Source organism: Mycobacterium sp. NGS18 (genome assembly GCF_059813185.1).
This window is the reverse complement of the sequence record NZ_JCALEC010000012.1, coordinates 55,934-105,680: the sequence shown is the minus strand read 5'-3', so window position 1 is coordinate 105,680 and position 49,747 is coordinate 55,934. Positions and strand designations below refer to the sequence as shown.

Below are 49,747 nucleotides of genomic sequence, written 5' to 3'. Positions count from 1 at the left end.
CACCGACACCCTGTCGACACCGTTCGGTGACTTCAACATTCCGACCGACTTCGACGCGGCCGCACTGCTCGATCCGGGTGACGCGTTCAGCGGCCTATCCACGCTGGGCGCCGATGCTGCCGGCGGCGCAGCCGACGCCGCCGGAACCGCAGCCGACGCGGCCGCCGGAAGCGCAGCCGACGCCGCAGGAACCGCCGCTGACGCCGCCTCCGGAGGCGCCGCGGACATCGCCGGCAGCATCGACCCTTCGGACTTCCTCGGCATTTGATGCTCTTCAGACCCCGGGCCGTCGTCGACGGCCCGGCCAAACATCCCAGGTCTCCCGGTTAGGAGGTCTGGGATGTTTGGCGTGCAACCAAACCGGGAAGCCCGGTCACCGCATCGACCACCACAAACTCCCCGGGGGACCATGAGGCAGGCGCAAGGATGAAGGCACAGCATAGTTTTGGGCTGAATCTGTCCTGGCTGCGGGTGACAACGGTATTTCTCATCGACATCGCGATCTTGCGGATTGCCGGCCATTGGCCCGATCAGCTCGGGTCGGCGGCCCGCGCCTGGTGGCCGGGCGTCGGAGTCGCCGCCGTGGTGACGATGGCCGCGTTGATCACCCACCGCCGGGTCCCGCTGACGGCAATCGTGCTGGCGCGGGTGTTGGATCGATTCGCCAATCCGGCACCGTTCCTCACCGAAGGCTGTACGCCCGGTTTCGATCACCAGCGCCGCTATGGTCCGGATGTCGTCGGCGTGCGCGAATACCGGGGCCAGTTGGTCACAGTGATCGCCGTCCAGCCGCCCGGGCCGGAGCCCGCCGCCCGCCGCGGGCGCGCCCCCCAGCCGCCGACCGCACTGCCGGCCGGCATCGTCGCCGCCGCGCTGCGGCAGTTCGACGTGCGACTCGACGGGATCGACATCGTCTCGGTGCGAACATCCGACGCTGCCGCCGACGGCGACGCCGCCGATGACGCGCACAGCCCGGTTGACTGTGGGCCTCGAGACACCTGGTTGATCCTTCGGATGGACCCGATGCACAACGCCGATGCGGTGGCCGTGCGCGATTCGGTGGCCGCAACACTGGCGGCAGCCACCGAGCGGCTCGCCCACGAGCTGCAGGAGCGGCACCTGGTCGCGCGCGTGCTCCCGGCCGAAGAGTTCGCCGACGTCGATGCCGCTGTGCTGGCCGGTCTCCAGCCGACCCGGATCCGGCGGCGGGGTCGCCGGCTCAAGCAGAAAGAGCGCAAGGGCCCCAAGCAGTTTGCGGCCACGTTCTGGATGTCGCCGCGCGACATCTGCACGGCGAACCTGGAACAGCTCTGGCTCCCTGCGGCCGACACCACGGCGGTCACCGTCCGGCTGACCGCACGCAACCACCACACCGACGTTTCGGTGTTGGTGCGCTACCACAGCGCGCAGCGACTGCGTAGGAACATCACGGCCGGCTTGAACCGCCTCAACGGACGGCAATTGACCGCGCTGCGCACCAGCCTGCCGACGCCGATGCGGCGCACCCTGGCGGTGCCCGCCCAGCAGTTGAACGAACTGGAGACCTTGCAGGTGCCGCTCGGCCCGCCCGCGCAGCAACCGCCGGCAGGGCCCGCGCAGCAACCGCCGGCGCGGGTCAGGCTGCCGGCGTAGCCGGCGTTACTTCGCCTTCTCGAGGATTTCCACCAGGCGCCAGCGCTTCGTCGCCGAGAGCGGACGGGTCTCCATCAGCGACACGCGGTCGCCGATACCGGCCGTGTTGTTCTCGTCGTGCGCCTTGACCTTCTTGGTGGTCCGGATGATCTTGCCGTAGAGCGGGTGCCTCGCCCGGTCCTCCAGCTCGACGACGATGGTCTTCTCCATCTTGTCGCTGACCACGTAGCCGATCTGGGTCTTGCGGCGGCCCCGCGGCTTCTCCGTGCGCGGAGTGCGCTTGGGCCCCTTGGTCTTTGCAGCCTCTGCCATTACGATGCCTCGCCTTCAGAACCATCGGGACCGGACGCCAGGCCCAGTTCCCGTTCGCGCAACACGGTGTAGATGCGCGCAATCTGGTGGCGCACCGTGCGGAGCCGACGGTTGTTGCTGAGCTGCCCGGTCGCCATCTGGAAACGCAGGTTGAACAGCTCCTCTTTGGACTCGCGCAGCCGCTCGACGAGCTCGTCGGCGTTCAGCTCGCGCAGTTCGCCAGCGGAAACTCCCACTGCCATCAGAACTGCTCCTCTCGGGTGACAATGCGCGCCTTGATCGGCAGCTTGTGGATCGCCCGGGTCAGTGCGGCGCGGGCGATGGCCTCGTTGGGGTAGCTGAGCTCGAACAGCACCCGGCCCGGCTTGACGTTCGCGACCCACCACTCCGGCGAACCCTTACCCGAACCCATCCGGGTCTCGGCGGGCTTCTTGGTCAGCGGACGGTCCGGGAAGATGTTGATCCACACCTTGCCGCCACGCTTGATGTGCCGGTTGATGGCGATACGCGCCGACTCGATCTGCCGGTTGGTGACGTAGGCGTGCTCCAGGGCCTGGATGCCGTAGTCACCGAACGTCACTGCGGTGCCGCCGCTGGCGAGGCCGCGTTGCTTCGGGTGGTGCTGCTTGCGGTGCTTGACCTTGCGGGGAATCAACATGATTTAGCTCTCCGTGCTCTGCGTCGCTTGTGCCTCCGGGGTCGCTGCACCCTCGGTAACCGGTTCCGCAGCAGCGGTGGTCTCGGTGCTCTCAGCGGCCCGACCGGCGTCGGTGCTGGTCGCGGTGGTACCCGAGGCGCCGCTGCGACGCGGGCGGGTGCCCGACGGCCGCTCCCGGCGGGGACGGTCGGCCGACGGTGCGGCGGCAGCCAGCTCGCGCTTGCCACCGACGATGTCGCCCTTGTAGATCCAGACCTTCACGCCGATCCGGCCGAAGGTGGTCTTGGCCTCGTACAGCCCGTAGTCGATGTCGGCGCGCAGCGTGTGCAGCGGCACTCGGCCCTCGCGGTAGAACTCCGAGCGGCTCATCTCGGCGCCACCGAGACGGCCCGAGCACTGCACCCGGATGCCCTTGACGTTGGGCTGACGCATCGCCGACTGGATCGCCTTGCGCATCGCGCGACGGAACGCCACACGGTTGCTCAGCTGCTCGGCGACGCCCTGGGCCACCAGCTGCGCCTGCGACTCGGGGTTCTTGACCTCGAGGATGTTCAGCTGCACCTGCTTGCCGGTCAGCTTCTCCAGGTCGGCACGGATCCGGTCGGCCTCGGTGCCGCGACGGCCGATGACGATGCCGGGCCGGGCGGTGTGGATGTCGACGCGAACCCGGTCACGGGTGCGCTCGATCTCGACGTCGGCGATGCCGGCGCGCTCCAGCCCGCTCGACAGCAGCCGGCGGATCGCCACGTCTTCCTTGACGTAGTCCGCGTACTGCTTGTCGGCGTACCACCGCGACTTCCAGTCGGTGGTGATCCCGAGCCGGAAGCCGTGCGGGTTGATCTTCTGGCCCATTACTCCGAGCCCTCCTTCGCGTCGGACGTCTCAGGCGCCTTCTTGGTTGCCGCCTTCTTGGCGGGCGCCTTCTTGGCCGCCGCTTTTTCGGTTGCCTTCTCGGTTGCCTTGGCCGCCGGCGCCTTCTTGGCCGGAGCCTTCTCGGTCGCCTTTGCACCCGCCTTCTCGGAGGCGGCCTTGCTGGCCTGCGCACGACGCGCCCGGGTGGCACCGGCAGACTGCGCCGAACCGCCGCCCTTCACCGGCCGGCTCTCCACCACCACGGTGATGTGGCTGGTGCGCCGGCGGATCCGGTAGGCGCGCCCCTGCGCGCGCGGCTTGATCCGCTTGGCGGTCGGGCCCTCGTCGGCGTAGACGGTGGCCACCACCAGGGTGGACGGGTCCAGGCCGTTGTTGTTCTCGGCGTTGGCCGCCGCGCTGGCGATGACCTTGGCCACCGGCAGGCTGGCCTGCTGCGGCGCCCAGCGCAGGATGTCCAGCGCTTCGGTCACGGACTTGCCGCGCACCAGGTCGATCACCCGGCGCGCCTTGCTGGCCGACACCCGCACGAAGCGGGCCTTGGCGACAGCAGACGGGAATTCAGTCGTTACGCTCACCGGCGCTTAGCCTTCCGGTCGTCCTTGATGTGTCCCTTGAAGGTGCGCGTCGGGGCGAATTCGCCGAGCTTGTGCCCGACCATCGACTCGGTGACGAATACCGGGACGTGCTTGCGGCCGTCGTGGACGGCGAACGTGTGCCCGATGAAGTCCGGGATGATCGTCGACCGACGCGACCAGGTCTTGATGACCTGCTTGGTGTTCTTCTCGTTCTGAACGTCGACCTTCTTGAGCAGATGGTCGTCGACGAACGGACCCTTCTTGAGGCTGCGTGGCATCGCTTTCTCTCCGCTTCCTAGCGCTTCTTGCCGGTGCGCCGGCGTCGGACGATGAGCTTGTCGCTGGGCTTGTTCGGCCGGCGGGTGCGACCCTCCGGCTTACCCCACGGGCTGACCGGGTGCCGGCCGCCGGAGGTCTTGCCCTCACCACCACCGTGCGGGTGGTCCACCGGGTTCATCACCACACCACGGACGGAGGGGCGCTTGCCCTTCCACCGCATCCGGCCGGCCTTACCCCAGTTGATGTTGGCCTGCTCGGCGTTGCCCACCTCGCCGACGGTGGCGCGGCAGCGCACGTCGACCCGGCGGATCTCACCGGAGGGCATCCGCAACGAGGCGTAGCTGCCTTCCTTACCCAGCAGCTGGATGCTGGAGCCGGCCGAGCGGGCCAGCTTGGCGCCGCCGCCCGGCCGCAGCTCGACGGCGTGCACCAGCGTGCCCGCCGGGATGTTGCGCAGCGGCAGGTTGTTACCGGGCTTGATGTCGGCGTTGGCGCCCGACTCCACCACGTCGCCCTGCGAAAGACCCTGCGGGGCGATGATGTAGCGCTTCTCGCCGTCCAGGTAGTGCAGCAGCGCGATGCGCGCGGTGCGGTTCGGGTCGTACTCGATGTGGGCGACCTTGGCGTTGACGCCGTCCTTGTCGTGGCGACGGAAGTCGATCACCCGGTAGGCGCGCTTGTGGCCACCGCCCTTGTGCCGGGTGGTGATCCGGCCGTGGGCGTTACGCCCGCCGCGGCCGTGCAGCGGCCGAACCAGCGACTTCTCCGGGTGAGAGCGGGTGAGCTCGGCGAAATCGGAGACGCTGGCACCGCGACGACCGGGGGTCGTCGGCTTGTACTTGCGGATTCCCATGTCAGTTAGGTCTCTCTCTCACTCCGGTCAGGCCGGTGCGGCGAACAGGTCGATCGGCTTGCTGCCGGGCGCCAGGGTCACGATGGCGCGCTTGGTGTCCTTGCGCTTGCCGTAGCCGGCCCGGGACCGCTTGCGCTTACCCGGCCGATTCGCGGTGTTCACCGATGCGACCTTGACGGCGAAGATCTTCTCGATCGCGATCTTGATCTGCGTCTTGTTCGAGTCGGGGTGCACCACGAACGTGTACACGTTGTCCTCGATCAGCCCGTAGGACTTCTCGGAGATGACCGGCGCGAGGATGATGTCGCGGGGGTCGGTGATGGTCGCCATCAGGCCGAAACCTCCTCGGTTTTGGCGGTGTGTGCCTCGATGTAGGCGTTCAGGGCCTCGACGCTGAACACCACGTCGTCGGCACGCAGCACATCGTGGGTGTTGAGCTGGTCCGGCGAGAGGATGTGCACCCCCGGCAGGTTGCGCACGCTCTTGGCACCCGTCTCGTCGGCCCGGCCGATGACCACCAGCACCTGCTTGCGGTCGGTGATCGAACCCAGGAACGCCTTGGCGCTCTTGGTCGACGGGGTCTGTCCGCTCACCAGCTCGGTGATCGCGTGGATCCGGCCGTTGCGCGCCCGGTCCGACAGCGCACCGCGCAGCGCGGCGGCGATCATCTTCTTCGGGGTGCGCTGGCTGTAGTCGCGCGGCTTCGGGCCGTGCACGACACCACCACCGGTGAACTGCGGCGCCCGGGTCGAACCCTGACGGGCGCGACCGGTTCCCTTCTGCCGGTAAGGCTTACGGCCACCGCCGCGGACCTCGCCGCGGGTCTTGGTGGAGTGCGTACCCTGCCGGGCCGCGGCCAACTGAGCGATGACCACCTGGTGCATCAGCGCAATGTTGGCGGGAGCGTCGAACAGCTCGGCGGGCAGCTCGACAGAGCCGCTCTTTTTGCCGTCCGGTGTCTTGACGTCAATTGTGATGCCGGCCATTACTTCTCACCCTTTTTGATCGCGCTGCGGACCAGAACCAGCCCGCCGTTGCGTCCCGGAATGGCGCCCTTGATCAACAGCACGCCGTTCTCGGCGTCCACCTTGTGCACCACCAAGTTCTGGGTGGTGACGCGGTCGTTGCCCATCCGCCCTGACATCCGGGTGCCCTTGAACACCCGGCCCGGGGTCGAGCAGCCGCCGATCGAACCCGGCCGGCGGTGCACTGCCTGCGCGCCGTGACCGGCGCCCTGGCCGCGGAAGCCGTGCCGCTTCATGGTGCCGGCGTAGCCCTTGCCCTTGGAGGTGCCGGTCACGTCGACGTAGGCGCCGTCGGCGAAGATCTCGGCGGTCAGCTCCTGGCCGACCTCGTATTCGGCGGCAGCAGCCTCGTCGTCAAGGCGCAGCTCGGTCAGGTGCCGGCGCGGGTTGACCCCGGCGGCCGCGTACTGACCGGTCAGCGGCTTGTTGACCTTGCGAGGGCTGATCTCGCCGTAAGCGAGCTGCACGGCGGAGTAGCCGTCGCGCTCGGGGGTGCGGATGCGGGTCACCACGTTGGGCCCGGCCTTGACGACCGTGACCGGCACGACCTTGTTGTTCTCGTCGAACACCTGCGTCATGCCCAGTTTGGTACCCAAAATACCTTTGCGTGCCATGGTTTTTCGGTGCTCCTACTGGATGTTGACGTCGACGCTGGCCGGCAGATCGATGCGCATCAGGGCGTCAACGGTCTTCGGCGTGGGATCGAGGATGTCGATCAGCCTTTTGTGGGTGCGCATCTCGAAGTGCTCCCGCGAGTCCTTGTACTTGTGCGGGGACCGGATGACGCAATACACGTTCTTCTCGGTCGGCAGCGGCACCGGGCCCACCACGCTGGCACCGGTGCGAGTGACCGTTTCGACGATTTTGCGCGCCGAGGCGTCAATGGCCTCATGGTCGTAGGCCTTGAGCCTGATGCGGATCTTTTGTCCCGCCACGCTTCTACTACCTCACTCCTGCAAAGGGGTTCGTCTTTCGAACCCGTGTGCCCCGCGCGTCTTTGTCAATGCCAGGCCCGCTTAGGGCCCGTATCGACATTGCGCTGGGCGCTGCCGCCGCTGTTTACCTGTCCTGGTCCACCGGTCCCCGCGGTCGGGCGTGTCGCCCGCACACGGCCTCGTTCACGGTGAAAAAACCCCGTACTGCGAGAGTGGGACCGGACGCGCCCGGGTGGACGCTGGTCGTATGCCCAGCCAGGGGCAACCCCGGCGCAGGCGAACCTGAACAGTATGCCCCAGATCGGGTCAGCGGCCAAATCCCCGGTCGTCTCACCGCCCACCCCCCGGGCCGGTCGCCGCGAAGCCGGTCTCCAGGTGATCTTACTTGCCGGTAAGATAGCTCGGCGTGACCGGAACTACCAGTACTTATCAGGCATGGCGGCGTCTGGCGGGGATCCCGGGCGGCACCCGGCTGTTCTCCGCCGCGACCATGGCGCGGGTCCCTTACTTCGCGTCGGTGCTGCCGCACGTGGTTCGGATGGAGCCCGGGCTGGCCGAGGTGCTGGTGCCCAAGTGGCCGTTCGTCTACAACCACCTGCACACGGTGCACGCGATCGCCTCCTGCAACGCTGCCGAGGTCGCGATGGGGATGTTGATGGAGGCCACCGTCCCGCGCAGCCACCGCTGGATCCCCAAGGCGATGAACGTGGCCTACCTGGCCAGGGCGACGACGTCGCTGCGGGCCACCGCCCGCCTGGATGCGCCGCCGGACTTCGCCGCGATCACCGAAGGTGCCGAGGTGGTCGTGCCGGTCAGCATCACCGATAAGACGGGCGCCGAGGTCGTGCACGCCGACATCACCACCTGGGTCACGCCGGCCTAAGCTCGCCCCACCGCCCCCCGTCGAGTCGCCCCACCACCCCCGTCGAACGTGCATCTACGGCGACTTCTGCAGCGATTTTTCGCACTGAGCGCACGCTCGGCGACGGAACTTAACGAATAGTCGCCCAGAACTCACACTGGTGCTCGGCGCCGTAGTCGGTGATCAACCGGCTGCCATCGGGCCGCAGCGACATCCACCGCCGGTCGGATCCGCTCGCGATCTCGGGCCAGTCGGGCTGGCCGACACCGATCGGTGCGCCGCTGACCACGAAACCGGTCCAGTACTCGATCATCTGGTCCGACAGTCGGCGCTGCGCGGGGTTCAAGGGCGGGGCGCCGCCGATGTCGAACAGGTAGCGCAGCTCCAGCGAGTGGGTGGCGCCGATTGCAAACGGCAGGTTGTCGAACAACTCGGGCGCCGGGGCGTGCGGGTCGTCGAACTCGTAGCCGTACACCGGCGCGCCGCCAGCCAGCCCGTGGGCCATCCGGTCGGCCAGGCAGGCGAAGATGTCGTCGGTCGCCGCCGCCGCATAGGCCAGGGAGATGCTGTCGCCGAAGCGTGCCGGCGGGTAGTGGTCGGCCACGGCGGCGCCTTCGCCGGAGCCGAAGGTGTCTTTCAGCTCGTCGAGGTACTCCGCGCCGGCGATCTCCCGGCCCACCCGCAGGTAGCGCAGCGCGACGAACATGGTGAACTCGTCGCGGTTGACGCCCAATAGCACCGGCACCCGGGCCGCCTGGCCATCGCGGAACACCCGCACCGGGTCCTCCGGCAGCAGCGGGGTTCCCACCGCCGGGCCGCTGAGCTGGTCCGTGCCGAATCGGGCGTACCACAGCGGTCTGGTCAGCCGGTCGGCCGGCAGACCGCGCAGACAGGAAGCGACCTGCTCGTCCGGCTTGCCCCGGTCGGCGCAGCCCAGGGCTTCGGTGTAGTCGCGGCTGACCCGCCGGGCTTCGGGGACCTCGACCTGCGCCTGGCACGGCCCGCTCTGGATGATCGCGGCCCGGAACAGACCGGCCGACTCCGGTGCGACCAGGTGATCGCAGACCGACATGCCCCCGGCCGATTCTCCGGCGATGGTCACCTTGGCCGGGTCGCCGCCGAACGCGCCGATGTTGTCGCGCACCCAGCGCAGCGCCGCCTGCTGATCGGCCAGCCCGTAGTTACCGGCCTCCCCCAGTGCCGGGTCGGCCAGGAAACCCAAGGCGCCCAGTCGGTAGTTGATGGTGACGACGACGATCCGGCCGCGTACCGACAGCCGCTGTGCGTGGTAGATGTCGCCGGCGCCGCGCATGAAACTGCCGCCGTGGATCCAGACCATGACCGGCAACGGCTCGGCGGCCGAACCGGTCGGCGTCCACACGTTGAGCGACAGGCAGTCCTCGCTGATCGGGTCCACCTCGGCCACGTCCGGCTGAATGCACCACGGGCCGCGTTTGACGGCGTCGCGCACGCCCTGCCACGCCGGCATCGGCACCGGTGGCTGCCAGCGCAGCGGCCCGACCGGCGCCGCGGCGTACGGGACGCCTTGGAACAGGCGATGATCCGGCGCGACCGTCCCCCGCAGCAGCCCGGCGGCGGTACGCACCACGTCGGCGTTGAGCGCAACCGCACGCGGGCCGATGCCCGATTGGGTCGCGGCGCCGTCGGAGCGCGCGCACCCGCCGGCCAGCACCACGAGCAGCGCCAGGGCGATCACGCCGGCCCGCAGGCCGCGACGGCGACGAGATCCGGTCGACATGACCGATGAGCCTAATCCGGCGGTTAGCAAGGCTCACGGAGGAGAGGCGAAGCTGGACCGCCGAATCAAACCCGCCCGATCGTCGCAAAGCGGCGCCACGACGGGCCAATATCGCCGACACTGGAGTAAAGCTGACACGTGTCAAGAAAATGGGCTAAGGAGCCGCCGTGAGTGCACCGATCATCGACCAGGCCGCCCGGGTGTTCGCCGACCCCAGTGCCTACGCCGACGAACCGCGTCTGCACGCGGCCCTGACCCACCTGCGGGCCAACGCGCCGGTGTCGTTGGTGGACGTTCGGCCCTACCGGCCGTTCTGGGCGATCACCCGGCACGCCGACATCATGGACATCGAGCGCGACAACCTGCTGTGGGTCAACGAGCCGCGTCCGGTGCTGGCCCCCGCCGACGCCGACGATCTGCAGCGCTCGCTGCTGGAGTCCGGGATGGGGCTGCGCACCCTGATCCACATGGACGACCCGCACCACCACAAGATGCGCGCCATCGTCTCGGACTGGTTCCGGCCCAAGGCGATGCGCGCGATGAAGGCCCGCATCGATGAGCTCGCCAAACGCTACGTCGACGAGATGCTGCGAATCGGCCCGGAGTGCGACTTCGTGCAGGACATCGCGCTGAATTACCCGCTGTACGTGATCATGTCGCTGTTGGGCCTGCCGGAATCGGACTTTCCGCGGATGCTGCGACTGACCCAGGAACTGTTCGGTGGCGACGACGACGAGTACCGGCGCGGCATCACCCCGGAAGAACAGCTGCCGGTCCTGCTGGACTTCTTCGCCTACTTCAACGCCCTCACCGCAGACCGGCGCGCCCACCCCACCGAAGACCTTGCCTCGACCATCGCCAACGCCCGCATCGACGGCGAGCCGCTGTCGGACCTCGACACCGTCTCCTACTACGTCATCATCGCCACCGCCGGTCACGACACCACCAGCGCGGCGATCGGCGGCGGGTTGCAAGCGCTCATCGAGCACCCCGACCAACGCGAACGACTTCGCGCCGACCCTTCGCTGATGCCCACGGCGGTCGAGGAGATCATCCGGTGGGTGACTCCGGTCAAGGAGTTCATGCGCACCGCCACCGCCGACACCCAGGTGCGCGGGGTGCCGATCGCCAAGGGTGAATCGGTCTATCTGTCCTACGTTTCGGCCAACCGTGACGAGGAGGTCTTCGACGACCCGTTCCGCTTCGACGTCGGCCGCGACCCGAACAAGCACCTGTCGTTCGGCTACGGCGTGCATTTCTGCGTGGCCTCCGCGCTGGCCCGAATGGAGATCGACAGCTTCTTCCGCGAACTTCTCCCCCGGCTGGATGCCATCGAGATGGCCGGTGAGCCGCAACTGATTTCGACGACGTTCGTCGGCGGCGTCAAGCACCTGCCGGTGCGCTACCGGCTGCGCTCCTGACCACGTACGAACTCTACCGCCCGGTGCGCCAGCATCGCGATCGTCGCGTGTGGGCCGCGGCTCGGGACCCGGGGCAGCGCCGAGCCGTCGATCACCCATAGCCCCTCGATGCCGCGCACCCGGCACTGATTATCGAGCACCGCCGCGTCGTCGTCGTCCGAGCCCATCGGCGCACTGCTGCAAAAGTGTTGGGACGTCGACCAGCGCGGTTCCGCGGCGCCGGGCCGCATGCCCCGCAGCTGGGCGACCAGGTCGACGCCGCGGCGCAGTGCGGCCACGTCGTCGGGTTCCGTGTCGTAGCGGTGCTCGACACGCGGAGGCACCCGCGGGTCGTCCGACACCAGCGTCAGCCGGCCACGTGCCCGCGGTGTCATCAGCGCCACTCCGATCTCCGGTGGTCGAGCCGGCCAGCCGTCGTCGATCATCGCGGCAAACCCCGCTGTGTAGGGCCGGATTTCGAGATCGTCGTCGCACAGCACGGCCTCCAGCGGGGGGCGGTCGCGCGTCCCCGGCCAGTCGGCCGCAACCAGCCATTCCGGATGGTCTGCGCAGTGCCGGCCGACCGGGAGCGCTGCCCGTACCGCGACGCCCGCCTGGCGCAGCATCGCCTCCTCTCCGATCCCGGACAGCATCAGCAGATGCGCCGACTCGATCGCCCCGGCACACAACACGATTCGGTCTGCTGTCAGCCGAATCGGCCCGGCCGGTCCGATCGCCTGCACCGCTCGGGCTTGGTCCCGCTCGATCTCCACCCGGACGGCCTGGGTTTCGGTGAGCACCGCCAGATTCGGCCGGTCGAGCGCGGGCAGCAGATACGCCGCGCCCGGCCCGTTGCGCACGCCGTCGACGATGTTGAGCGGCACGGCACCCACGCCGGGCGATGACGTCATCGTCGCGTCGTTCAGGTCGGAGGTCCACCCGAATCCGTGCCGCTGCACGGATTCAACGAATAGCTTTGTGCCATCGCATATCTCGGTCGTACGCTGGACCGGTATCGGTCCGCGGTCACCGTGCTGGTCACCGCTGAAGTCGAGGTCCGTTTCGATCGCCCGGAACGACGTCAGCACCTCGGGCCACGACCAGCCGGGCGGCCAAGTGGCGAAGTCGGCGGGCAGCCCCCGGCAGAAATAGCCGCCGTTGACGGCTCCGGAGCCACCGAGGGTCGCGCCGCGCATGATCGTCGCCGGCCGGGGGTCCCGAGCGGTCAGCGCCGCCTCATAGCGGCGCACCAGTCGGCTGCCGGGACCGATCGGCAAGCGCCTACCGTTCGCCGCCTGCATCGCCAGGTCCGGATCGACTAGCCCGACCCCGGCTTCCAGCACCGTCACGATGCAGGACGGATCCGACGACAGCCGTTCCGCCACAATCGCTCCCGCGCTGCCCGCCCCCACCACCAGGGCATCGCTGTGCACCACCGGAGCCGTCAAAGCGGCCTAACTACGGATCTGCGGCTTGAGTGCGGCAAGGTTGCGCTCGCGCAGCACCCCACCCCACAGACCCGCCCCGTAGGCCAGGTCGTCGACCCGTTTGAGCAGCAGGTAGGCGGGCAGTCCGAGCGGCCGGGAGTCGTCGCCATCGCTGCGCGCATGCCGCAGCCAGTCCACTATTCCGTCGCTGATTGCCGCTATCAGCACCACCCGGCGGCAGCGCTGCGACACGCACGCGGCAAGCAGTGCGATCGGCCAGTAGTGCCGGCACAGCGCTGAGGCGATCTGCAGTCCGGCAGCCGCCAGACCGCGCAGGGTCACCGCGATCACGTCAGCGGGTGCGGTGTCCGGCCCGCGCATGGACCGGGCGACCCGGTGGCCGGTCAGCGCCGTGATCGCCAAGGACGCCAGGTGGCCCAGCGCCGAGCCGAGCGCCATCAGCGCCCAGCCTGCCAGCGCCCAGCCGGAGATCACCATCGGCGCGGCTTTGTCCGGGTGCCGGGCCGACAGCGGTGCGGCCGATCCGCCGTAAAATGCTTTGCGCGCCACCCAGTCCCGCAGTGCGATCCGGTGATCGTGGGCGACCAGCGCGATCGGTTCGTAACGCAACCGGTTACCGGCGTCGACCAGCCGCCAGCACAGGTCGACGTCCTCACCGGAGCGCAGCGCCTCGTCGAACCCGCCCAGGTCACGCAGTGCCGAACAACGGCAGATGATCGCCGCGCTCGGGACGTAGGCGACCTTGCCGTAGGGGACCACGGGCGCCTCGCACCCACCGAGGTCCAGCGATGAACGGATGGCCTCGTACCGCGCGACCAGGTGGTCGTGAGCGACCATACCGACGATGCGGGGCGCGACCAGCGCAACGGTGGGATCGCAGAAGTGACCCAGCAGCGCTTCGAGCCAACCCCGGCGCGGCACCACGTCGGAGTCCAGGAATGCGACGAAGTCCGTGGTGCACGCGCCCAGCCCGGTGTTGCGCGCGGCCGCCGGTCCCCTGCTCTCCGGATGGCGCAGTACCTCGATATCGCAGCAGTGCGCCGCGGTCAGATCCTCGGGGCGGACCGGGACTTGCGACCCGTCGTCCACCACTACGACGCGCAGTCCCCGTAGTGAGGCGATCAACCGATTGAGCCCGACGACGTTGTCCCGCACTGGAACAACGACGGTCACATCGCGATGCGACGGTCCACCGGCGGGACGGGGGTGAGCGACCGTGGCATCGAGCAGGGTGCGGGCCAGCTGGGCGCTGACGGCGTCGCGTACTTCCAGGCGCCCGTCGGACAGCATGCCCTGGGCCGCCGGCGCCAGCCGCAGCAACCGGGTGGGTGACCCGCCCAGCAGCGTCGACCCGCTGCCCAGCACCCGAACCTTGCGGTCGACCTGTACGGCGAAACCGTCAGGCAGGCGAGACGGGGTCATCGCAGCATCCCGTCCGGCCCGGGTGCCCAGGCCTCGACCACCACGGCGCTGTTGTCGACCATCTCGGCGAACAGCCGGCGCCCCTCGTCGGCGGTGGCGGTGGTCGGATCGCCGAGCACACCGACCGCACTCACTGCGGCGACGCCACCGCGGCGCATCGCCGGCAGCAGCTGCGCCAGGGGCGCGCTGTTACCCGGCTGCGCCCGGTTAAATCGAACCTTATCGGGCGAAAGATAAAGCAGCAGAGAGGTTTCCGCGTGCCCGGCATGAGCATCGGCCTCCGCGGCGGCGCACGGCAACCAGGCGACATCACGCGCCTCGGAGCGCAGCCGGCGCACCGCCTCGGCCAGCGCTTGCATGTTGCCGCCGTGGCCGTTGACGAACACCACCCGCTGCGCCCAGCAGCAGGCCGATCGGCCGTACTCCAGCAGCACCCGGCTCAACGCGTCGGTCCCTATCGAGATCGTCCCGGCGAAGCTCTGGTGCTCCCCGCTGGCGCCGTATGCCACCGCCGGCGCCACCGGCCAGCTGCGCCCGGGGCGCCCGGTCGGCGCCGTGTCCAGCCGCTCCGAGAGCGCTCGGGCGAGCGCCTGCGCGATCCGGGTGTCGGTGTCCAACGGCAAGTGCGGCCCGTGCTGTTCCGTCGACCCGACCGGTACCAGCAGCGTCACCGATTGCCCCGGCAGCTGGCTGTGGACCTGGCTCGAAGTAGAGCTGCCGAGGTCGCCGCGAACCGCCATCGGACGATGGTAAGCGAATTCATCTGCCGTACACCAGTTGTTGGCGACGACAGCAGAGAAATTTCCGGCCGCCGGATCCCCCGGTGCGTCCTGGGTCATCACGTGTGTCCCGTCCGCCACGGGCGTATCACGGGCGGACCCGCGGGTTCGCGGATGGACGCGGCCTGACCGGGCTAGCGGCGGGCCGCCGCCGTTTGCCCTAGCCTCCGTCGGAGGGCACGCCGAGCGCGCGGGTGAAGCCGGCCGGAATCAGCACGTCCTCAGCCGACAGGTCGTGCACCGAGGCCCGCCCGAGGCCCATCAGTGCCGAGTCGACGCCGCTGCGGAGGATGTCGAGGACGTTCTCCACCCCGGGCTGCCCGGCCGCGGCCAGACCCCACAGATAGGCGCGGCCGATCATCACCGCCCGGGCGCCCAGCGCCAGCGCCTTGACCACGTCGCTGCCCCGACGGATGCCGCCGTCCAGCAGCACCTCGACCTGGTCGCCGACCGCCTCGGCGACGGCCGGCAGGGCCCGGATCGCCGCAGGCGTACCGTCCAGGTTGTTGCCGCCGTGGTTCGACACGGAGATCGCCGAAACCCCGGCGTCGACAGCCTTTTTCGCGTCGTCGACGCGCATCACTCCCTTGAGCATGAACGGCCCGCCCCAGAGTTCCCGCAGCCAGGCGATGTCCTCCCAGGTCGGCGGCGGGGTTCCCATCCACTCGCCGTAGGCCTGGAAGAACGGCGGTCCCGGTTCACCGCGCCGGCCCTGGTTGGGCACCCGCAGGCTCGGCGGGCGCATGGTCTTGGCCCACTGCAGGAACCACCGCGGTCGGGTCAGCGCCTCGGGCATCATCTTGACCATGGTCTTGAGGTCCATTTTCTCGGGGATCTTGGGGCTGCCCCAGTCCCGGCCGTGCGAGAACGACCAGTCGGTGGTGGCGATGAGGCCGACCGCACCGGCGGCTCGAGCGCGCTCGACGCGTTCGGCTATCGCGTCGCGGCCCCCCAGCCAGTAGATCTGGAAGAACGTCTTGGGGTTGGCCGCGATGACTTCTTCCATCGGCTTGCTGGCGAACGACGACAGTCCCATCGCGGTGCCGCGCGCGGCGGCCGCCCGCGCGACAGCCACCTCGCCGTCCGGGTCGACGGCTTGCACGCCCGTGGGCGAGATCATCACCGGAAATGAAATCTCCTGGCCCATAACGGTGGTCGTCAGATCACGCTTCTCGCACGCACCGACCACGTGCGGGGCGAAACCCAGCTCGCTGAACGACTCGACGTTGTCCGAGACGGTGACGCCTTTCTCGCTGGCCGAGATCAGCGACGAGTACGCGGACTTAGGGAGGCGCTTGCGCGCCCGCTCCTGAGCGATCGCGACGGTTTCGAACCAGATATCACGGGCCATGGGTCAGATGGGGCTTTCATCGCAGAGCCGCTTAGGCGGCTTCGGGGGGGCGATCAGGGTCAACGACCGCGGCGCGCTGCTGCGCTTTCCGCGGGAGTGGTCGCTGCTCGGGCGCGGCTTCTCCCGCTCGCCGGCCAGCGCCTCCTCGCCGAACCCGCGGACGCATTCCGGGTCGGGCCCGTCCATCGGCAGGCCGGTGAAGAACTTGGCCGCCATGCAGCCGCCCCGGCAGGTGTCATACAGGGGGCAGCTGGCACAGGCGCCGCCCGCCTTCGGGCTGCGCAGGTCGTTGAACAGCTTGGAATGCTTCCAGACCTGATCGAATCCGCCGTCGGCCAACACGTTTCCGGCCAGGAACTCGTCGTGGATGGCGAACGGGCAGGCGTAGACGTCGCCGATCGGGTCGATCAGGCAGACCACCCGGCCGGCCCCGCACATGTTCAGCCCGGCCAGCGCGCCGGACTGGCCCAGCGGCGCCAGGTGGAAGAACGAGTCTCCGGTCAGCACGCCCTCGCCCTTGGCGACCAGCCAGTTGTACAGCTGCTTCTGTTGGTCGGCGGTGGGGTGCAGGTCGTCCCAGACGTCGACCCCTCGGCCGGACGGACGCAGCCGGGTGATCCGCAGCGTGGCCCCATATCGCGCTGCCAGCTCGGCGAAGTCGTCGAGCTGGTCGATATTGTGGCGGGTCGCCACGACCGAGATCTTGGCGTCGGTGAAACCGGCCGCGGACAGGTTCTCCAGGGCACGGATCGCCATGTCGAACGAGCCTTTGCCGCGGATCGGGTCGTTGACCTCGGCGGTGGCTCCGTCGAGGGAGATCTGGACGTCGACGTAGTCGCTGGCCGCCAGCTTGGCCGCCACCTCCGGGGTGATCCGCAGCCCGTTGGTGGAGAACTTCACCCCGACGTGGTGGGCGGTGGCGTAGTCCACCAGTTCCCAGAAGTCGTCTCGCACAGTGGGTTCGCCGCCGCCGATGTTGACGTAGAACACCTGCATGCGTTCCAGCTCGTCGATGATGTCCTTGCACGCCCTCGTGGACAGCTCACGCGGGTCCCGCCGGCCCGACGCGGACAGGCAGTGCACACAGGCCAGGTTGCAGGCGTAGGTGAGCTCCCAGGTCAGGCAGATCGGGGCGTCCAGGCCGTGCTCGAAATGCTCGACCAAGCTCGGGGCTGCGGCGGGTGCGGTCACGGTGTCTCCTTGGGTTCCGCGGCGATCAGGATGTCGGACGCCGCCAGGACGCCCAGGGCACGCAGGTAGGCCGGCTCGGCGGCGGCGTCGATCCCCGCGGCGCGGCAGGCCGACCTGGCGTCGGGGTGCTCGGCCAGCGAGTTGACCAGCGTGACCATGGTGAGGTTCTTCAGGAACGACAGCTTGCGCGTCCCGAAGTGATACAGCAGCGCGCCGAAGTTCTCCGGCCGCACCGCGACCTGCGGATGCAGACGCCAGCCCACGTCCGGGTTGAAGCTTTCGGTGACGCGCGCCGCCCCGGCGGCGACGGACACGGTCAGTAGACCCCGCACATCCCGTCGATGGACACTTCTTCGACCAGGTTCTCGACGACGAGCTCGGTCTGGGTGCTGGCTTCGGTCTGCTGGTTGTCCATCGGTCCGGGCCTTTCTTCGCGGGTGGGTCGACAGCGCGCTGTCAGATCGGTCACAATCCCGGTAAGGATATGGCATCGAGTGCCGATATGGAAGATGGGTCGGGAGAAAAGTGGCCGGGACCGGATCGCACGTGCAGGCGAAGGTAGGCCGTCGCCGCTCGACCACGCGGGAGGACATCGCCGACGTGGCCATCGATCTGTTCGCCACTCGCGGGTTCGCCGACGTCAGCGTCGATGACGTCGCACACGCCGCCGGCATCGCGCGCCGCACGCTGTTTCGGTACTACGCCTCCAAGAACGCCATCCCCTGGGGCGACTTCGACGCACACCTGCGGCAGCTGCGCGAGCTGCTGGACGGCATCGATCCCGACGCACCGCTCGGGGACGCCCTGCGCGGGGCGCTGTTGGCGTTCAACACCTTCGACGAGGGCGAGACGGCCCGGCATCGCCGGCGAATGCGGGTAATCCTGCAAACCGACGAACTGCAGGCCTACTCGATGACGATGTACGCGGGCTGGCGCGGCGTCATCGCCGAATTCGTGGCGCGCCGGGTCGGGGCGGCCGCGACCGACCTGCGACCGCAGACGGTGGCGTGGACGATGCTCGGCGTTGCGCTGAGCGCCTACGAACACTGGCTGGGCGACGGATCGCTGGCGCTGCCCCAGGCCCTCGGTGACGCGTTCGACACCATCCGCGGCGGCCTGGACTGACGCGTTCCCGCGCCGAGCGTGAAGCCAACTTCACGCTCGGCGGTCGATGATGTCGCGGTAGGCGCTGACCACCGGCTCCAATTCGTCGGGAGTGGCGCCGTGCATGATCACCGCGTCGGCGCCGTAGCCGAACTCGGCCCGGATGCGCTCCGCGCAGCGGCGAGCCGGCCCGGTCGCCGACGGCTCCAGCCATTCGTCGGGGATCAACGTCGCGATGTGCTCGATCTGCGCGGCGGTGGCCTTGTGATCGATGCCGCCGGGGATCGAGGTCACCACCGGGTCCTCCCGGAAGCGTTGCAGCACAGCGGGATCCCAGCCGTTGGTGCGCACCAGCAGATCGCCGTAGCCCTGCAGGTAGGTGGCCAGCCGGCCGACGGTCTTCTTCATCCGCAGCTCCTCGGGCAGGTGATCGCCGACGGTCGCGAAACACGACCACACCCGCACCCTGTCCGGGTCACGGCCGGCCCGCTCGGCGGCCTGCTTGACCGTTGTCACGCTGCGCTGCAAGGTCTCCGGAGTGAAATAGGTGTGCAGAATGACGTCGTCGAAGAGCCGGCCGCCCAGCGCCAGCGTGTCGGGGCCGAACGCCACCAATGCCAGCCGGATGTCTTCGTCGAAGTCGGGATCCAAGAACAGCACCTGGTAGCGCCCGATTGGCCCGTCGTGGTTGAGGATCACCTCACCGCGCCACAGCCGGCGCATCACCTGCGCGAAGTCCTCCAGCTGCGCGGTGGTGACCGCCGGGATGCCGAACGCGGCATACATGGCGGCCACGCCGCGACCGAGCCCGAGGGTGAACCGCCCGCCGGACAACCGGTGCAGGGTGGTCGCCCACGACCCGGTGATCAACGGGTGGCGGGTGTTGTGATTGGTGGCGGCGGTCGCGATCTGCATCCGGCGGGTGACCGCGCAGGCCGCACCGGCCAGCGATGAGGCTTCCTTGACGTTCCACCGCTCGGAGAGGAACGCGGTGCCGAACCCGAGCTCCTCGCCACGGCGGGCCTCGTCCATCAGCGTGGCCGGGCCTTCACCGCCGGCGCCTGCCAGCAGGTAGTAGCCGAGCTCGTCGAGCACGCGTTGCGTCACCTGATCGCCTCCTGAAGGAATCGCTCCGTCTGCACCTGCACCCGCCGCGAGAGGAGGTGCCCGGCGTGGCCACCGTCGTGCCAGAACAGCTGCCCGCCCCACCGATCATGCAGGGCCACCGCAGGTTCCGGGTAGGCCATCCGGTCGTGTCGCGCCGCCACGATCAGCCGGCGCTCCGCGGGCGGCGTCGGGTCGGTCTGCAGCAGGTCGACCACCGACATCAATGCGGCGGCGACCTCGGAGTGCAACGCGTCGGACACCGACACCCCGGCCGGGCCCCACCGCCACAGGTGGTGAGCAATCATCGAGTTGAGCCCGGCGATCGGGGTATATACCGCGACGGCGTCGACGTCGGTCTCCAGGTGCGATACCAGCGCGGCGACCGGACTACCCAACGAGACACCGGCCACCGTCACCGCGGTGGCCTGCGGCGCCACCCAGCGCACCACCGCACGGACTTCGGAGATCGCGCGCATCATGCCGGCGATATTGGCCAGCGGATCGTGTCCGGGGTAGGGCGGCCAGGCGCGGCGGCGCACTCCGTGGCCGGGCTGCACCGGCAGCGCGATGTTGAAACCCAGGCGGTGCAGTCGCGCAACCCGCGCCACCAGCAGGTCCGGCCAGCTGCCCTGACCGGCCCCGTGCACCCAGACCAGCCAGGGCCGCGGAGCACCGTGGTGCCGGCACACCTGTACGGCGGCGGTCGCCGGGCCGGCGAACTCGGCCAACGACGGCGGCAATTGGGGATCGTGCCCGAAGCTCAACTGCTCGACGGTGAGCCCCGCCAGCCGGCGCCGGCGAACTGCGGCCACCTGCAACGGGTTCGGCGCGGTGTGCGCGGCCTCGACACTCAACCCGGACAGCTCCTCGGCGGCCGACGCACACTCCGACATCGGCCGGGCCAGCACCGGGGCGGGAGCAAACAGCGTCATACCGGTCAGCGTCAGCTCGTCGAGCAGCACCTCGCCCAGCTGGCGCATCCCGCGGGGCGAGGCCAGCGCCCAGTCCGGTGAAACGCTCAGCGCCTGAACCGACCGGGGCAGCACCCCGCCGAGTCCCCTGATGATCTGCGGTACGCGTTGCGCCGATCCCATCGTCATCCCAGGGTGAAACCGGTGTAGCCACCGGCAGCGATCTCGTCGCAGCGGCGGCGATACTCCGGAATCCCGCCGGTATAGCCCATATACATTCGCTTCTTGCCGGGGACGTTTCCGCCGTTGTACCAGGAATTGCACGACGGGTGAACCAGCACCGTCGGCGCGACCAGGGACGTGGTGTGTTCGATCCACTCGGCTTGCGCCGCCGGCAGCGCCTCGATCATGCGGTGGCCATTGGCCCGCAGGTAGGCGATACAGTCGGCGATCCACTCCACGTGCTGCTCCAGTGCGGCAACGAATTGGTTGCCGCACTGGGGCTGCCGGGCCCTTGGACGGTGAACAGATTCGGGAATCCGGCGACTTGCAGCCCCAGGTAGGACACCGGCCCCTCGTTCGCCCAGACGTCGCGAAGCAACGCCCCGTCGCGGCCGCGGACGTCGATGCGGCTCAGCGCGCCGGTCATGGCGTCGAAGCCGGTGGCGTAGACGATCACGTCGAGGTCGTAGTGCGCGTGTGTGGTCTGCACACCGGTCGCCGTTACCGTGCTGATCGGCTCCGCGCGCAGGTCGACCAGTGTCACGTTGTCGCGGTTGAACGTCTCGTAATAGCCCTGATCGATGATCGGGCGCTTGCAGGCGAACGGGTGGGCCGGTACCAGCGCGGCCGCCGTCCGCGGGTCGCGCACAATGCGGGCCACCGCCTCGCCGTACAGTTGGGCGGCCATCCGATTGGCCTCGACGTCGAAGAAGATGTCGCCCCAATTCAGGGCGCCCATCACCCCGTGCTCCTCGATCGCGCGTAGCTGTTCGTCCCGCGACGCCGACTTGACCGGCGGCCGGCCCAGCATGTCGAGCAGCACCGAGAAGGCGGACAGCCGCGCGGCGCCGACCGGGTGCTCTCGCTGGGCGGCCCGGATCCGGCGGTAGTCGGCCTTCAGTGCCTCCAGTTCGCCGGGGGCGAAGGGGCGCACCTGCCACGGCAGCGTGTAGGCCGCCGATCGCTGAAACACGTAGAGCTGCGCGGCTTCTCGAGCGACGACCGGGATCAGCTGGACGCCGGTGGACCCGGTGCCGACGACGCCCACCCGCTTGCCGGACAAGTCGGCGCCCGATTTGGGCCACCGGCTGGTGTACAGCGAGGTCCCCTGGAAGCCGCTCATGCCGGCGATATCGGGTTCCAGTGGCACCGACAGGATCCCCGATGCGGCCACCACGAACGGCGCCAGGAAACACTCGCCGGTGTCGGTCGCTACCGACCACATCGCGGCATCGTCGTCGTAGGTCATCGCGACGACCTCGGTATGCAGCGCGATATCGCGGCGCAGGTCGAGCCGGTCGGCGACGAAGTTCAGGTATGCCTCGATCTCCGGCTGGGCCGGCATGGTTTCGGTCCAGACCCAGTCCTGCTGGATCTCCTCGGAGAAGCTGTAGGAGTACTCGATGCTCTCGATGTCGCAGCGTGCTCCCGGGTACCGGTTGAGCAGCCACGTGCCTCCGACCCCCTCGGCCATCTCCAGCACTCGGGTGCGCAGTCCGAGTTCGCGCAGCTTGTGCAGGGCGTACAAACCGGAGAAGCCGGCCCCGATGACCAATGCGTCGAAACGTTCCGCCTCGCCGGAGTGCGACATCTCGGCGGCCTCCCGTCAGCTCTTTCGCTACTGAATGCCCTACGGTACGGTATTCAGTTAGCTCACGTGAGAGGAAACGCGATGAAAGTTCCGTTCACCTGGAAGGTCACCGGCTGGTTCATGATCGGCTGGTCACCCGAGTTCGAGGTCGGCAAGACCCGCGCCCTGCACTACTTCGGCGAGGACATGGTCGCCTACCGCGGCGAGTCCGGTGAGCTGCACGTGATGGAGGCACACTGCAAACATCTCGGCGCCCACCTCGGCCACGGCGGAAAGGTGGTCGAGGAGCGCGTCGAGTGCCCGTTCCACGGGTGGCAGTGGGGGCCCGACGGTTGCAACAAATTCATCCCCTACCAACCGGACCGGCCGAACAAGGCGCTGCGCCTTCGCGTCTACCCGGTCATGGAGCAGTACGGCTGCGTTTTCCTCTGGCATCATCCCGACGGCGGAGAACCCCAGTGGGAGATGCCGGACATCTTCGGCAAGTTCCCCCAGTTCACCGCCGGCCCGAAGGACTACTACCGGGCCTATCCGGAGTTCTCCCGACGCTTGGAAGGCGAACCGGTCCACCCGCAGATCGTCGCCGAAAACGCCGCCGACAGCGCGCATTTCCAGTACGTGCACCACGCCACGGTGACACCCCGGGTGCTGGACTGGAAGATGGCCGACCGGGAATGGCACTTCATCGCCGGTTTTCCGGACGTGAACAGCGATGACCCCGAGGCGATGGCATTGCGGTTCCACTCGCACCTGTTCGGCCTCGGCGGGGCGATCAGCATCTTCGAAGGCGTGCAGCAGCACCGGCTGATATTCACCTGCACACCGGTCGATGAGGGTCGCTCGGATCTGTTCTATTCGATCTGGTGGCCACGAATCCCCGGCGACGAGTCCCCGACGGCCCCGGATGAGATCCGCGAACGCGTCGAGAAGCAGTTTCTGACCACGGTGGAAGACGACCTGGGCATCTGGCGCTACCAGCGCTACATCGAGCACCCGGCGCTGGCCAAGACCGACGCGAAACCCTTTATGACCCTGCGGAAATGGGCGACGCAGTTCTACGACGTACCGGCGGACGAAACCGTCCTCGCATGACGCTGGGGGACCTGGTAGCCCCTGAGCGCACCGCGATCGTCACCCAGGAGCTTCAGGGCGCGGTCGTCGGACCTGACGCCGGCCTGCCGGTGCTCGCCGACGAGGCGCGCCGCGAGGCACTGCCCAACATCGGCCGGCTGCTGCCGGCGGCGCGGGCCGCCGGCGTGCAGGTGGTGCATTGCCTGGTGCACCGGCGCCCGGACGGGCGGGGCTCCAACCATAACGCGCGCCTTTTCGGCGCCGGCCGGCGCGCGGTCAGTATCGCTGCGGGCAGCCCCGGCGCCAGCCTGCTGTCCGAATTCGGTCCCGATCCATCGGATCTGGTTCTGAGCCGCTGCCACGGGGTGGGACCGATGGGCGGAACCGAGCTGGACGCGGTGCTGCGCAACCTCGGCGTGTCGACGGTTGTCGTCGTGGGGGTCTCGCTGAATGTGGCCATCCCGAACCTGGTGATGGACGCGGTCAACGCCTCCTACCGGGTGGTTCTGCCCCGCGATGCGGTGGCCGGTGTGCCGACCGAGTACGGGGCTGCGATGATCGAGAACACCCTGTCCCTGTTGGCGACGATCACCACCACCGAGGAGCTGATGCAAACGTGGCGAGCCAATTCACCGTCCCGGTCGTCACCGAGGCGGTAGCCGCGGCAATTCCCGATCGCGACCTGGTGGTCCAGGGCGACCGGCGTTACACCTACGCGCAGATCCTCGATCGGTCCAACCGCCTGGCGTCCTACCTGCATTCGCAAGGCCTGGGCTGTCACACGCCGCGATCGGAGCTGGCCGCACACGAGACCGGCCAAGACCTGCTCGGCATTTACGCCTACAACGGCAACGAGTTCATCGAGACCCTGCTGGGCAGCTTCCGGGCCAGGGTGGCCCCGTTCAATGTCAACTACCGCTACGTCCGCAACGAATTGGCGTACCTACTGGCCGATTCCGGCGCCACCGCACTGGTGTATCACGCCGCGTTCGCCCCGACCCTGGCTGAGGTGCTCCCCGATCTGCCGCAACTGCGGGTGCTGATTCAAATCGCCGACGACTCCGGCAACGCCCTGCTCGAGGGCGCGGTGGACTACGAGACGGTACTGGCCGACAGTTCACCGCAGCCGCCGCCGGTGCAGCCCGACCCCGACGACCTCTATGTGCTCTACACCGGCGGCACCACCGGCATGCCCAAGGGCGTGCTCTGGCGTCAGCACGACATCTTCATGGGCTCCTTCGGCGGCCGCAACCTGATGACCTCCGAAGAGGTCAGCTCCATCGACGACATCGTGGGGCCGGCCCGGGAGAACCCCGGCATCAAGCTGATGATCCTGCCACCACTGATCCACGGCGCCGCGCAGTGGGCGGTGATGACCGCGATCAACACCGGCCAAACCCTGGTTTTCCCTTCGGTTGTCGACCATTTCGACGCCGACGATGTGGTGCGTGCCATCGAGCGGGAGAAGGTGCTGTCGGTGACCGTCGTCGGCGACGCCATGGCCCGGCCACTGCTCGACGCGATCCGCAAGGGAACCGCTGACGTGTCGTCGCTGATGGTGGTGGCCAACGGCGGCGCGTTGCTGACGCCCTACGTCAAGCAGCAGGTGATCGAGACCCTGCCCGGTGCCATGGTGATCGACGGGGTCGGATCCTCCGAGACCGGCGCCCAGATGCGTCACATGTCGACCTCGGGTGCGGTTTCCACCGGGACCTTCGCCGGCGGACCGGATACCTGCGTGGTGGCCGAGGATCTCGCGGCGGTGCTGGAGCCCGGACACGACGGTCTCGGTTGGCTCGGTCAGCGCGGCTATGTCCCACTGGGTTACAAGGGCGATGCCGCCAAGACGGCGGCGACGTTCCCGGTGATCGGCGGCATGCGCTTCGCCGTACCCGGCGACCGGGCCCGACACCTGGAAGACGGATCGATCGAGTTGCTCGGCCGGGATTCGGTGACGATCAACTCCGGCGGGGAGAAGATCTTCGCCGAAGAGGTCGAGACGGCGATCGCCTCACATCCGGCCGTGGTCGACGTGGTGGTCGCCGGCCGGCCCAGCGAACGCTGGGGGCAGGAGGTGGTGGCCGTGGTGGCCCTCGCCGAAGGGGTGGCCGCCACAGCCGCCGACCTCGTCGAGCACGCCGGTGGATCGCTGGCTCGCTACAAGCTGCCCAAGGCGATCGTCTTCCGGCCGACGATCGTGCGGAGCCCGGCCGGCAAGGCCGACTACCGATGGGCGCGCGAGCAGGCCGAACAGGGTTAGCCGCGCTTCGCCAGCCTACGGTGCGTCCGATTGCGCGCCCTGCGCAACATCGTGTCGGCATACAGGCGCATCCCGGGCTTGAACGGCGGCGCGGCGGACCCGGTGAGGCTGAACGGCAGATCGGAACCGACCACCGTCCGGTAGTGGCTGAACGCGTCGAAGCCCGCCTTGCCGTGGTAGGCGCCCATGCCGCTGCGCCCCACGCCACCGAACGGCGCGCCGGACGGGATCATCTGCGCGGCGAAGTCGTTGCGGGCCACCCCGCCACTTCTGGTGCGCCGCACGAAGTCACGGAAGTCCTTGTCGCCGGGGCCGAACCAATAGGCGACCAGCGGCGCGGGACGCGCGTTGATCTCATCGATCGCCTCGTCGAGACTGCGGTATCCCTGCACCATCAGCACCGGACCGAAGATCTCCTCCTCGGCGATCTGCATCGTCGCGTCGACGTCGCGCACGATCGTCGGAGCGATCTTGCGGGAGCCGCGATCGGGCAGCACCTCATCATCCGGGGCGACGGCCTCCACGGTGGCACCCCGCGAGCGGGCATCCTCGATCAGGCCCACGACGCGATCGAAGTTGGCCTCATTGACGCTGGAGCAGTAGTCGCCGTTGGCCACGATGGTCGGGAACATCTCCCGCAGCGTCGCACGGGCGACCTCGATGAACGAGTCGATCTCGCGTTCGGGCACCAGAACGTAATCGGGGCACACGCAGACCTGCCCGCCGTTGACCATCCGGGCCGAGGCGATCCGTTTCGCCGATCGCGCGATGTCGGCGCCTGGGGCAACGACGACGGGGTTCTTTCCGCCCAGCTCCAATGTCACCGGGACCAGGTTCTCGGCTGCGGCGCGCTGCACCAGTGCGCCCACCGACGGGGAGCCGGTGAAGAACAGGTGGTCGAACGGCAGTCCCGCGAACGCGGCAGCCACGTCGGCACCGCCGGTGACGACGGCGAGTTCGTCTTCGCTGAAGTACTTCGGCGCGGTCTGCTGCATCAATTCGGCGGTGTGCGCGGTGATCTCGGACATCTTGATCATCACCCGGTTGCCGGCCGCGAACGCCGCGGCCGCGGGCAGCACCACCAGTTGCAGTGGGAAGTTCCACGGCCCGATGATCCCCACCACGCCCAGCGGGCTCGGCTGCACCTCGGCGCGCAGTCCCGCCAGGCGCGCCGCGCGCATCAGCTTGCCGGTCCGCATCCACCGCTTGACGTGGGATCGGGTGTGTTCGATCACCGGGATCATGCCGACCAGTTCGGTTGCCAGCGACGCCGACCGGGACCGGGTGCCGAAATCAGCGGCCATCGCGTCGACGAAGGCGTCGGTGTTATCCAGCACCATCGCCAACAACCGGTCGATGCGATTGCGCCGCACCGCCGCGGCGGGCGGGCCGTCGGCGACGAACGACTGCCGTTGTTTCTCCAGCAGGTTCAGCAGGTCGGTCACGACAGGTCCAATGGTCCGGACTCGGCCACCGTGCGCAGCTGCCCCAACTCGACGCCACGGTCGGCGGCCGCCTCGATACAGGCCGCGACGTCTTTGCGCATGAAGGGCGCAACGACTTTGGCGAAGCTCTCCACTCCCCCGGCCGACTGCACATACCCTGCGGCCCGGCTGCCGCCGCTGCACTGCTCCAAGGCCGCGAACAGACTGGCGTCGGACACTCCGAGGTTCTTTCCCAGTTCGACGGCGGCAGCGACGAGTTGCGCATTGGCGGCGAACAGCACGTTGTTGATCAGCTTGAGGTTGAGCGCGGTGCCCAGGCCTCCGGTGGTGATGACCGGATCGGCGTAGGCGGCCAGCACCGGCTGCGCGCGAGCCACCGCATCGTCGGGACCGCCGAGCAGAACAGTCAGCTTGCCGGCGGCGATGTCGTGGGCGCCGCCGCTGACCGGCGCATCCACCAGCACCGGGCCGTCCGGGAATTCCGCCATCAGGTTCGTCAGTGTGCTCACCGTTCCGGTGGTGTGCGAGACCACGACTGTGTCGGGGCCGGCATTGGCCAGCAGCCCGTCGGCACCGGTGGCGACCTCGCTCAACTGGGCGTCGGAGAACAGGCAGCTGATCACGACCCCGGCATCGCGTGCGACGGCGCCGACCGACTCCACCGGCACTGCGCCGGCCGCCGCCAGCCGCTCGCGCACCTCCGGACGGCGCGCGTAGACCTGCACGGAAAAGCCCGCACCGATAAGGCGCAGCACCATCGGCTCGCCCATTTTGCCGGCTCCGACGAACCCGATGGTCTCGGCCATTCTCGGCTCCTGTTCGCATCTTTCGCCGCCCCGGTCGGATGTTCAGTGGGGCTGTCGGTAGGGCCAACCGTAGCATTGTCCGCCGGCGCCGAATTCGTTACAGTCGTGCTTACTGTCGACTTTTCGGGTACTCCAGAAGGCTGGCGAGGATGAACAACCCGCAGCGCAAGGTGGTGGTCGTCGGCGCCGGGTCGGGGATCGGCGCTGCCACCGCCGCGCACTTCCACGAACGCGGCGATTTCGTTCTGGCCGTCGACGTGCGCCCCCAGTCGACACCGGCTTCGCAACATGTTTGCTGCGACCTGCGAGATGCCGCCGCCATTGCCGAGTTCACCGGCCGGGTCGGCGACGGTTGGGATCTGCTGGCCCACGTCGCCGGCGCACCCGGAACCGCACCGGCCGCCGACGTGCTGACGGTCAACTACCTCGGTATGCGCCTGATGACCGAGGGCATGCTGCCCCGGCTGCGCACCGGCGGCGCGGTGGTCGCGGTGGCCTCCACGGCCGCGCTGGGCTGGCAGCAGCGCATCGAAGTGCTCGACGGACTGCTCAAGGCCACCGACGCGGAGTCGGTTCTGCGCTGGCAGGCCGGCCAGGACCCCGCGTTCCCGGTGTACACCACCTCCAAGCAGGCGATGATCCTCTACGCCAAACGGCTGGCCGCGACCGCACGCGCCAAGTACGGGGTGCGGATCAACACCGTCAGCCCCGGCCCGGTTGAAACACCGATCCTGCCCGACTTCGAGCAGTCGATGGGCAAGCAAACACTCGACACCGTGTGCGCCATGGTCGGCCGGCACGCCGTCGTCGACGACATCGTGCCGCTGATCGACTTCCTCGGCTCACCCGACGCCGGATGGATCACCGGCCAGGACATTCTCATCGACGGCGGTTTCATCACCTCGATCACCGCCGGCGCCCCCATCACCGCCTGAGACCTTCGAGAGGACACCATGACTTTGAGTTCGTCAGCCAACACACCGACGTCGCCGTACCCGTATCACTCGCTCGACATCTCGGATCCGGCCTTCTGGAGCAAGGACTTTCGCACCCGGGACGACACATTCGCGACGCTGCGCGGCGAGCAGGGGCTGACCTGGCACCGACCGATGCCGGCCGCCTTCCCTACCGAGGAGGCGGGTTACTGGGCGGCAACGCGGCACGCCGACATCAAGTTCATCAGCCAGCACGAGGAACTGTTCTGCTCCAGCGAAGGGGTCAGCGTCGATCCGATGCCGGCCGAAATCCAGCGCAACATGACGTTCTTCCTGGCGATGGACCCGCCCGACCACACCCGGTACCGCAAGCTGATCAGCTCGGGATTCACTCCCAGACAGGTCCGCCGCATCGAGGAGCAGATCAAGACCAACGCCCGCGACATCGTCGACAAGCTGCTGTCGCAGCTGCGCAACGGCGAGCAGATCGATTTTGTCACAAGCTGTTCCGGGCAACTGCCGATGCGCACCATCTCCGACATGATCGGCATCGACCCAGCCGACCAGGAGAAGGTCGCCTACGCCGCCGAATGCCTGTTCAGCGGCAGCGACGACGAGTACGCCTCGCTGGAGGAGCGGGCGGTGCACGTGATGACGCAGCTGGGCGTGCTGGCCGGGTCCGGCGTCGAGCTGGCGCAGCGGCGCCGCAACGAGCCGCACGACGATCTGATGACCGAGCTGGTCAATGCCGAGGTCGACGGCCACCGCCTCACCGATGAGGAACTAGGTTCCTTCATGGTGCTGCTCGGTTCGGCAGGCAACGACACCACCAAGCAGACCACCACGCACGCGTTCAAGGCCCTCGTCGATCACCCCGAGCAGCGCGCGTGGCTGCTGGCCGACTTCGACAACCGGATCGACGCCGCGGTCGAGGAATTCGTGCGGTGGGCCACACCGGTGATCGCTTTCGCACGCCACGCGGTGGTGGACACCGAGGTGGCCGGGACCGAGATCAAGGCCGGTGAGAAGGTCGCGTTGTTCTACTGCTCGGCCAACCGCGACGAGACCGTGTTCGACCGGCCGCACGAATTCGACATCACCCGTGCCGCCAACCCGCACCTGGGCTTCGGCGGCGGCGGAGCGCACTACTGCCTGGGCACCCACGTCGCCCGGATGGAGCTGCGGCACCTGTTCTATGAGCTGCTCACCCGGCTGCCGGAGGTCACGCTCGGCGAACCGGAGTACCTGCACAGCACCTTTGTGCACGGCATCAAGCGGATGCCGATCAGCCTCGCCTGACGCTGGCGCAACACCTACCCGATCATTTACTGTAATGCTTACAGTAGATTACTTCACCTGAGACGGGAGACCAGCCGTGGAGAGCCAGGTCGACGACGTCGCCGCCGCACTCGACAAGCCGGCCGGCTACCTTGCGAACCCCTATCCGTACTTCGAGAGCAAGCGCGCGCGCGCCGGCGTCTTCCCCGGAACGGTCATGGACTACTCCAAGACCCCGGCGTCGATGCGACCCGAAACGCAGTTCGCCGCCGTCTCTTTCGACGCCGTGAACCAAGTGTTCCGGGAAGCGGATTCCTTCAATTCGCACATCTATGACGTCACCATCGGGCTGTTCCTCGGACCGACCATCCTGGCGATGGAGGGCGAGCCACACCGTAAGCACCGCAATCTGGTGTCGTCGGCCTTCAAGCGGAAATCGTTGGTGCACTGGGAGCCGGACGTGGTGCGGCCGATCTGCAACAGACTGATCGACGAGTTCATCGAGGCGGGTTCTGCCGACCTGGTGGCCGGTTTCACCTTCGAGTTCCCCACCCGGGTCATCTCGAAGCTGTTGGGCCTGCCCGAAGAGGACCTGCCGTGGTTTCGTCAGCGCGCGATCGAGTTGATCAGCTACACCGTCAACTACGAGCGCGCGTTCTCCGCCTCGGCGGCGTTGAAGGAGTATTTCCTGGCGCAGATGGACAAGCGCAAGTCCCATCCGACCGAGGACATCATCGGTGACCTGGTCACCGCAGAGGTCGACGGGGAAAAGCTCAGCGACGAGGCGATCTATTCGTTCCTTCGCCTGCTGCTGCCGGCCGGGTTGGAGACCACCTACCGGGCCACCAGCAACCTGCTTTACCTGTTGCTGACCCATCCCGAACAGTTCGCCGCGGTGCAAGCCGACCGCGACCTGATCGGCCCCGCCATCGAGGAGGGGCTGCGCTACGAGACGCCGCTGACTACCGTGCAGCGCACCGCAATCCGCGACACCGAGGTGGCCGGCGTCGCGATTCCAGCCGGCGCCGTCGTCGACGTCTGCATCGGGTCGGCCAACCGCGACGAGGCGCGGTGGGAGCGCTCCGAGGAGTTCGACATCTTCCGCAAGTGGATTCCGCACATCACGTTCGCCGCCGGCGAGCACACCTGCATGGGGTTGCATCTCGCACGGATGGAGATGCGGGTCGCGATGGAGTGCCTCCTGGACCGCCTCAGCGATATCACGCTGGTGACCGACGACAATCCACACATCTACGGTCAGCCGTTCCGGTCGCCGCGCTCGCTGCCGGTGACGTTCAGGTAGATCTCGCCGACTGTGCGGTTTCGTACGCGACCCACCGATGAGGGCGTACCAAACCGCACAGTCGATGACCGAACCGCGCGGGCTGCCTTACGCCCCCCGAGGTTTCCGATAACCGATGGTCTTGGTCTCCAGGTACTGCGAGAACCCCTCGATCCCGCACTGCCTGCCCCAGCCGCTGTTCTTGTAGCCCCCGAAGGGCGCGTCGGCGCCGTAGTACATGCCGCCGTTGACGCCGATCGCCCCGGTGCGCACCCGCCGGGCCACGGCCATGGCCCGCTCCGATGACGCCGAGACCACCGCACCGGCCAGCCCGAATGCACTGTCGTTGGCGATCCGCACCGCTTCGTCGTCGTCGCCGAACGGCAAGATCACCAGCACCGGCCCGAACACCTCCTGCTGCGCGATGGCCGCGCTGTTATCGACGCCGACGATCACCGTCGGTTGCACATAGTGCCCACCGGTGAGGTGAGCGGGCAGGTCCTCGTATCCCCCTCCGCCGGTGGTGATCTCGGCCCCGTCGAGCCGAGCCTGTGCAATCGCGTCGAGCACCCGCTGCTTCTGCTGCGCGCTGATCAGCGGGCCCACCAGGGTCTGCGGTAGCGCGGGGTCACCCACCGGGACCGCCGCGAACGCCGCGGTCACCGCGGCCACCACCTCGTCGAACAGGGAGCGGTGCACCAGCATCCGGGTGGTAGCCGCACAGGCCTGCCCGGCGTGCACGCACACGCCGACCGCACCGGGGATGACCTTGGCCGGGTCGGCGTCGTCGAGCACGATCAGCGCCGACTTGCCGCCCAACTCCAGGAACGTCCGCTTCATGGTGTCGGCGCTGTTGCGGGCCAGCAGCTTGCCGACCACGGTGGATCCGGTGAACGAGACCATGTCGACCCGGGAGTCGGTGCCGAGCAGTCCGGCGACCTCGTTCGACGGCGTGGGCACCACGTTGACCACCCCGGCGGGTATGTCGGTGTGCTCAGCGACCAGACGCCCCAACCGAGTGGCGTTCCACGGGGTGTTCGGGTCGGGCTTGAGCACGACGGTGTTGCCGGCCGCCAGCGCCGGCCCCAGCTTGTTCAGGATCACCTCGACCGGAAAGTTGGACGGGGTTATCGCCGCGACCACACCGACCGGCTCCTTGACGACGGTGCGGACGTTGCGGTCGCCGAACAGCCCGCCGCCCTCGATCAGCCGCTCCCACTCGAACTCGTCGATCAGCCGGCCCGGGTAGCGCAGCGCGTCCGCCAACGGCCAATCCAGCTGTGCCAGTTGGGTCGTCATCACCGGGCAGCCCACCTCGGCGATCAGCTCGGTGCGCAGCTCTTCCTTCTCCGCCTCCAGCGCCGACTGCAACTGCCCCAGGCACCGCTTACGCAGCTCGCGGTCAGTCGACCAATCCGAGTCGTCGAAGGCGCGCCGGGCCGCACCGATCGCCTGGTGCATGTCGCTCTGGTCGGCGGCCGCGGTGGCCCCCAACAACCGCCCGGTGGCCGGGCTGCGATTGTCGAACTCCGCACCCGACGTCGCCGCCACCAACTTGCCGTCGATCAGCATGCGCGACTCCGCCGCCGCAGCAGCCCGTTCGCCAATCTCAACACTGTTGGCCCGCTGTCCGACGTCGCTCACCTCGCCCCTTTCGGATGCCCAACCGTAACCATTACAGTAGATTACTTCAATTGGTCTCATGTCAGGAGCCGCTGAGTTGATCAAGGTGATGGATGGCTTCCGGGTGCTGGAGGTCGCGCAGTTCACGTTCGTCCCCGCCGCCGGGGCGATCTTGGCCGACTGGGGCGCCGACGTCATCAAGGTGGAACACCCGGTGCGCGGCGATACCCAGCGCGGGTTCATCCGGATGGGCGGCTTCGAGCTCGACCCCGACCGGCATCCGCTGATCGAGCACCCCAACCGCGGTAAGCGCAGCGTCGGCATCGACGTCTCCACACCCGAAGGGCAGCAGGTGCTCTACGAGCTGGCCGCCACCGCAGACGTGTTCTTGACCAACTACCTGCCGCGGGCCCGGCAGAAGAACAAGTTCGACGTCGAGCACATCCGCCAGGCCAACCCGAACATCGTCTACGCCCGCGGCAGCGCCTACGGCGACAAGGGCCCCGAACGCGACATCGGCGGCTTCGACGGCACCGCGTTCTGGACCCGCAGCGGCGTCGGCCACGCGCTGAGCCCGGAGGAGCTGGGTGCGCCGCTGTCCCAGGGAATTCCCGCGTTCGGCGACTCGGTCGGTGGCATGAACATCGCCGGCGGTATCGCCGCGGCGCTGCTGCATCGCGAGCGCACCGGCGAAGCGCTCGAGGTCGACGTCTCGCTGCTGTCCACCGCGTGGTGGGCGGCCGGCGCCAGCGTGACCCAGGGCATGGAGACCGGCGAGGCCATGCGTGCGCTGATGCCGCAATCCGGTGGCTCACCGGCGAATCCGTTCCTGGGCAACTACACCACCTCCGACGGCGGCACCATCAACCTGTGCATCGTCAGCCCGACCGGATACATTCGGGACACCTTCGAGCACCTGGGCATTGCCGAAGCCGCCGATGACCCCCGCTTCTCCGACGTGCTGCCGTTGATGGACAACGCCGACGCGGCCAGCGAGCTGATCGTCGCGGCAATCGGCGCCAAATCCTTCGAGTACTGGCGTCAGCACCTCAAGACGATGAAGGGCCAGTGGGCGCCCTTTCAGAGTCTGGTCGACCTGGGCTCCGACGAGCAGGCGATCGCCAACGACATGGTCGTCGAGGTCGAGGCCGGCGATGGCGGCCCGGCGTTCAAGGTGGTCCGCGGCCCGGTCCAGTTCAACCATGAACCGCTGCAGACGACCCGCGCCCCGCAGGCATCCGAGCACACCGAGGTCGTGCTGATGGAACTCGGAATGGACTGGGACCGCATCGAAAAGCTCAAGGAGTCCGGCGCTATCGCCTAGCCGGGCGTCGGGTTCTCCCGCCGGTTGCCCGGGTCGAAGTTGAAGTTCGCGATCGCGGTCGACACGCCGCTGCCGACCGGGCCGAGGGCGTCGAACAAGCTAGCGCTTCCGGTCGCCACGCCGGCGTCGCTGTAGTGAGTCAGTGCCGCCAACCCGATGTAGGGGCCCACCGGTAGCCGGCTCAGGGTCAGGGTGTAATCGGCGTTGATGAAGGCCAAACCAGTGGTGCTGAAATTGGTCAACGAGGCGGTGACGTCAACGGCCATCGCCGCCCGGACGAACGGTGTGAGCTCCTCGCCGTCGACCAGATCGCGGATCTCCCGCAGCCAGGCGTACCGCGGGCCCGAGTGTTGCCACGGAAAGCGCTCGCCGTCGTCGCTGCCGTAGGCCCGGATGAACATCGGCACCGATTCGTCGAAGCGTGCCGGCTCCTCCGGGAGCGGCGGCAGCGTCACCGCGGTGGTGAAGAAGTCACCGTCGGGCTGGACGCCGCGACGCAGATACAGCGCCGAGCCGCGGGCCACCAACTCGCCGTCCTGCGTCATTGCGGCGTCAATGGCCCGCATCCGCGACCCCGCGCGGACCACCGACGCGGTGACCCGCAGCGGTGCGCTGGCCACCCGGCGCAGGATCTCGACGGTCAGCCGCGCCGGCTGCAGGTCGCCGTCGCAGACGTGGTGCTCGATGGCGCGGGCCAGCAGTCCGCCGACCACCTGGCCTCCCAGCGTCGGCCCCCACCCGCCGTGAGCGATGGCGTTCGGCACCAGGTCGTTGTCACGACGAACTACGAACGGGATCATGGCTTGCTGCGCTCCAGGTAGAACTTCGCGGCGCGCCGGATCGCGTCCTCGGTCGGTTCCGGGTGCCAGCCCAATTCCCGGGTGGCCTTGCTGTGATCGGCAGGAGACGTCAACGCCATCAATCGCGCCCCGGTCGCGGTGAACGGGAAGTCACGCCCCAGCACGGCACCCGCGGCACCGACAAGGAGGCCCAGGACATGCAGAACCGCCATCGGTATGCCGAAGCGCGGCGGTTTGGCTCCGACGGCTTCGGCGGCGATGGTGAGCATTTCACGCTGGCTCATGTACCGCTCGGAGATGATGTAGCGCTCGCCGATGCGCCCCCGCTCCGCGGCCAGCAACATTCCCCGGGCGGCGTCATCGATCCCGACCACCTCAGAGCCCACGCCCCGCGCGTACGCCGGCATCCTGCCCATCGCGGCGAACTGAACGAGCATGCCTTGCCGCGGCTGCCAGTCGGGCGGGCCGTACGGGTTCGACACGTTCGTGACGACGGCCGGCAGGCCGCGGTCGGCCACGTAGGACAGCACCAGGCGCTCGGCTTCACGACGGGAGGCGATGTATCCACCGCCCTGGGCGGCCCAGTTGAACGGCGTTCGCTCATCCACGGTTTCGCCGTTGCGGCCTACCGCGATGGTCCCGATGGTGCTCAAGAACACGAACCTGTCGAGGTCGGCCTGCGCCGCGACGTCCAGGACGTTGCGCAAACCCTCGACATTGGTTTTGAACAGCGGCGCGGGGTCACGAAGCTCAGCGCGGGTGTCGACGACGCAGTAGTACACGACGTCGCGGGCGGCCATCGCGGCGGTGACCGCTTCGGTGTCGAAGATGTCTCCGTAGCACCGCTCCACGTCAAGCCCGTCGATCCCCCTGGTGGAGCTCGAACGACGCAACAACACCCGCACGTCATCCCCGCGGGCGACCAGTTGGCGGGTGACGCAGGCACCGACGTTGCCACTGGCGCCCATGACGAGGGCGCGCCGCCTCGTCGCCGCGGGTCCGTCGTTCTCTGTCATACCTGGAGCCTTTGCCGTGATCGCGCGAGCGGTGCCGGGAGCCCGCTGGCCAACTCGGGCGATCATACTTTACTGTAAGTATTACAGTTAGTAGACCCGTTAGGCGGAGGCCCCATGCAGAAGGCGCTAGCACCCGACATCTCGACGTGGCCGGATGAGGCCCCCCAGCTGGTCGGCAGCCGCTGCGCGGCCTGCAACGCCACCGTCTTCCCGGCCCAGCCACGGTGCCCGAAGTGCAGCGGCGACCAGATGACGCGAGAGTTGCTCCCCCGCACCGGGACCCTGGTGGCCTGGACCACGCAGGGCTTCCCTCCCGGCCCACCGTATCTGGGCCCCACCGGTAAGGACTTCGTGCCGTTCGGCGTCGGCCTGGTGCAGCTCGGCGATGTCGTCCGGGTGGAAGGCCGGCTCACCGAGAACGATCCCGACAAGCTGCAGTTCGGGATGCCGGTGCAGCTGACCATGGTGCCGTTCGCCGCCGACGCCGACGGCAACGAGATCGTCACTTTCGCCTTCCAGCCGACGGGTCAGCGCTGATGAACGACGTCGCCATCATCGGGGTCGGCTTGCACCCGTTCGGGCGCTTCGAAGGCAAGTCGGCGATGGAAATGGGCGTCGACGCCATCTTCGCCGCGGTCGCCGATGCCGGAGTGGCCTGGGCGGACATCGGCGCCGCCACCGGCGGCAGCTGGACGGTGGCGAACCCGGATGCGATCGTCGGAATGGTCGGGCTGTCGGGCATTCCGTTCACCAACGTGTTCAACGCCTGTGCCACCGCGGCCAGCGCCGCCAAGGTGTGCGCGGACGGTATCCGGTTGGGCGACTACGACATCGGCGTCGCCGTCGGCCTGGACAAGCACCCGCGCGGTGCGTTCACCGAGGACCCGGCGCTGGTCGGCATGCCGCGCTGGTACGCCGAGAACGGCCAGTACCTGACCACCCAGTTCTTCGGCATGAAAGCCAACCGGTACCTGCATGATCACGGCATCTCGCAAGCGACGCTGGCCAAGGTCGCGGCCAAGAACTTCCGCAACGGCGCATTAAACCCGAACGCGTTCCGGCGCAAGCCCATCTCCGAAGAGGAGATCCTGGGCTCGACGATGCTGAACTATCCGCTGACGCAGTACATGTTCTGCGCGCCGGATGAGGGTGCGGCCGCCGTGGTGATGTGCCGGGCCGATATCGCGCACCGCTACACCGACAAGCCGGTGTATCTGCGTGCGGTGGAGGTGCGTACCCGTCGCTACGGGGCCTACGAGGTCAACACCACCTTCGCCCCCGTTACCGAGGATGTCGCGCCGACGGTGTACGCCGCGCGTGCCGCATTCGAAAAGGCCGGGGTGGCACCCGAAGACGTCGACGTGATCCAGCTGCAGGACACCGACGCCGGCGCGGAGATCATCCACATGGCCGAGTGCGGTTTCTGCGCCGACGGCGATCAGGAGAAGCTGCTCGCCGAGGGTGCGACCGAGATCTCCGGATCGATGCCGGTCAACACCGACGGCGGACTGATCGCCAACGGCGAGCCGATCGGCGCCTCCGGGCTGCGCCAGATCCACGAGCTGGTGCGCCAGTTGCGCAGCGAAGCCGGTGGCCGCCAGGTGCCGGGGGAACCCAAGGTCGGGTTCGCCCAGCTCTACGGCGCACCGGGCACCGCGGCGGCGACCATCCTGACGACTTAATTACCGCGGGCAGACGTGAAAGCCCCTAATTCGCCGTGATTTTGGGGGCTTTCATGTCTGCTCGCGGAGAGAAAGGAACCAGCCATGAGCCAGTTTCGTGACGCACCGATCTTCGATGCCGACCAGCACATGTATGAGACCCCTGACTCGTTGACGAAGTACCTCCCGGAGAAGTATTCGCGGGCAGTCCAATTCGCCCAGATTGGCCGCCAGACCCGGATCATCATCAACAATCGCGTCAGTGACTTCATCCCTAATCCGACCTTCGAGCGGGTCGCCGCGCCCGGTGCGCACGAGAAGTTCTTCGCCGGCGAGAACACCAAGGGCCTGACCCTGCGCGAGATGCAGGGGGCTGCCATCGAGGCGCCGGCAGCCACCCGCAATCCCGCCGATCGGGTGCAAGAACTGGACCGACAGGGAGTGCTGGAGGCGCTGAACTATCCGACGCTGGCCAGCCTGGTGGAACACTCCTCCGCTGATGACCCGGAGCTCACCCTTGCGATCATTCACGCGCTGAATCAGTGGATGGCCGAGCACTGGAGCTACAACTACGACGGCCGGGTGTTCTCCACGCCGATCATCAACCTCTCCGAGGTCGACGGCGCCCAGCGCGAGCTGGAGTACATCCTGTCCCACGGTGCCGCTGTTGCGTTGATCAAACCCGGGCCGGTCAACGGTGTCCACGGCTGGCGGTCACCGGCGCTGCCGGAGTTCGATCCGTTCTGGCGTGACGTGGAAGCCGCCGGCCTGCCCATCGTGCTGCATGCCAGCTTCCCGCCGCTCGACGACTACGTCGGCCGGTGGGAGCCGCCTTATACCCAGAATTTCATGGCGCAGAGCGCTTTCCGCTGGATGGTGCTGGGGCACCGGGAGATCGCCGACATGATCATCGCCCTGATCTGCCACGGCACGTTGACCCGCTTTCCCAAGCTGCGCATCGCCAGCGTGGAGAACGGCAGCTCATGGATCGCGCCGCTGTTTCATGACTTCGGCGACCTGTACAAGAAGATGCCGCAGAACTTCCCCGAGCACCCGCATGAGGTGTTCCGGCGCAACATCTGGGTCAGCCCGTTCTGGGAGGGCTGTATCTCCGATGTCGTCGAAACGGTCGGCTGGGACAAGGTGCTGTTCGGATCGGACTACCCGCACCCCGAGGGCCTGGCCGAGCCGAAGGGATTCTGGCGCTACGCCGAGGACATGGGTGTTCGGCGCACCTATGACTTCATGGGCGACAACGCCCGCCGGTTCATGGGGCTGCCGATCGCAAACCCGGATCCGGAGGCCGCCAAGCCGCCGGTGGCAGCGGGCGCCTGAGCACTTAGCTCATCAGCCGCTTGGCCACTCGGCCGACCACCGCACGGATACGCGGCGAGACATACACCGCCACCAACCCGTTGAACACGTCCTCACGCAGCCGGGTCAGCGTCGAGGTCTTGATCCGCCACTGGCCGTCGATCTTTTCGTAGGTCTCGGTGTAGTGGCCGTACCCGCGCAGGTTCACGCCGGGGCCGAAGCGCACCACGTCTTCCAGGGCCCACACTCCTTTGGCTGTCGTCGGCGAGGTCAGCTCGATATCGGGCGCATGCACCTGATGGACGGTGGCCTGGGAGCGCAGGCTCTTGCGGGTGAAGGCCACGAAATCGTCGGCGCCGCTGATGACTTTCCCGCCGGCCCGCGCGGTATCGCTGACGAAGTCGTCGGTGAGCAAGGCGCGCCAGGCCCCCCAGTCCTTGGTGTCCAAGTAGCGGCAGTAGCGCGACTTGAGCCGTTTGATCGCCTCGATCTCCAGTAGCACCGCAGCATCGTCAGCCATCAACCCACCTCCGGCACGGGTTCGTAGCGCAGCATCGTCACATCGTGGTCGGGGTAATCACAGAACACCGGCTTGACCCGCATGCCGACCACCAGGTCGTCGGGGTCGGCGTTGACCAGTTCGGTGGAGAACCGTGGCCCCTCATCCCATTCCACGATCGCCAACAGTTGCGGCACGGCGTCGGCGAAGTGCAGGCCGACCGGCCGACGGGCCACGGTAAAGGAGTACAGCGTGCCCATCCCGGAGATCTCCCGCCATTCCAGGTCGTCAGCCAGGGTGCGCGGCGCCCGTACCCGCGGGTAGAAGACATAGCTCCCCGCCGACGGCGAGTACTGGATGACGATGCGGTGTTCGGCCAGGGCGTCCCAAAAAGGTGCGGTGGTCGGCGTTTTGACCGGCATCGGGCGTTCGAAGGTGGTCATCGGCGCTCAATCCCCTTCCAGAATGAGGGTGGTCTGTTCGGACAGAATCCCGCCGTTGCCGGAGACGAAGGCCCGATTGCAATCGGTCACCTGCGCTGCGCCGGCGCGGCCCATGATCTGGCGGGTGGCGTCGCAGACGTGGTGCATGCCGCCGGCCAGGCCGGCCTGCCCGAACCCGAGTTGGCCGCCGGCGGTGTTGAGCGGGAAGTCGCCGCGGAAGGTCAGGTCGTGATCGGTGATGAACTGCATGCCTTTGCCTTTTTCGCAGAATCCGGCGTCTTCCAGCGAGAGCAGCACCGTGATCGTGTAGCAGTCGTAGATGGAGACCATGTCCATGTCCGCGCGGGTCAGATCCGTCATCGCGAAGGCGGTATCGGCGGCCTCGGCGATCGGGGTGGCCAGCAGGTCCGCGGCGTAGGTCGGGGTCTTGAACGGCACGTGCTCACCGAACCCTTTGATCCACACCGGGCGATTGCGGGCGCGTTTGGCGATGTCGGCCGACGCGATCACCACGGCGGCCCCGCCGACGCAGGGCATCACGATCTCCAGCATGTGCAGCGGGTCGGCGATCACCGGGCTGGCCAGCACCTCATCCACCGTCAGCGGCGTGTCGCGCCAGATGGCGCCGTCGGTGTGGTTGGCGTTGACGCGTTGGTCGACGACGATCTTGGCCATGGCCCGCTCGTCGTAGCCGTAGACCGCGCCGTAGCGGGTGGCCACCTGCCCGTAGGGGCCGTTCTGGCCGAGGTTGCCGTAGGGGATTTCGAATTCCGCTTGAGGCGAGCCGTATTGGTTGCTCGACGAGCCGAAGAACATCGCGTCGACCAACGGCCTCGGCTTCTTCTCCGACATCGGGGTGATGTAGCGGGCCGGCAGCGCGCACAGCACCACATCGCAGATTCCCAGCTCGATCGCCGCCGCCGCCCGCCACACCATGGCGGCAGCGCTGGCACCGCCCAGGTCGACGATCTCAGCGAATCGGGCGGGAATCCCGAGGTATTCAGCGATGGTCGAGGGAACGAAGATCTCCGACTCGCCCAGGTGCGAGGTGACGATTCCGTTGACGAGTTCGCCGGGCAGGCCCGCGTCGGCCAGGGCGGCCGCACTCAACTCGGCCCATTGCTCGAGCGTGAACGGGGCCGGGGCCGCCTTGTTCATCCGCTCCGGCGGCAGCTCGACGTAGCCGACGATCGCGGCCTCTCCACGTAGTCCCATGTGCTGTCCTCTGTCTGAATGCGGTCACTTGCGGGGAAGGCCCAGGATCATCTGTGCGATGACGTTCAGCTGAATCTCGTTGGTGCCGCCACCGATCAACTCGGCGGGCGACAACAGATACGGTTCGACGACAGCCGGGTCGGAGTCGGCGGCCATCGCCAGGCGCCCGGCGGTGGCCAGGGTCGCCCGGAACGTGCGGCGCAGTAAAAGGTTCATCGCCACCTTGGCGATGCTCGATGCCGCCCCGAGGCCCTGCCCGCCCAGCAGCCGGATCGTCTCCCGCACCCCGAGCGCCTTGATCGCATTCGTGTAGGCGTCCAGCTCGCCCAGTGCCCGCACCGCGTCGTCGCGCTGTTCACCGTGGCCGGCAGCGATGCGCCGCAATGCGATGGCCCGATCGTTCTGCACGTATCCGCTGATGGCCGAACGCTCTTCGGCCATGGTGGCGATGGCCAGCTGCCAGCCTCCGGTGGGCTCACCGAGCAACATGTCGTCGGGAACGAAGACGTCGGTGAGGAAGACTTCGCTGAACTCGGCCGCGCCGGTGGCCTGCACGATCGGCTCGACTTCGATGCCTGGCGAGCGCATATCCACGATGAAGTAGCCGATACCGCGGTGTTTGGCCGCAGCAGGATCGGTGCGGGCCAGCAGTGCTCCGTAGTCGGCACGTTGAGCACACGATGTCCAGATCTTGTGGCCGTTGATGCGCCACCCGCCGTCGACCTTGACCGCGCGGGTGGTCAACGAGGCCAGATCGGATCCGGCTCCGGGCTCGCTGAAGAGCTGACACCAGGCGAGCTCCCCGCGCTGCGTCGGCGGGATCAGCCGCTGTTGCAGCGCCTCAGGCGCCGCCTGCAGCAGCGACGGCAGGATCCATTCGGCGATGCCCAGCGACGGCCGCACCAAGTCAGGCCTTTTGGCGAACTCCTCGGCGATGATCAGCTGCTGCAACGGGGTGGCGTTGACGCCCGACGGCGGCGGCCACTGCGGGGCGATGAGTCCGGCTTGTGCGATCAAGCTACGCTGCGGGCCGGTTTCGAAGTGTGGGTAGTCGCCTTGGCGTCCAGGCCCGTCGTTGCACAGTGCAGTGGCGGCATCGAGCGTCGCGGCGATGTCGGCCCGGAACTCGGCTTCGGCACCGCCGAGATCGACGGTGAAATCGCGCTGCTGCGTGGTTGTCAGCTCGCCGAGGCGCCGTGCCCACCCGGTGGCGGCCCCGACCGAAGCGGCGACGCTGGTGGCACGACGCCAGTACAGGTGCAGGTCGTGCTCCCAGGTGAATCCGATGGCACCGAACATCGTCAGCGTGTCCAGGACGGCATCGGGACACGGGGTGATCGCCGCCACCACCGCGGCGGCGGCGGCCATCTGATGCTGGTCGCGGGTGTCGGTGGCCGCGCGGACGGCGTCCCAGGCGGCGGCGCTGGCCAGTTCGCTGTTCACCAGCAGCATCGCCGCCCGGTGTTGCAGCGCCTGGAAGGTACCGATCGGTTTGCCGAACTGTTCGCGGGTGCGCAGATGTGCAGTGGCCGCCTCGACGCACCATCCGGCGATTCCGGCCGACACCGCCGCGGCCAACCCGACCGTGAGCCATTCGGCGCGACCGGGGTCGATACCGCTCAAGACGTCGGCCGCGCTCGCTGGGTAGCCGGTAAGGGTGATGGCGCCCAGGTCGGTGAGCAGATCGGTGCCGGCGACCGGGGCGACCGTGGCCTCCGACCGCGACAGGTCGACGGCCAGCCAGATCGCCGTGCCGTCGGAGCGGTCAGCGCAAACCAGCGCGAGCCGCGCCGAGCAGGCACCCGAGATCAGTTCGCAGGCACCGTCAATGAGCCACCCGCCATCAACCCGATGTGCGGTGAGCTTCGCGTGCTGCGGTAGGACCACCGTCGCCGGCGCGCCGGCAGCGAGCCCGCCCAGCAGCGCCTCCCGGGCCGACGTCGCCTCAGCGAGCAGTCCGACCGCACCTGCGGTGACTGTGGACAGCAGCGGCCCCGGAAGGCACACCTTCCCGGCGGCTTCCAGAACGCAGGCGGCGTCGAGCAGCCCGCCACCTTGGCCGCCGGCCGACTCGGGCAGGTGGATGGCGTGAAACCCGTGCACTACCAGCTCATCCCACCACGTGGGTAGCTCACCGGCCGCCAGCGCGTCGAAGGCCTTGCGGGTGTCGGCGATCGGGGCGTGCCGGGCGGCGAACCGCCGCAGCGACTCGCCGAGTTCGCGCTGTTCGAGGGTCAGTGCCACGCTCACGAGCTCTCCAGCTTCGTCGTGCGCCGTCTGCTACGGAAGAAGACGGCGGCTTCGGCCAATGCGTCAGTGGTCGGCTTAGGCGCCCAGCCCAGTTCCCGGACGGCCTTGTCGTGACTCATCGGCGACATGATGTGCAGCAGTCGCATCGACAGCACGGTCAGCGCCGTGTCCCGGCGGCGCAGGCGGGCAACGACCTGCGAGACCCGTCCCAAGGCCGACATCACCGCGAGCGGCACGCCGTACTTGGGCGGCGCGACATCGACTGCGCTACAAGCAGCGTGATAGATGTCGTGAGCGCTCATGAACCGTTCGGAGACGATGTAGCGTTCGCCGGCACGGCCACGTTCCCCGGCCAGGATCAGGGCGCGGGCCGCGTCATCGATGCCGACGACCTCGGCTTGCGCACCGGAGATGTAGAAGGGCAGCTTGCCGCGGACGGCAGCGGCGACCAGTCCGCCGTGCGGGGTGGGCTGCCAGTCGCCGGACCCATAGGTGTTGGCGACACACATCGCCACCGCGGGCAGCCCCCTGTCCCGGTGGTAGGCCAGCACCAGGTTTTCCGCCTGCACCCGGCTGCGGATGTAATCACCGCCCGCCTCAAGCCAGTTGTGGGCGGTGCGCTCGTCGGCCAAACCGTGATCGACGCGACCGATGGTCCCGATCGAACTGGTGAACACGAACCGCTCCAGGTTGGCATCGACGGCCACATCCAGCACATGCCGCAGGCCCTCCACATTGGTGCGGTACAACGGTGTCGGGTCTCGCAGCCAGGCCCGCGCATCCACCACGCAGTAGTAGACGACGTCGCATCCACTCATCGCCGAGCGCACCGCGTCCTCGTCGAAGATGTCGCCGTGCCGGATCTCGACGTCGAGGCCGTCGATACCGCGCGTCGAACTGGTGGGGCGGATCAGCACACGGACGTCTTCGCCGGCGGCGACGAGTTGCCGGGTGACGTGGGAGCCGAGAAACCCGCTGGCCCCGATCACCAACTTCTTCTGCACCATGCGCCTCAACCCGATTGAGCGGCACGGAGATCGAAGCTGCTCAACATTCGCGTCTGAGTGAAACACCGCCGCGCGATGCGCCAGCCGTCCGGTGTCAGCACCAGCTCGTCGCGGTATTGTCCGACCGCATCCACCCACTGCTGGGGATCGGCGGCCAGGGCCTGCACGGTGTGCACGTAGGTCACCGCGGTGGCATGACCGGCGTCGCTCACATCGATGACCATGTTGTGCAGCATGTGCTTGGTGTCGCTCATCGCCTCATGCACCGTCGCCATGAACGCGGTGATGGAGTCGACGTCGGGCCAGTGGCCGATCTCGCCGTAGTCGGCATCGACGTCGTCGGTGAAGCAGGTCCGAAACAGCTCCCAATCCTTGGTGTCGATCGCGGTCGCATACCGCAGCAGGACCTCGGTGATGTCGGCTTTCGCGGCCGCCTGGTCAGTCATGCTGGATCCTTCCTTGCCGCCCACAATGATTCGATGCGTGTCGCGGTCTCCCGCACGGCCGCGCCGAGATCGCTGACCTCGACCGGAGTCATCGTCGCGAACGGGGACGCCCCCACCGACATGGTGACCGTGCCGTCGGGGTCGTGGATCGGGGCGGCCACATTGGCGACCCGGTGCTCGGCGCTGTCGAGCTCACCGGGCAGATAGTCGACCACGGTCAGATCGGCGAAGGCGCTGGCCAGCCGCGCGGTGATCTCGTCGGGCTCTCCCTCGGCGGCCAGTGCTTGCAGCGCCGAATAGACCCGGACATACTCGCGGCTCATCCGCTCGATCGCGTAGCCGCGGCTGCGCACTTCATCGAGCACCGCGCTCAGCCGCCGGCGCAGCCGCGGTGAGGGGGCGCCCAATCCGCCCAGCCACTCCCGTTTGACCTGCTCGCCGGCCTCGGCGACGAACTCCCGGCAGAACGGGGCCACTATCGGCATCCGGAACCCGACGCTGACCAGCGGTGCCGCCAGTGATTCGCCGACGGTGTCGGTCACCACCACCGTCGGCCCTTGGCGGGCGCCCAGGACGACCTGCATGCCGACCGCGTCGGAGAGCCGCTGCAACTCGGGGCGGAACGCCTGCCTGTTGACCGGCCGGGTCAGCGCGGCGAGCGCGGGCCCCCACGAGTAACCGCCCGAACGCCGGTCGCGCACGATCCACTGCCGGGCCGCCAAGGTGGTGACGATCGCATGGCAGGTGCCGTGACTGATATGCAGCAGCCGGGCGATCTCCGACAGCGAGAAGCTGCGTTCGGGATCGGACGCCAACAGTTCCAGGATCCTGATCACGCGCTCGGTCGGGGGCGAAGAAACGGGAGTGCCCGGCTCGCCGGTATCCGCAGTCATATCAAGCATTTCCGGCAGCCAGTCGGGCGCGCTCGCGCACCGAGGCGACCACTCCGCCGTCGTTGAGGATGTCGGTGCCGGTGAGGTAGCCCGCCGCGTCGCTCGCGCAGAATGCCAACAATGCCGCCATCTCTTCGGGCTTGCCCCACCGTGGCACGGCGGCGTCGACGACCAGCGCCCCGGCACCGGCCTGCTCCTCCAGCCGGCCCATCTCGGTGTCGGTCGAGCCCGGCGAGACCGAGACGATGCGCAGCCCGCGGCCGTTGAACCGTTCGGCCTGCGAACTGCTGTACCACCGGACGAACGCCTTGCTCACCGCGTACGCGAAGCCGGAGCGCGCCTCATCCGGAATCGGGTCGCACACGCCTGCCATGGCAGCCATGAAGGCGTGACGATCCGTCAGCGCCAGCGCGAAGTGTCCGGCCGGGATCAGCTGCTCCGGCAACAGGTACGCGGCCATCGATGCCACATTGACGATCACCGATTCTTCGCCGGCCGCGCCGTAGAAGACCTCGTTGACGTTGAGCGTCCCGAGAGCATTGGTGCGCATGACATAGTCGGCGTCGCCCATGCTCGGGCTGACGCCCGCGGTGTGGATCACCGAAGCGATCGGTCCGATCCCGGCCGCGGTGTCGAAGAGCCGCGCGACGGCGTCCCGCTCGGTGACGTCACAGTTGACGACGGTGACCTCGACGTCCTTCAGTGCGGCGGCCGCGGCCTCCAACCGGTCTTGCCGCACATCACCGAGCACCACCGCGTGATCCCGCCCGACGATCTTCGCCGTGGCCGAACCGATGCCGCCCGCGCCACCGGTGATCACCGACACCTTCGGCATGACTCCTCCTGCCTCACTTGCCCATTGCGGCGTTGATCGCCTGCGCCATGAAGGCGGCCGCCTCGTTGCGGCCGAGGGAGGCCAGCAGCTGCGCCGCACCGGTGATCTGATCGCCGGCGTACACCGTGGGCCCGTTGGTCAGGTTGTCCAGCGCTGCGGACACCGCCTGTTCGGCGGGCTCGGCCCCGGCCGGGACCTGGTCTGTCGACGTGATCTGGCCGCGTTCGTACTCCAGCCCGCGAAGCGCCGGGGTGTCGGTCTTGCCGAGGATCAGGCCGATCACGTCGACGCCGGTGTGCTGCAGCTCGCTCCACAGCGCCTCGGCGAAGACCATGTCAAAGGCTTTGGACGCGCCGTAGGCCACCATGTTGGGTCCGCCGACGAACCCGGCGCCCGAGCCCACGATCACGATGGCGCCCGCACCGCGCTGAACCATCGGTTGCGCGAGAGCATGGCATAGCTGCATCGGCACGACGCAGTTGCGCTGCACCATCGCCTCGGCCGCCGTAATCATGTTGTCCAGAAAGGGTTTGAAGTCGGGGTCGGCGCCGGCGCAGTAGACCAGAAAGCCGACGGTCAAGCCCTCGACTGCCTGAAGCAGTGTGCGTGCCGCCTCCGGCTCAACGAGATCGACTGCCAACGCTAGGGTTTGCACTCGGTGCCGCTCTGCGATGCCGGCGGCGACCTCGTCGAGCAGCCGCTGCCGGCGCGCTACCAGCACGACATTGAGGCCACCGGCGGCCAAAGCGTCGGCGAACGCGGCGCCCACGCCGTCGGAGGCGCCGGCGATCAGCGCCCACGGCCCGTACTTGCCCAGTCCCGCCGTCATACTTTCGAACGATACGTCGAGTATTCGACGTAGACAAGGGCTACGCCTTTGCCAGCTGATTCTCCGCATACCGGCGCGCCCACTCGGCCCGCGACCGGATCGAGGTGTCCACGTCGGTCGCGGTGGCCCGCAAGGCCCCCACCGTCGCCTGCTCGCGCGGCGTCTGAGCGAACGGGTCCCAGCCGAAGAAGCGGCAGGAGTTCTCCCAGGTGATCTTGTTGATGTCGGCGTCATCGGCGCCGGCGGCCTCCAACTCGGCGAGCACCTGCTCGGGGGCATCCGGCCAGAAGCAGTCCGAGTGCGGATAGTCGCACTCCCAGGCGATGATGTCGATGCCGATCTCGTGGCGCAGCTTCAGCGAGGTCTTGTCGGTGACGTAGCAGGCCAGCGAGTGCTCGCGGAACACCTCCGACGGCAGCTTGTCACCGAAGTCACGGCGCAACCACTTCTGGTTGGTGTAGTGCCGGTCGCTGCGGTCCAGGTAGAACGGGATCCAGCCGATACCGCCCTCGGAGAACGCGAACTTCAGATCCGGGTAGTTGCGCATCGCCGGACCCCACAACAGATCCTGGGCGCACATCGCCGAGATCTGGGTCGCCAGGATGATCAGGTTGTCGATCGGGGCGTTGGGAGCCATGCTGATCGCCCCGAAGCCGGTGCCGATGTGCAAACACATCACCACGTTCTCCTCTGAGAGCGTGGTGAACACCGGACCCCAGTACTCGTCGTCGTGGTAGCTGGGCAGTCCTTCCAGGTGCGGCAGTTCGGGCATGGTGACCGCCCGGCAGCCCTTGGCGGCCACCCGGCGGATCTCGGCGCACATCGCTTCGGGATTCCAGGTCGGCAGGATCGCGATCGGGATGAACCGGCCCGGATAGGAGCCCGCCCACTCGTCGATGTGCCAGTCGTTGTAGGCCGACACCATCACCAACGTGACGTCCTCACGGGTCATGTTGAGGTGCCGCGCGGAGAAGCCGGTGAAGGTCGGGAAGCACATCGAGGCCAGGATGCCGTTGCGGCTCATGTCCCGGACCCGCTCGTGCACGTCGTAGACGCCGGGGCGCATCTCGGCGAAACCGGCGGGGTCGCGGCCCCACTCCTCGGCCGGCCAGGACACCACGGCGTTGAGCCCGCTGACCCCCTGCGGCCGGCCCTGGTACATCCACTGGTCGACGCCCTTGTCGTCGGTGACGACGATCGGCGCCTCCGCCTTGTACTTGGCCGGGACGTGGCGCAGGAACATGTCGGGCGGCTCCACCACGTGGTCGTCGATGCTGACCAGGATCAAGTCGTCGATGTTCATGCCTCTACTAGTACCCTGGAAAATCATGACCGTCTCCGCGCGATCGGCCACAGAGTTTGCAGAACCGGCCAACATCGATCTGCGCCGGGGTGGCCGCGCAAAGGCCGGCAGCTATCTCTACGAAGGCCGGCAGCTGATCACCGGATGGCACTCCCACGACATGCACCAGATCGAGTACGCGGTCGGCGGCGTGGTTGAAGTCGAGACGGCCGCGGCGCACTATCTGCTACCCCCGCAGCAGGCGGCCTGGATTCCGGCCGGCCTGGAGCATCAGGCCACCATGCGGCCCGAGGTGCGCACCGTGGCGGTGATGTTCGACCCCGAGCTGGTGCGGCACGGCGGTGACCGGGCGCGCATCCTGACCGTCTCGCCGCTGATCCGGGAGATGATGCTGCACTCGCTGCGCTGGCCGATCGAGCGGGCCGACGGAGACACCGTCTCCGACGACTTCTTTTCCACCCTGGGCCACCTGGTTTCCGAGGCGCTCGACCACGAGGCGCCGCTGAGCCTGCCCACCTCCGATCACCCGATCGTGGGCGCCGCGATGGACTACACCAAGGCGCATCTGTCGTCGGTGACCGCGGCGCAGGTCAGCCACGCCGTCGCGGTCTCCGAGCGCACCCTGCGCCGCCAGTTCGAAGCGGTGATCGGCATCTCGTGGCGGACCTATCTGCTGCATGCCCGGATGCTGCAGGCGATGGCGTTGCTGGCCGCCCCCGATCAGGGTGTCGCGCAGACCGCGACGGCCGTCGGCTTCGATAGCCTGAGCGCCTTCACCCGCGCGTTCACCAAATTCGCCGGCGAGTCACCGTCGGGCTATCACCGCCGGATCATGACGTCTTGAGCTACGACGTCTTGGCCACCGGCGGCGAGTAATTCGGCTTGCCCAGGCCGAGCACGTACTGGGCGATCATGTTGCGGAA

Annotated in this window: 53 protein-coding genes and 1 pseudogene (1 of these 54 only partly in view); 16 read left to right on the top strand and 38 right to left on the bottom strand. The window is 68.1% G+C overall.

Translation table 11 applies throughout. From position 1 onward, the window contains the following. Both AC5Y31_RS19315 and eccE read left to right on the top strand, forming a co-directional pair. Positions 1-268: hypothetical protein (locus AC5Y31_RS19315; RefSeq protein ID WP_499982223.1), on the top strand; the 268-nt coding region annotated here is incomplete at its 5' end. Between the two features lie 158 nt (positions 269-426). Next, positions 427-1,632 carry a type VII secretion protein EccE gene (eccE, locus tag AC5Y31_RS19310; RefSeq protein WP_499982221.1) on the top strand — a complete coding sequence of 402 codons (1,206 nt, stop codon included), beginning with the start codon at positions 427-429 and terminating at the stop codon, positions 1,630-1,632. A gap of 6 nt (positions 1,633-1,638) precedes the next feature. On the opposite strand, the gene rpsQ is transcribed toward eccE, so the two are convergent. The 11 genes from rpsQ to rpsJ are packed head-to-tail and all read right to left on the bottom strand — an operon-like array spanning position 1,639 to position 7,142. Next, complete coding sequence (gene rpsQ / locus AC5Y31_RS19305; RefSeq protein ID WP_499982220.1) at positions 1,639-1,944, bottom strand: 30S ribosomal protein S17; 306 nt, start codon at positions 1,942-1,944, stop codon at positions 1,639-1,641. After that, complete coding sequence (gene rpmC, locus AC5Y31_RS19300) at positions 1,944-2,186, bottom strand: 50S ribosomal protein L29 (RefSeq protein ID WP_065023309.1); 243 nt, start codon at positions 2,184-2,186, stop codon at positions 1,944-1,946. Before rpmC ends, rpsQ begins: the two co-directional genes overlap by 1 nt. Further along, the gene (gene rplP, locus AC5Y31_RS19295) at positions 2,186-2,602 is read right to left on the bottom strand and encodes a 50S ribosomal protein L16 (protein ID WP_013830258.1); all 417 of its coding nucleotides are present in this window, start codon (positions 2,600-2,602) and stop codon (positions 2,186-2,188) included. The genes rpmC and rplP overlap by 1 nt, the downstream gene beginning before the upstream one ends. 3 nt (positions 2,603-2,605) lie before the next feature. After that, entirely contained in the window at positions 2,606-3,454 is an 849-nt protein-coding gene (gene rpsC, locus AC5Y31_RS19290; RefSeq protein ID WP_065023310.1) for a 30S ribosomal protein S3, read from the bottom strand. Then, positions 3,454-4,050 (bottom strand): 50S ribosomal protein L22, encoded by a 597-nt coding sequence (gene rplV, locus AC5Y31_RS19285; RefSeq protein WP_065023311.1) that lies wholly within the window; start codon positions 4,048-4,050, stop codon positions 3,454-3,456. Before rplV ends, rpsC begins: the two co-directional genes overlap by 1 nt. Beyond that, positions 4,047-4,328: a 30S ribosomal protein S19 gene (rpsS, locus tag AC5Y31_RS19280; protein WP_006245110.1), complete on the bottom strand. Its 282-nt coding sequence runs from the start codon at positions 4,326-4,328 to the stop codon at positions 4,047-4,049. The genes rplV and rpsS overlap by 4 nt, the downstream gene beginning before the upstream one ends. Positions 4,329-4,345: 17 nt before the next feature. Continuing rightward, positions 4,346-5,182: a 50S ribosomal protein L2 gene (gene rplB / locus AC5Y31_RS19275; RefSeq protein WP_065023312.1), complete on the bottom strand. Its 837-nt coding sequence runs from the start codon at positions 5,180-5,182 to the stop codon at positions 4,346-4,348. Positions 5,183-5,209: 27 nt separating this feature from the next. Beyond that, a complete protein-coding gene (rplW, locus tag AC5Y31_RS19270; protein WP_064855850.1) occupies positions 5,210-5,512 on the bottom strand; it encodes a 50S ribosomal protein L23 in 303 nt (100 codons plus the stop codon). Next, entirely contained in the window at positions 5,512-6,168 is a 657-nt protein-coding gene (rplD, locus tag AC5Y31_RS19265; RefSeq protein WP_065023313.1) for a 50S ribosomal protein L4, read from the bottom strand. The genes rplW and rplD overlap by 1 nt, the downstream gene beginning before the upstream one ends. Then, positions 6,168-6,821 carry a 50S ribosomal protein L3 gene (rplC, locus tag AC5Y31_RS19260; RefSeq protein ID WP_065023314.1) on the bottom strand — a complete coding sequence of 218 codons (654 nt, stop codon included), beginning with the start codon at positions 6,819-6,821 and terminating at the stop codon, positions 6,168-6,170. The genes rplD and rplC overlap by 1 nt, the downstream gene beginning before the upstream one ends. A 15-nt stretch (positions 6,822-6,836) precedes the next feature. After that, positions 6,837-7,142, bottom strand: a complete 306-nt coding sequence (gene rpsJ / locus AC5Y31_RS19255; protein WP_003883485.1) for a 30S ribosomal protein S10 — start codon at positions 7,140-7,142, stop codon at positions 6,837-6,839. A 406-nt stretch (positions 7,143-7,548) separates the two neighbouring features. On the opposite strand from rpsJ, the gene AC5Y31_RS19250 reads away from it, so the two are divergent. Then, positions 7,549-8,025, top strand: a complete 477-nt coding sequence (locus tag AC5Y31_RS19250; protein ID WP_499982215.1) for a hotdog fold domain-containing protein — start codon at positions 7,549-7,551, stop codon at positions 8,023-8,025. Between the two features lie 109 nt (positions 8,026-8,134). Here the strand turns inward: AC5Y31_RS19250 and AC5Y31_RS19245 are convergent, their stop codons facing one another. Beyond that, positions 8,135-9,763 (bottom strand): carboxylesterase/lipase family protein, encoded by a 1,629-nt coding sequence (locus AC5Y31_RS19245; RefSeq protein ID WP_499982213.1) that lies wholly within the window; start codon positions 9,761-9,763, stop codon positions 8,135-8,137. A 167-nt stretch (positions 9,764-9,930) separates the two neighbouring features. On the opposite strand from AC5Y31_RS19245, the gene AC5Y31_RS19240 reads away from it, so the two are divergent. Then, positions 9,931-11,184: a cytochrome P450 gene (locus AC5Y31_RS19240; protein WP_499982212.1), complete on the top strand. Its 1,254-nt coding sequence runs from the start codon at positions 9,931-9,933 to the stop codon at positions 11,182-11,184. On the opposite strand, the gene mftG is transcribed toward AC5Y31_RS19240, so the two are convergent. The 7 genes from mftG to mftA form a co-directional block, all read right to left on the bottom strand. Continuing rightward, on the bottom strand, positions 11,166-12,611 hold the full coding sequence (gene mftG / locus AC5Y31_RS19235) for a mycofactocin dehydrogenase MftG (RefSeq protein WP_499982210.1): 1,446 nt from the start codon (positions 12,609-12,611) through the stop codon (positions 11,166-11,168). The two genes, AC5Y31_RS19240 and mftG, sit on opposite strands and share 19 nt — an antisense overlap. Positions 12,612-12,617: 6 nt before the next feature. Then, positions 12,618-14,033, bottom strand: coding sequence for a mycofactocin biosynthesis glycosyltransferase MftF (mftF, locus tag AC5Y31_RS19230; RefSeq protein ID WP_499982209.1), 1,416 nt, complete (start codon positions 14,031-14,033; stop codon positions 12,618-12,620). Then, the gene (gene mftE, locus AC5Y31_RS19225) at positions 14,030-14,773 is read right to left on the bottom strand and encodes a mycofactocin biosynthesis peptidyl-dipeptidase MftE (RefSeq protein ID WP_499982207.1); all 744 of its coding nucleotides are present in this window, start codon (positions 14,771-14,773) and stop codon (positions 14,030-14,032) included. The genes mftF and mftE overlap by 4 nt, the downstream gene beginning before the upstream one ends. Positions 14,774-14,972: 199 nt before the next feature. Further along, entirely contained in the window at positions 14,973-16,163 is a 1,191-nt protein-coding gene (mftD, locus tag AC5Y31_RS19220; protein ID WP_065023321.1) for a pre-mycofactocin synthase MftD, read from the bottom strand. Between the two features lie 3 nt (positions 16,164-16,166). Beyond that, a complete protein-coding gene (gene mftC, locus AC5Y31_RS19215; protein WP_499982206.1) occupies positions 16,167-17,354 on the bottom strand; it encodes a mycofactocin radical SAM maturase in 1,188 nt (395 codons plus the stop codon). Then, the gene (gene mftB, locus AC5Y31_RS19210) at positions 17,351-17,668 is read right to left on the bottom strand and encodes a mycofactocin biosynthesis chaperone MftB (protein ID WP_499982203.1); all 318 of its coding nucleotides are present in this window, start codon (positions 17,666-17,668) and stop codon (positions 17,351-17,353) included. Before mftB ends, mftC begins: the two co-directional genes overlap by 4 nt. Positions 17,669-17,670: 2 nt before the next feature. Further along, positions 17,671-17,769, bottom strand: a complete 99-nt coding sequence (gene mftA, locus AC5Y31_RS19205) for a mycofactocin precursor MftA (RefSeq protein WP_064855838.1) — start codon at positions 17,767-17,769, stop codon at positions 17,671-17,673. A gap of 110 nt (positions 17,770-17,879) precedes the next feature. Between mftA and mftR the strand changes: the two genes are divergently transcribed. After that, positions 17,880-18,479, top strand: coding sequence for a mycofactocin system transcriptional regulator MftR (gene mftR / locus AC5Y31_RS19200; RefSeq protein WP_499982201.1), 600 nt, complete (start codon positions 17,880-17,882; stop codon positions 18,477-18,479). A 30-nt stretch (positions 18,480-18,509) separates the two neighbouring features. On the opposite strand, the gene AC5Y31_RS19195 is transcribed toward mftR, so the two are convergent. The 3 genes and pseudogenes from AC5Y31_RS19195 to AC5Y31_RS19185 form a co-directional block, all read right to left on the bottom strand. Beyond that, complete coding sequence (locus tag AC5Y31_RS19195) at positions 18,510-19,565, bottom strand: TIGR03857 family LLM class F420-dependent oxidoreductase (protein WP_499982200.1); 1,056 nt, start codon at positions 19,563-19,565, stop codon at positions 18,510-18,512. Beyond that, positions 19,562-20,659, bottom strand: coding sequence for an alpha/beta fold hydrolase (locus tag AC5Y31_RS19190; protein WP_499982234.1), 1,098 nt, complete (start codon positions 20,657-20,659; stop codon positions 19,562-19,564). Before AC5Y31_RS19190 ends, AC5Y31_RS19195 begins: the two co-directional genes overlap by 4 nt. A 2-nt stretch (positions 20,660-20,661) precedes the next feature. Continuing rightward, positions 20,662-22,289: pseudogene (locus AC5Y31_RS19185) on the bottom strand (flavin-containing monooxygenase). 81 nt (positions 22,290-22,370) lie between these two features. On the opposite strand from AC5Y31_RS19185, the gene AC5Y31_RS19180 reads away from it, so the two are divergent. Genes AC5Y31_RS19180 through AC5Y31_RS19170 form a run of 3 tightly spaced genes read left to right on the top strand, consistent with a single transcriptional unit; the run spans position 22,371 to position 25,620 of the window. Then, positions 22,371-23,381: an aromatic ring-hydroxylating oxygenase subunit alpha gene (locus AC5Y31_RS19180; RefSeq protein ID WP_499982197.1), complete on the top strand. Its 1,011-nt coding sequence runs from the start codon at positions 22,371-22,373 to the stop codon at positions 23,379-23,381. Next, entirely contained in the window at positions 23,378-24,019 is a 642-nt protein-coding gene (locus tag AC5Y31_RS19175; RefSeq protein ID WP_499982196.1) for a cysteine hydrolase family protein, read from the top strand. Before AC5Y31_RS19180 ends, AC5Y31_RS19175 begins: the two co-directional genes overlap by 4 nt. After that, on the top strand, positions 23,977-25,620 hold the full coding sequence (locus AC5Y31_RS19170) for an acyl-CoA synthetase (RefSeq protein ID WP_065023330.1): 1,644 nt from the start codon (positions 23,977-23,979) through the stop codon (positions 25,618-25,620). The genes AC5Y31_RS19175 and AC5Y31_RS19170 overlap by 43 nt, the downstream gene beginning before the upstream one ends. On the opposite strand, the gene AC5Y31_RS19165 is transcribed toward AC5Y31_RS19170, so the two are convergent. Together AC5Y31_RS19165 and AC5Y31_RS19160 are read right to left on the bottom strand one after the other, a co-directional pair. Next, a complete protein-coding gene (locus AC5Y31_RS19165) occupies positions 25,617-27,047 on the bottom strand; it encodes a coniferyl aldehyde dehydrogenase (RefSeq protein ID WP_499982233.1) in 1,431 nt (476 codons plus the stop codon). The two genes, AC5Y31_RS19170 and AC5Y31_RS19165, sit on opposite strands and share 4 nt — an antisense overlap. 14 nt (positions 27,048-27,061) lie before the next feature. Next, on the bottom strand, positions 27,062-27,871 hold the full coding sequence (locus AC5Y31_RS19160) for an NAD(P)-dependent oxidoreductase (protein ID WP_499982194.1): 810 nt from the start codon (positions 27,869-27,871) through the stop codon (positions 27,062-27,064). Between the two features lie 149 nt (positions 27,872-28,020). Here AC5Y31_RS19160 and AC5Y31_RS19155 point away from each other — a divergent pair, with 149 nt between their 5' ends. The 3 genes from AC5Y31_RS19155 to AC5Y31_RS19145 all read left to right on the top strand — a co-directional run bounded on the left by AC5Y31_RS19155 (position 28,021) and on the right by AC5Y31_RS19145 (position 31,387). After that, the gene (locus AC5Y31_RS19155) at positions 28,021-28,806 is read left to right on the top strand and encodes an SDR family oxidoreductase (protein WP_499982193.1); all 786 of its coding nucleotides are present in this window, start codon (positions 28,021-28,023) and stop codon (positions 28,804-28,806) included. An 18-nt stretch (positions 28,807-28,824) separates the two neighbouring features. After that, complete coding sequence (locus AC5Y31_RS19150) at positions 28,825-30,105, top strand: cytochrome P450 (RefSeq protein WP_499982192.1); 1,281 nt, start codon at positions 28,825-28,827, stop codon at positions 30,103-30,105. Between the two features lie 76 nt (positions 30,106-30,181). Next, entirely contained in the window at positions 30,182-31,387 is a 1,206-nt protein-coding gene (locus AC5Y31_RS19145; protein ID WP_499982190.1) for a cytochrome P450, read from the top strand. Positions 31,388-31,474: 87 nt separating this feature from the next. On the opposite strand, the gene AC5Y31_RS19140 is transcribed toward AC5Y31_RS19145, so the two are convergent. After that, a complete protein-coding gene (locus tag AC5Y31_RS19140; protein ID WP_499982188.1) occupies positions 31,475-33,010 on the bottom strand; it encodes an aldehyde dehydrogenase family protein in 1,536 nt (511 codons plus the stop codon). Positions 33,011-33,098: 88 nt separating this feature from the next. On the opposite strand from AC5Y31_RS19140, the gene AC5Y31_RS19135 reads away from it, so the two are divergent. Then, positions 33,099-34,313 carry a CaiB/BaiF CoA transferase family protein gene (locus AC5Y31_RS19135; protein WP_301636193.1) on the top strand — a complete coding sequence of 405 codons (1,215 nt, stop codon included), beginning with the start codon at positions 33,099-33,101 and terminating at the stop codon, positions 34,311-34,313. On the opposite strand, the gene AC5Y31_RS19130 is transcribed toward AC5Y31_RS19135, so the two are convergent. Next, positions 34,310-35,113: an acyl-CoA thioesterase domain-containing protein gene (locus tag AC5Y31_RS19130; protein WP_301633724.1), complete on the bottom strand. Its 804-nt coding sequence runs from the start codon at positions 35,111-35,113 to the stop codon at positions 34,310-34,312. The two genes, AC5Y31_RS19135 and AC5Y31_RS19130, sit on opposite strands and share 4 nt — an antisense overlap. After that, complete coding sequence (locus AC5Y31_RS19125) at positions 35,110-36,129, bottom strand: NAD-dependent epimerase/dehydratase family protein (RefSeq protein WP_499982186.1); 1,020 nt, start codon at positions 36,127-36,129, stop codon at positions 35,110-35,112. Before AC5Y31_RS19125 ends, AC5Y31_RS19130 begins: the two co-directional genes overlap by 4 nt. Positions 36,130-36,243: 114 nt before the next feature. On the opposite strand from AC5Y31_RS19125, the gene AC5Y31_RS19120 reads away from it, so the two are divergent. From AC5Y31_RS19120 to AC5Y31_RS19110, 3 genes are all read left to right on the top strand, one after another. Beyond that, positions 36,244-36,666, top strand: coding sequence for an OB-fold domain-containing protein (locus AC5Y31_RS19120; RefSeq protein WP_301633721.1), 423 nt, complete (start codon positions 36,244-36,246; stop codon positions 36,664-36,666). Then, positions 36,666-37,811 (top strand): thiolase family protein, encoded by a 1,146-nt coding sequence (locus tag AC5Y31_RS19115; protein WP_499982184.1) that lies wholly within the window; start codon positions 36,666-36,668, stop codon positions 37,809-37,811. The genes AC5Y31_RS19120 and AC5Y31_RS19115 overlap by 1 nt, the downstream gene beginning before the upstream one ends. Positions 37,812-37,895: 84 nt before the next feature. Then, entirely contained in the window at positions 37,896-39,125 is a 1,230-nt protein-coding gene (locus tag AC5Y31_RS19110) for an amidohydrolase family protein (RefSeq protein ID WP_499982182.1), read from the top strand. 4 nt (positions 39,126-39,129) lie between these two features. Here the strand turns inward: AC5Y31_RS19110 and AC5Y31_RS19105 are convergent, their stop codons facing one another. From AC5Y31_RS19105 to AC5Y31_RS19060, 10 genes are read right to left on the bottom strand one after another with little or no spacing between them, the layout of a single operon-like run. Next, a complete protein-coding gene (locus AC5Y31_RS19105) occupies positions 39,130-39,624 on the bottom strand; it encodes a nuclear transport factor 2 family protein (RefSeq protein ID WP_499982181.1) in 495 nt (164 codons plus the stop codon). Further along, the gene (locus AC5Y31_RS19100; protein ID WP_301633714.1) at positions 39,624-40,046 is read right to left on the bottom strand and encodes an OB-fold domain-containing protein; all 423 of its coding nucleotides are present in this window, start codon (positions 40,044-40,046) and stop codon (positions 39,624-39,626) included. Before AC5Y31_RS19100 ends, AC5Y31_RS19105 begins: the two co-directional genes overlap by 1 nt. A gap of 6 nt (positions 40,047-40,052) precedes the next feature. Continuing rightward, positions 40,053-41,261 carry a thiolase family protein gene (locus AC5Y31_RS19095; protein ID WP_499982179.1) on the bottom strand — a complete coding sequence of 403 codons (1,209 nt, stop codon included), beginning with the start codon at positions 41,259-41,261 and terminating at the stop codon, positions 40,053-40,055. Between the two features lie 24 nt (positions 41,262-41,285). Continuing rightward, positions 41,286-43,511: an acyl-CoA dehydrogenase family protein gene (locus AC5Y31_RS19090; protein WP_499982178.1), complete on the bottom strand. Its 2,226-nt coding sequence runs from the start codon at positions 43,509-43,511 to the stop codon at positions 41,286-41,288. Then, a complete protein-coding gene (locus tag AC5Y31_RS19085; RefSeq protein WP_499982177.1) occupies positions 43,508-44,518 on the bottom strand; it encodes an NAD-dependent epimerase/dehydratase family protein in 1,011 nt (336 codons plus the stop codon). The genes AC5Y31_RS19090 and AC5Y31_RS19085 overlap by 4 nt, the downstream gene beginning before the upstream one ends. A 5-nt stretch (positions 44,519-44,523) precedes the next feature. Further along, positions 44,524-44,964: a nuclear transport factor 2 family protein gene (locus tag AC5Y31_RS19080; protein ID WP_499982176.1), complete on the bottom strand. Its 441-nt coding sequence runs from the start codon at positions 44,962-44,964 to the stop codon at positions 44,524-44,526. After that, positions 44,961-45,800, bottom strand: coding sequence for an IclR family transcriptional regulator (locus AC5Y31_RS19075; protein ID WP_499982174.1), 840 nt, complete (start codon positions 45,798-45,800; stop codon positions 44,961-44,963). The genes AC5Y31_RS19080 and AC5Y31_RS19075 overlap by 4 nt, the downstream gene beginning before the upstream one ends. 58 nt (positions 45,801-45,858) lie before the next feature. Continuing rightward, positions 45,859-46,692, bottom strand: a complete 834-nt coding sequence (locus AC5Y31_RS19070) for an SDR family oxidoreductase (RefSeq protein ID WP_499982172.1) — start codon at positions 46,690-46,692, stop codon at positions 45,859-45,861. Positions 46,693-46,705: 13 nt separating this feature from the next. After that, positions 46,706-47,521 (bottom strand): SDR family NAD(P)-dependent oxidoreductase, encoded by an 816-nt coding sequence (locus AC5Y31_RS19065; RefSeq protein ID WP_499982170.1) that lies wholly within the window; start codon positions 47,519-47,521, stop codon positions 46,706-46,708. 40 nt (positions 47,522-47,561) lie between these two features. Then, a complete protein-coding gene (locus AC5Y31_RS19060) occupies positions 47,562-48,824 on the bottom strand; it encodes an amidohydrolase family protein (RefSeq protein ID WP_064855815.1) in 1,263 nt (420 codons plus the stop codon). Positions 48,825-48,849: 25 nt separating this feature from the next. Between AC5Y31_RS19060 and AC5Y31_RS19055 the strand changes: the two genes are divergently transcribed. Then, positions 48,850-49,668 (top strand): AraC family transcriptional regulator, encoded by an 819-nt coding sequence (locus AC5Y31_RS19055; protein ID WP_499982167.1) that lies wholly within the window; start codon positions 48,850-48,852, stop codon positions 49,666-49,668. 1 nt (position 49,669) lies between these two features. Here the strand turns inward: AC5Y31_RS19055 and AC5Y31_RS19050 are convergent, their stop codons facing one another. Then, positions 49,670-49,747 carry the 3' end of an acyl-CoA dehydrogenase family protein gene (locus tag AC5Y31_RS19050; protein ID WP_065023294.1) on the bottom strand. Its footprint extends 1,101 nt past the window's final position, so only the last 78 of its 1,179 coding nucleotides appear in the window; the start codon falls outside the window, past its right edge — the gene reads right to left on this strand; its stop codon occupies positions 49,670-49,672.

What these genes read in the sequence shown, in the direction of transcription:
- AC5Y31_RS19245 (WP_499982213.1), bottom strand. Translation starts at nt 9,763, where the DNA reads ATGTCGACCGGATCTCGTCGCCGTCGCGGCCTGCGGGCCGGCGTGATC.
- mftF (WP_499982209.1), bottom strand. Translation starts at nt 14,033, where the DNA reads ATGACCCCGTCTCGCCTGCCTGACGGTTTCGCCGTACAGGTCGACCGC.
- AC5Y31_RS19135 (WP_301636193.1), top strand. Translation starts at nt 33,099, where the DNA reads ATGGATGGCTTCCGGGTGCTGGAGGTCGCGCAGTTCACGTTCGTCCCC.
- AC5Y31_RS19155 (WP_499982193.1), top strand. Translation starts at nt 28,021, where the DNA reads ATGAACAACCCGCAGCGCAAGGTGGTGGTCGTCGGCGCCGGGTCGGGG.
- AC5Y31_RS19150 (WP_499982192.1), top strand. Translation starts at nt 28,825, where the DNA reads ATGACTTTGAGTTCGTCAGCCAACACACCGACGTCGCCGTACCCGTAT.
- AC5Y31_RS19130 (WP_301633724.1), bottom strand. Translation starts at nt 35,113, where the DNA reads ATGATCCCGTTCGTAGTTCGTCGTGACAACGACCTGGTGCCGAACGCC.
- mftA (WP_064855838.1), bottom strand. Translation starts at nt 17,769, where the DNA reads ATGGACAACCAGCAGACCGAAGCCAGCACCCAGACCGAGCTCGTCGTC.
- AC5Y31_RS19070 (WP_499982172.1), bottom strand. Translation starts at nt 46,692, where the DNA reads ATGCCGAAGGTGTCGGTGATCACCGGTGGCGCGGGCGGCATCGGTTCG.
- AC5Y31_RS19190 (WP_499982234.1), bottom strand. Translation starts at nt 20,659, where the DNA reads ATGGGATCGGCGCAACGCGTACCGCAGATCATCAGGGGACTCGGCGGG.
- AC5Y31_RS19120 (WP_301633721.1), top strand. Translation starts at nt 36,244, where the DNA reads ATGCAGAAGGCGCTAGCACCCGACATCTCGACGTGGCCGGATGAGGCC.
- rplP (WP_013830258.1), bottom strand. Translation starts at nt 2,602, where the DNA reads ATGTTGATTCCCCGCAAGGTCAAGCACCGCAAGCAGCACCACCCGAAG.
- AC5Y31_RS19065 (WP_499982170.1), bottom strand. Translation starts at nt 47,521, where the DNA reads ATGACGGCGGGACTGGGCAAGTACGGGCCGTGGGCGCTGATCGCCGGC.
- mftD (WP_065023321.1), bottom strand. Translation starts at nt 16,163, where the DNA reads ATGGCCCGTGATATCTGGTTCGAAACCGTCGCGATCGCTCAGGAGCGG.
- AC5Y31_RS19115 (WP_499982184.1), top strand. Translation starts at nt 36,666, where the DNA reads ATGAACGACGTCGCCATCATCGGGGTCGGCTTGCACCCGTTCGGGCGC.
- rplW (WP_064855850.1), bottom strand. Translation starts at nt 5,512, where the DNA reads ATGGCGACCATCACCGACCCCCGCGACATCATCCTCGCGCCGGTCATC.
- AC5Y31_RS19180 (WP_499982197.1), top strand. Translation starts at nt 22,371, where the DNA reads ATGAAAGTTCCGTTCACCTGGAAGGTCACCGGCTGGTTCATGATCGGC.
- mftE (WP_499982207.1), bottom strand. Translation starts at nt 14,773, where the DNA reads ATGGCGGTTCGCGGCGACCTCGGCAGCTCTACTTCGAGCCAGGTCCAC.
- eccE (WP_499982221.1), top strand. Translation starts at nt 427, where the DNA reads ATGAAGGCACAGCATAGTTTTGGGCTGAATCTGTCCTGGCTGCGGGTG.
- AC5Y31_RS19055 (WP_499982167.1), top strand. Translation starts at nt 48,850, where the DNA reads ATGACCGTCTCCGCGCGATCGGCCACAGAGTTTGCAGAACCGGCCAAC.
- rpsQ (WP_499982220.1), bottom strand. Translation starts at nt 1,944, where the DNA reads ATGGCAGAGGCTGCAAAGACCAAGGGGCCCAAGCGCACTCCGCGCACG.
- AC5Y31_RS19085 (WP_499982177.1), bottom strand. Translation starts at nt 44,518, where the DNA reads ATGGTGCAGAAGAAGTTGGTGATCGGGGCCAGCGGGTTTCTCGGCTCC.
- AC5Y31_RS19160 (WP_499982194.1), bottom strand. Translation starts at nt 27,871, where the DNA reads ATGGCCGAGACCATCGGGTTCGTCGGAGCCGGCAAAATGGGCGAGCCG.
- rplD (WP_065023313.1), bottom strand. Translation starts at nt 6,168, where the DNA reads ATGGCCGGCATCACAATTGACGTCAAGACACCGGACGGCAAAAAGAGC.
- rplC (WP_065023314.1), bottom strand. Translation starts at nt 6,821, where the DNA reads ATGGCACGCAAAGGTATTTTGGGTACCAAACTGGGCATGACGCAGGTG.
- AC5Y31_RS19080 (WP_499982176.1), bottom strand. Translation starts at nt 44,964, where the DNA reads ATGACTGACCAGGCGGCCGCGAAAGCCGACATCACCGAGGTCCTGCTG.
- rpsC (WP_065023310.1), bottom strand. Translation starts at nt 3,454, where the DNA reads ATGGGCCAGAAGATCAACCCGCACGGCTTCCGGCTCGGGATCACCACC.
- rplB (WP_065023312.1), bottom strand. Translation starts at nt 5,182, where the DNA reads ATGGGAATCCGCAAGTACAAGCCGACGACCCCCGGTCGTCGCGGTGCC.
- rpmC (WP_065023309.1), bottom strand. Translation starts at nt 2,186, where the DNA reads ATGGCAGTGGGAGTTTCCGCTGGCGAACTGCGCGAGCTGAACGCCGAC.
- AC5Y31_RS19110 (WP_499982182.1), top strand. Translation starts at nt 37,896, where the DNA reads ATGAGCCAGTTTCGTGACGCACCGATCTTCGATGCCGACCAGCACATG.
- AC5Y31_RS19060 (WP_064855815.1), bottom strand. Translation starts at nt 48,824, where the DNA reads ATGAACATCGACGACTTGATCCTGGTCAGCATCGACGACCACGTGGTG.
- AC5Y31_RS19175 (WP_499982196.1), top strand. Translation starts at nt 23,378, where the DNA reads ATGACGCTGGGGGACCTGGTAGCCCCTGAGCGCACCGCGATCGTCACC.
- AC5Y31_RS19095 (WP_499982179.1), bottom strand. Translation starts at nt 41,261, where the DNA reads ATGGGACTACGTGGAGAGGCCGCGATCGTCGGCTACGTCGAGCTGCCG.
- AC5Y31_RS19125 (WP_499982186.1), bottom strand. Translation starts at nt 36,129, where the DNA reads ATGACAGAGAACGACGGACCCGCGGCGACGAGGCGGCGCGCCCTCGTC.
- AC5Y31_RS19105 (WP_499982181.1), bottom strand. Translation starts at nt 39,624, where the DNA reads ATGGCTGACGATGCTGCGGTGCTACTGGAGATCGAGGCGATCAAACGG.
- AC5Y31_RS19100 (WP_301633714.1), bottom strand. Translation starts at nt 40,046, where the DNA reads ATGACCACCTTCGAACGCCCGATGCCGGTCAAAACGCCGACCACCGCA.
- rpsS (WP_006245110.1), bottom strand. Translation starts at nt 4,328, where the DNA reads ATGCCACGCAGCCTCAAGAAGGGTCCGTTCGTCGACGACCATCTGCTC.